The organism is Halococcus thailandensis JCM 13552 (genome assembly GCF_000336715.1).
Taxonomy (GTDB): domain Archaea; phylum Halobacteriota; class Halobacteria; order Halobacteriales; family Halococcaceae; genus Halococcus; species Halococcus thailandensis.
In genome coordinates this window covers 1-47,859 of record NZ_AOMF01000151.1, presented here as the reverse complement: position 1 = coordinate 47,859, position 47,859 = coordinate 1, and the positions used below count along the sequence as shown (strand labels likewise).

General features: G+C 65.8%; 51 protein-coding genes. 22 read left to right on the top strand and 29 right to left on the bottom strand.

The features are described from left to right. Nucleotide 1: 1 nt before the first annotated feature. A complete protein-coding gene (locus C451_RS09220; protein WP_007739966.1) occupies nt 2-1,273 on the bottom strand; it encodes a PD40 domain-containing protein in 1,272 nt (423 codons plus the stop codon). Between the two features lie 146 nt (nt 1,274-1,419). Further along, nucleotides 1,420-2,028 carry a cyclodeaminase/cyclohydrolase family protein gene (locus C451_RS09215; protein ID WP_007739965.1) on the bottom strand — a complete coding sequence of 203 codons (609 nt, stop codon included), beginning with the start codon at nt 2,026-2,028 and terminating at the stop codon, nt 1,420-1,422. 228 nt (nt 2,029-2,256) lie between these two features. On the opposite strand from C451_RS09215, the gene C451_RS09210 reads away from it, so the two are divergent. Beyond that, on the top strand, nt 2,257-3,549 hold the full coding sequence (locus C451_RS09210) for a hypothetical protein (protein ID WP_007739964.1): 1,293 nt from the start codon (nt 2,257-2,259) through the stop codon (nt 3,547-3,549). 36 nt (nt 3,550-3,585) lie between these two features. Here the strand turns inward: C451_RS09210 and C451_RS09205 are convergent, their stop codons facing one another. Continuing rightward, entirely contained in the window at nt 3,586-4,365 is a 780-nt protein-coding gene (locus C451_RS09205) for an NAD-dependent epimerase/dehydratase family protein (protein WP_007739963.1), read from the bottom strand. A gap of 150 nt (nt 4,366-4,515) precedes the next feature. Next, nucleotides 4,516-5,595, bottom strand: coding sequence for a transposase (locus C451_RS09200; protein WP_007739962.1), 1,080 nt, complete (start codon nt 5,593-5,595; stop codon nt 4,516-4,518). 180 nt (nt 5,596-5,775) lie between these two features. Here C451_RS09200 and C451_RS09195 point away from each other — a divergent pair, with 180 nt between their 5' ends. Further along, nucleotides 5,776-6,522, top strand: coding sequence for a potassium channel family protein (locus C451_RS09195; protein WP_007739961.1), 747 nt, complete (start codon nt 5,776-5,778; stop codon nt 6,520-6,522). A 76-nt stretch (nt 6,523-6,598) separates the two neighbouring features. Here C451_RS09195 and hjc read toward each other — a convergent pair whose 3' ends face one another. Together hjc and C451_RS09185 are read right to left on the bottom strand one after the other, a co-directional pair. Further along, nucleotides 6,599-7,024 (bottom strand): Holliday junction resolvase Hjc, encoded by a 426-nt coding sequence (gene hjc, locus C451_RS09190; RefSeq protein WP_007739960.1) that lies wholly within the window; start codon nt 7,022-7,024, stop codon nt 6,599-6,601. Nucleotides 7,025-7,026: 2 nt separating this feature from the next. Further along, complete coding sequence (locus C451_RS09185; RefSeq protein WP_007739959.1) at nt 7,027-8,301, bottom strand: adenosylhomocysteinase; 1,275 nt, start codon at nt 8,299-8,301, stop codon at nt 7,027-7,029. Nucleotides 8,302-8,409: 108 nt separating this feature from the next. Between C451_RS09185 and C451_RS09180 the strand changes: the two genes are divergently transcribed. Then, entirely contained in the window at nt 8,410-9,912 is a 1,503-nt protein-coding gene (locus tag C451_RS09180; protein ID WP_007739958.1) for a PQQ-dependent sugar dehydrogenase, read from the top strand. Here the strand turns inward: C451_RS09180 and C451_RS09175 are convergent, their stop codons facing one another. Beyond that, a complete protein-coding gene (locus tag C451_RS09175; RefSeq protein WP_007739957.1) occupies nt 9,913-11,202 on the bottom strand; it encodes an amidohydrolase in 1,290 nt (429 codons plus the stop codon). Between the two features lie 50 nt (nt 11,203-11,252). After that, entirely contained in the window at nt 11,253-12,479 is a 1,227-nt protein-coding gene (locus C451_RS09170) for an FAD-dependent oxidoreductase (protein WP_007739956.1), read from the bottom strand. 81 nt (nt 12,480-12,560) lie between these two features. Here C451_RS09170 and hisG point away from each other — a divergent pair, with 81 nt between their 5' ends. Next, nucleotides 12,561-13,406, top strand: coding sequence for an ATP phosphoribosyltransferase (gene hisG, locus C451_RS09165; protein ID WP_007739955.1), 846 nt, complete (start codon nt 12,561-12,563; stop codon nt 13,404-13,406). Here the strand turns inward: hisG and C451_RS09160 are convergent. Beyond that, complete coding sequence (locus C451_RS09160; RefSeq protein ID WP_007739947.1) at nt 13,403-13,777, bottom strand: DUF7473 family protein; 375 nt, start codon at nt 13,775-13,777, stop codon at nt 13,403-13,405. The two genes, hisG and C451_RS09160, sit on opposite strands and share 4 nt — an antisense overlap. Before the next feature lie 97 nt (nt 13,778-13,874). Between C451_RS09160 and C451_RS22900 the strand changes: the two genes are divergently transcribed. Beyond that, nucleotides 13,875-14,045, top strand: coding sequence for a hypothetical protein (locus C451_RS22900; protein WP_004054532.1), 171 nt, complete (start codon nt 13,875-13,877; stop codon nt 14,043-14,045). Here C451_RS22900 and C451_RS09155 read toward each other — a convergent pair whose 3' ends face one another. Continuing rightward, a complete protein-coding gene (locus C451_RS09155; protein WP_004054531.1) occupies nt 14,046-14,615 on the bottom strand; it encodes a TATA-box-binding protein in 570 nt (189 codons plus the stop codon). 123 nt (nt 14,616-14,738) lie between these two features. Here C451_RS09155 and C451_RS09150 point away from each other — a divergent pair, with 123 nt between their 5' ends. Continuing rightward, nucleotides 14,739-15,704 carry a methyltransferase domain-containing protein gene (locus C451_RS09150; RefSeq protein WP_007739940.1) on the top strand — a complete coding sequence of 322 codons (966 nt, stop codon included), beginning with the start codon at nt 14,739-14,741 and terminating at the stop codon, nt 15,702-15,704. On the opposite strand, the gene C451_RS09145 is transcribed toward C451_RS09150, so the two are convergent. Both C451_RS09145 and C451_RS09140 read right to left on the bottom strand, forming a co-directional pair. After that, nucleotides 15,705-16,709 (bottom strand): AAA family ATPase, encoded by a 1,005-nt coding sequence (locus C451_RS09145; RefSeq protein WP_007739938.1) that lies wholly within the window; start codon nt 16,707-16,709, stop codon nt 15,705-15,707. Between the two features lie 45 nt (nt 16,710-16,754). Next, nucleotides 16,755-17,930 (bottom strand): DUF7282 domain-containing protein, encoded by a 1,176-nt coding sequence (locus tag C451_RS09140; RefSeq protein WP_007739936.1) that lies wholly within the window; start codon nt 17,928-17,930, stop codon nt 16,755-16,757. Between the two features lie 86 nt (nt 17,931-18,016). On the opposite strand from C451_RS09140, the gene C451_RS09135 reads away from it, so the two are divergent. Next, on the top strand, nt 18,017-18,982 hold the full coding sequence (locus C451_RS09135; protein ID WP_007739935.1) for a glycoside hydrolase family 26 protein: 966 nt from the start codon (nt 18,017-18,019) through the stop codon (nt 18,980-18,982). On the opposite strand, the gene C451_RS09130 is transcribed toward C451_RS09135, so the two are convergent. Beyond that, nucleotides 18,979-20,247: a glycoside hydrolase family 26 protein gene (locus C451_RS09130; protein WP_007739934.1), complete on the bottom strand. Its 1,269-nt coding sequence runs from the start codon at nt 20,245-20,247 to the stop codon at nt 18,979-18,981. The genes C451_RS09135 and C451_RS09130 overlap by 4 nt on opposite strands. Before the next feature lie 67 nt (nt 20,248-20,314). Next, a complete protein-coding gene (locus tag C451_RS09125; protein WP_007739933.1) occupies nt 20,315-21,475 on the bottom strand; it encodes a glycosyltransferase family 2 protein in 1,161 nt (386 codons plus the stop codon). A gap of 122 nt (nt 21,476-21,597) precedes the next feature. Between C451_RS09125 and C451_RS09120 the strand changes: the two genes are divergently transcribed. Continuing rightward, nucleotides 21,598-22,311, top strand: a complete 714-nt coding sequence (locus tag C451_RS09120; RefSeq protein ID WP_007739932.1) for a glycosyltransferase family 2 protein — start codon at nt 21,598-21,600, stop codon at nt 22,309-22,311. A gap of 1 nt (nt 22,312) precedes the next feature. Here C451_RS09120 and C451_RS09115 read toward each other — a convergent pair whose 3' ends face one another. Beyond that, nucleotides 22,313-22,765, bottom strand: a complete 453-nt coding sequence (locus C451_RS09115) for an SHOCT domain-containing protein (protein ID WP_007739931.1) — start codon at nt 22,763-22,765, stop codon at nt 22,313-22,315. A gap of 492 nt (nt 22,766-23,257) precedes the next feature. Between C451_RS09115 and rnz the strand changes: the two genes are divergently transcribed. Both rnz and C451_RS09105 read left to right on the top strand, forming a co-directional pair. Continuing rightward, nucleotides 23,258-24,175 (top strand): ribonuclease Z, encoded by a 918-nt coding sequence (gene rnz, locus C451_RS09110; protein ID WP_007739930.1) that lies wholly within the window; start codon nt 23,258-23,260, stop codon nt 24,173-24,175. Between the two features lie 30 nt (nt 24,176-24,205). Beyond that, entirely contained in the window at nt 24,206-24,883 is a 678-nt protein-coding gene (locus C451_RS09105; protein WP_007739928.1) for a carbonic anhydrase, read from the top strand. Here the strand turns inward: C451_RS09105 and C451_RS09100 are convergent, their stop codons facing one another. The 3 genes from C451_RS09100 to C451_RS24055 form a co-directional block, all read right to left on the bottom strand. Next, complete coding sequence (locus tag C451_RS09100) at nt 24,884-25,078, bottom strand: helix-turn-helix transcriptional regulator (RefSeq protein ID WP_007739923.1); 195 nt, start codon at nt 25,076-25,078, stop codon at nt 24,884-24,886. After that, entirely contained in the window at nt 25,075-25,470 is a 396-nt protein-coding gene (locus C451_RS09095; RefSeq protein WP_007739922.1) for a DUF2178 domain-containing protein, read from the bottom strand. The genes C451_RS09100 and C451_RS09095 overlap by 4 nt, the downstream gene beginning before the upstream one ends. A gap of 128 nt (nt 25,471-25,598) precedes the next feature. Next, entirely contained in the window at nt 25,599-25,721 is a 123-nt protein-coding gene (locus tag C451_RS24055) for a hypothetical protein (RefSeq protein ID WP_275039327.1), read from the bottom strand. 125 nt (nt 25,722-25,846) lie between these two features. Between C451_RS24055 and C451_RS09090 the strand changes: the two genes are divergently transcribed. After that, a complete protein-coding gene (locus C451_RS09090; RefSeq protein ID WP_049913057.1) occupies nt 25,847-27,823 on the top strand; it encodes a DUF460 domain-containing protein in 1,977 nt (658 codons plus the stop codon). On the opposite strand, the gene C451_RS09085 is transcribed toward C451_RS09090, so the two are convergent. Both C451_RS09085 and C451_RS09080 read right to left on the bottom strand, forming a co-directional pair. Continuing rightward, nucleotides 27,820-28,008: a DUF7470 family protein gene (locus C451_RS09085; RefSeq protein WP_007739920.1), complete on the bottom strand. Its 189-nt coding sequence runs from the start codon at nt 28,006-28,008 to the stop codon at nt 27,820-27,822. The genes C451_RS09090 and C451_RS09085 overlap by 4 nt on opposite strands. 70 nt (nt 28,009-28,078) lie before the next feature. Continuing rightward, nucleotides 28,079-29,146, bottom strand: a complete 1,068-nt coding sequence (locus C451_RS09080; protein ID WP_049913058.1) for a zinc-dependent alcohol dehydrogenase family protein — start codon at nt 29,144-29,146, stop codon at nt 28,079-28,081. A 199-nt stretch (nt 29,147-29,345) separates the two neighbouring features. On the opposite strand from C451_RS09080, the gene C451_RS09075 reads away from it, so the two are divergent. From C451_RS09075 to C451_RS09040, 8 genes are all read left to right on the top strand, one after another. Beyond that, nucleotides 29,346-29,882: a hypothetical protein gene (locus tag C451_RS09075; protein WP_007739915.1), complete on the top strand. Its 537-nt coding sequence runs from the start codon at nt 29,346-29,348 to the stop codon at nt 29,880-29,882. 43 nt (nt 29,883-29,925) lie between these two features. Next, the gene (eif1A, locus tag C451_RS09070) at nt 29,926-30,213 is read left to right on the top strand and encodes a translation initiation factor eIF-1A (protein WP_004054484.1); all 288 of its coding nucleotides are present in this window, start codon (nt 29,926-29,928) and stop codon (nt 30,211-30,213) included. 102 nt (nt 30,214-30,315) lie between these two features. Beyond that, nucleotides 30,316-31,167 carry a serine/threonine-protein kinase Rio1 gene (gene rio1, locus C451_RS09065; protein WP_007739914.1) on the top strand — a complete coding sequence of 284 codons (852 nt, stop codon included), beginning with the start codon at nt 30,316-30,318 and terminating at the stop codon, nt 31,165-31,167. A 25-nt stretch (nt 31,168-31,192) separates the two neighbouring features. Continuing rightward, nucleotides 31,193-31,681 carry a GNAT family N-acetyltransferase gene (locus C451_RS09060; protein WP_007739912.1) on the top strand — a complete coding sequence of 163 codons (489 nt, stop codon included), beginning with the start codon at nt 31,193-31,195 and terminating at the stop codon, nt 31,679-31,681. A gap of 45 nt (nt 31,682-31,726) precedes the next feature. Continuing rightward, nucleotides 31,727-32,275, top strand: coding sequence for a KH domain-containing protein (locus C451_RS09055; RefSeq protein ID WP_007739910.1), 549 nt, complete (start codon nt 31,727-31,729; stop codon nt 32,273-32,275). A 51-nt stretch (nt 32,276-32,326) separates the two neighbouring features. Continuing rightward, nucleotides 32,327-33,334: an ABC transporter ATP-binding protein gene (locus C451_RS09050; RefSeq protein WP_007739908.1), complete on the top strand. Its 1,008-nt coding sequence runs from the start codon at nt 32,327-32,329 to the stop codon at nt 33,332-33,334. Further along, on the top strand, nt 33,331-34,212 hold the full coding sequence (locus C451_RS09045) for an ABC transporter permease (protein WP_007739907.1): 882 nt from the start codon (nt 33,331-33,333) through the stop codon (nt 34,210-34,212). The genes C451_RS09050 and C451_RS09045 overlap by 4 nt, the downstream gene beginning before the upstream one ends. 47 nt (nt 34,213-34,259) lie before the next feature. Further along, nucleotides 34,260-34,577 carry a hypothetical protein gene (locus C451_RS09040; protein ID WP_007739906.1) on the top strand — a complete coding sequence of 106 codons (318 nt, stop codon included), beginning with the start codon at nt 34,260-34,262 and terminating at the stop codon, nt 34,575-34,577. Nucleotides 34,578-34,621: 44 nt separating this feature from the next. On the opposite strand, the gene C451_RS09035 is transcribed toward C451_RS09040, so the two are convergent. Both C451_RS09035 and C451_RS09030 read right to left on the bottom strand, forming a co-directional pair. Then, the gene (locus C451_RS09035; protein ID WP_007739905.1) at nt 34,622-35,440 is read right to left on the bottom strand and encodes an MBL fold metallo-hydrolase; all 819 of its coding nucleotides are present in this window, start codon (nt 35,438-35,440) and stop codon (nt 34,622-34,624) included. Nucleotides 35,441-35,442: 2 nt separating this feature from the next. After that, nucleotides 35,443-36,795 carry an ATP-binding protein gene (locus tag C451_RS09030; RefSeq protein WP_007739903.1) on the bottom strand — a complete coding sequence of 451 codons (1,353 nt, stop codon included), beginning with the start codon at nt 36,793-36,795 and terminating at the stop codon, nt 35,443-35,445. Nucleotides 36,796-36,913: 118 nt separating this feature from the next. Between C451_RS09030 and C451_RS09025 the strand changes: the two genes are divergently transcribed. After that, a complete protein-coding gene (locus C451_RS09025; RefSeq protein WP_007739901.1) occupies nt 36,914-38,050 on the top strand; it encodes a thiolase family protein in 1,137 nt (378 codons plus the stop codon). Nucleotides 38,051-38,076: 26 nt separating this feature from the next. Here C451_RS09025 and C451_RS09020 read toward each other — a convergent pair whose 3' ends face one another. The 5 genes from C451_RS09020 to C451_RS09000 form a co-directional block, all read right to left on the bottom strand. Next, nucleotides 38,077-38,502 (bottom strand): universal stress protein, encoded by a 426-nt coding sequence (locus tag C451_RS09020; protein ID WP_007739900.1) that lies wholly within the window; start codon nt 38,500-38,502, stop codon nt 38,077-38,079. Nucleotides 38,503-38,935: 433 nt separating this feature from the next. Next, nucleotides 38,936-40,813 carry a cation:proton antiporter domain-containing protein gene (locus tag C451_RS09015; protein ID WP_007739899.1) on the bottom strand — a complete coding sequence of 626 codons (1,878 nt, stop codon included), beginning with the start codon at nt 40,811-40,813 and terminating at the stop codon, nt 38,936-38,938. 64 nt (nt 40,814-40,877) lie between these two features. Continuing rightward, on the bottom strand, nt 40,878-42,809 hold the full coding sequence (locus C451_RS09010) for an AMP-dependent synthetase/ligase (RefSeq protein WP_007739898.1): 1,932 nt from the start codon (nt 42,807-42,809) through the stop codon (nt 40,878-40,880). 81 nt (nt 42,810-42,890) lie between these two features. Next, nucleotides 42,891-43,310, bottom strand: coding sequence for a universal stress protein (locus tag C451_RS09005; RefSeq protein WP_007739897.1), 420 nt, complete (start codon nt 43,308-43,310; stop codon nt 42,891-42,893). Nucleotides 43,311-43,540: 230 nt separating this feature from the next. Beyond that, a complete protein-coding gene (locus C451_RS09000) occupies nt 43,541-43,780 on the bottom strand; it encodes a hypothetical protein (protein ID WP_007739896.1) in 240 nt (79 codons plus the stop codon). A gap of 256 nt (nt 43,781-44,036) precedes the next feature. Here C451_RS09000 and C451_RS08995 point away from each other — a divergent pair, with 256 nt between their 5' ends. Further along, nucleotides 44,037-45,362 (top strand): aminotransferase family protein, encoded by a 1,326-nt coding sequence (locus C451_RS08995; RefSeq protein WP_007739895.1) that lies wholly within the window; start codon nt 44,037-44,039, stop codon nt 45,360-45,362. Nucleotides 45,363-45,364: 2 nt separating this feature from the next. Here C451_RS08995 and C451_RS08990 read toward each other — a convergent pair whose 3' ends face one another. Together C451_RS08990 and C451_RS08985 are read right to left on the bottom strand one after the other, a co-directional pair. Further along, on the bottom strand, nt 45,365-45,859 hold the full coding sequence (locus tag C451_RS08990) for an Lrp/AsnC family transcriptional regulator (RefSeq protein WP_007739887.1): 495 nt from the start codon (nt 45,857-45,859) through the stop codon (nt 45,365-45,367). Between the two features lie 213 nt (nt 45,860-46,072). Beyond that, on the bottom strand, nt 46,073-47,080 hold the full coding sequence (locus C451_RS08985; RefSeq protein ID WP_007739885.1) for an alanine dehydrogenase: 1,008 nt from the start codon (nt 47,078-47,080) through the stop codon (nt 46,073-46,075). 350 nt (nt 47,081-47,430) lie between these two features. Here C451_RS08985 and C451_RS08980 point away from each other — a divergent pair. After that, on the top strand, nt 47,431-47,859 hold a 429-nt coding region (locus C451_RS08980; RefSeq protein ID WP_007739883.1), incomplete at its 3' end, for an APC family permease.

The window sequence follows — 47,859 nt, the reverse complement described above, 5'->3', positions numbered from 1 at the left end:
ATTATTCCATCATATGACTGACTCCATCAATGAAGTCCGGATTCAGGCCCAACCGTTCTGTCCAGCGATTTGATTTTGAACGTGCAACAGGGTATGGATAATACAGCGCATGGGCTTCGTCGTTATCGCTGGTGGGAAACGTGATCTGTTCGGGTTCGGGTAAGTACGCTTCGTCGAAGCCGAGTTCGGACGACTGGCTGAGAACGGACGGTTCGGTGCCGGGCTGCCAGCGAACGATACTTATCGGCTGTGTCGGACTGCCAGCGACGAACAACAGCTCCTCCCCGTCCGTATCGATACGTGCCGCCGGGAAACGACTACCCGGCAGATCTACGGTTTTCAGTTCGCCATCCGTCTCCAACACCCCGAGCTGATAGTCGCCAGCCTTTCCGAAGCGAACGGCAATGCGGCCGTCGTCGAAGAACGCGTACGTAGAGAGTCCGAAGTTCCACTGTGGCACGCCGAACTCCGCATCGGTCGGATACAGCGCAACAGGGTCGGTATCGTCGATTCGATAGAGGTTCCACCAGCCGGAACGGTCGGAGACGGCGTGCAGCTCGCCGTCGGGACTCCAGGCAGGTTGGAAGACGGATTCACCGTCGCCACCGAGGACCTGCCGACGATCACCGAGCTGGCCGTCATCGGTGATGTTCGCGACGTACAGTTCGGTCTCGTCCCACGGCATCGACGGATGATCCCACGTGGTCCACGCGAGTTGTGAGCCGTCGGGGCTCACCCGTGGGAACGAGTAGAAATCGTGTCCCTCGGCCACGACCGTGGGGTCGCTTGAGCCATCGGCAGGGAGCGTGACGATCGTGTTCGTCGGCTCGCTGTCGTCGTCAGTATGGCGTTCACGGACGCAATAGAGGCGGTTACCGTCCGGCGTACTGTCCATATCCGCGTATCGATCCCCCCGCTCGATTGCGGGTGCGGGCGTAATCGGCTCCGGGTCACCATCTAGCTGTTGTCGATAGAGCCGTTGGTCCTCGAAGTTGGCAAACCAGACGGTATCGCGATGGACGAGGAAATCCCCGCCACCGTACTCGTGGACGAGCGTCCGGACGTTGTAGTCCGAGGGTGTGACATCCTCCGGTCCGTTCTCGTCGTGGCGAACGATCACTCCCCGCCCCTCTTCGGCAGAGCGTCGTTCGAGCCGCCACGGTGTTCCTTCGTCGATCGCGACGTCGGTGAAGGCGACACCGCTGGAGGCAACCATCTCCGATGTGATCGGTGACGGCCACTCTCCATACTTCATCTTGGCAGTGTCCGACATGTGGATCGATACCACCAGCTCGGTAATCAAAGTTCGTCCCTACTGATACTGGAATGACAATATTCGTTTTCCGTGAAGTGAATACCGTCTCTCTGCACCCATTGCACGTGGATTGCCGTCGGTAGCTCGTCCTGACCGGTGCCCGATCAGATCGCGTCCTCGACGTTCGCTCGCACCTGTGTCAGCGCTTCGTCGCTCCGTCCGTCGATCTCGGCCACACGTTCCTCGATCGCCGTGACGACGGCCGGCTCCTCGACCAGTTCGAGATTGGCTCGGACGGTGAACACCGCCGCTTTCAGCGCCGCGTGAGCGAGGAAGGCCCCGGTTCCGGCGTCGGCCAGCGCGTTTCGATTCCCCATCGCCGTCACCGCCTTGGCGTGGTCGAGCACGTCGAGACAGGCCGCGGCGATGTCGAGCGGTACGTCGGCAGCGCGGCGCGATCTCTCGTCGATCAGTTCGGCGCGCCCCTCGTCGGTCGACGCGGCGAACGCGGCCTGCAGCTCGTCGACGGCGGTCGAGTCCTCGTCCGCGAGCTCCAGCAGGCGTGTCCGGCGTGTTTCGAGTTCAGTACGGACCGTCGAGAGCTCGGACTCGACACCGTTGTCGTCTTTCTCGATCGTATGGATACACACCATCTCACAGAGCGCTGCGCCGAACGCACCGCCGACGGCAGCGACCGCACCGCCGCTCGGCGTGACTGCGCGTGCTGCGACGTCGTCGAGGAATTCGGCGATCGTTTGCTCGGCGAAGGCCATGCTCGATCGGTCGTGATGGGCTGGCAAATATCTGTTCCGCTCGCCGGTCCCGCTATCGGCGAAATTTGGAACACAGCTATGGATAGTGCCCCTATCAGTCGCACCAAACCTCGAAATTCGTCGAGAAAACACCGAGAGGTGTTTCGGGACGATGCACAGACAGATACGGTCACCGGCGAGTGCGTTCAGCACAACGTATATCAGCACCGTGCCGCCAGTTGTCGAGTGATGGTCGAGATCGACGGGCGACGAACGCGATCGTGGGCGACGCTCGGCGCTGCGGCAGGGAGCGCGGTCGGTCTGGAACTCCTTTCGCGCCGACTGTTGCGGCGATACGGTGAGGGATTGAACAGCATGCCGACGGTCGTTCTGGAGGAGTTCCCGGAAATCGACCGGGCGCTGCTCGAAAAGCTCTCCAGCTTCGACGCGGAACTCGGCTGGTGCCCCCAACCCGATCGGACGAAACAGAAGGACACCGGCGATCACCTCCCTGGTGAAGAGGTCCGCACCGTCGTCGAGTATTCGACCGACGAGTACGGCAGTCGGGTCTGTCCGGCCGCCGACCGCGATGACGATACCGATCTCTCGATCTCGACCTACGGCGACTCCTACTGCTTCTGTCGGGAGGTCGACGACGACGAGACCTTTCAGCACCACCTCGCCGATACACTCGACACGCACGTCGGCAACTACGGCGGCGGCAACTACGGGCTCGATCAGGCGCTCATGCGACTGCAACGCCAGTACCCCGAGGATCCGACCGACTACGTGATCGTCCTCGTCACGGCGTCGTCGATCGCCCGGATCCTGAGCGTCTGGAAACACTACCAGGAGTTCGGCAACGTGCTCGCGGTGAAGCCGCGCTACCGGCTCGACGACGGCTCGTTAGAGCGCGTCGAGACGCCGATCACCGAAAAAGAAGATCTACTCGATCTCGAAGCCCACGCCGAGTTCCTCCGTTCGCACGATTTCCACTACAACCACTGGTTCAAACCGCATCTCGCGCGCTTCCCCTACGCGACCGACCTGCTCTCCCCACCGGAACAGCTCCGCTATCTCGCCGCTGCCGGGCTGGAGGACGTCGAAGGGCGACTCGGCGTCTCGCTGCCCGGCATCGACACCGCCCGTGCGAAGACGCGCTCTGGGGTTAGACTCGAACAGCCACGGGTTCGCTATCACGAGGAATTGTACGATCAGAAGGCCGACCTATTTGAAGCGATCGTCGGCGAGTTCGTCGACTACGCCGAACAGGAGGAGTTCACCCCGGTGTTCGCGATGGCCGGTCAGCTGCGCTATGCGGCCTACGAGGCGACTCACGGCCCCATCTACGGCGATCTGCTCGATCGGCTCGACGAGCGCTACCCGACCCTGGAGACCATCGACATCCCGCGCCATTTCGAGGAGGCCGACGATCCGGAAGCCGTCGAGTCGCTCTACGTCCAGCGCGGCGAGGGCGGCCACTACAGCTCGGCGACCAACGAACGCATCGCCGACCTGCTCGTCGCGGAACTGTTCGACTGAGCGAAGGGCGATCGGGGAAAACAGCGCGCCGAGCCGTCAGTTTTCGAGTGCCTCGCCAGCGTTGTCCCGCGGTCGGTAGCCGAGCGCACGCTGGGTTTCGGTCAGCGAGAGATAGCGCTCGTCGTTTCGGGAGACGCCGTGGGCGGCAATCGGGCTCTCAGCGAGTTCGGCCGTGGCCGCCCGTTCCAGGAAGTCGCGGCAGTCCCGATGGCTGAGCCACATCGCGCGCGCGAAGCGGGCGTACGCCTCCGGATATTCGTGATCGGGGTTCTCCTGGGTGTCCCGTAGCTCCTCGCGATCCATCAACCAGCCGATGCGCGCGTGGACCACCTCGATGTCGTGACGGGCGGCGTAGTAGTTGCCGATGGCCTCGCCCGCGACCTTCGTGATCCCGTAGTAGGAGTCGGGTCGTGCGTCGGTGTCCGAGAAGACCGTCGGTGCGTCCGATTTCATCGTCTCGGGTTCGCTCGGATCGACGACGTCGTCCACGTTGACCGCGTGGTTCGAACTCGCGTAGACCACACGGTCGAGTCCGTTGTCGATGGCGGCCTCGTAGGCGTTGTAGACGCCGTCGATGTTGACCCCGCGCACGTCGTCCCAGTCGGCGTACGCCGAGGCGTTGCCCGCGAGATGGACGAGGACGTCCTGGCCGGCGAGCGCCTCGGTGAACGCCTCGCGATCGGTCACGTCGCAGACGATCCCGTCGATGTCGTTCTCGTCGCCGTGGACGAGCGGCGTCACGTCGTGGTCGTCGAAGCCCTTCAACAGTGTTCGTCCGACGTTGCCCGCCGCACCGGTGATGGCGATCCGTGTCATCGCCCGTTCGTAATCGGGGTCGGCACATAGCTTTTGATCGAGCGTGTCATAGAATCCGTCTCATGCCGTGAGCATCTCGCGGCCCGGATTGTCTCCTCGTTCGTCGTTGGTGATTGCGACGACCACTCNGAGCGTGTCATAGAATCCGTCTCATGCCGTGAGCATCTCGCGGCCCGGATTGTCTCCTCGTTCGTCGTTGGTGATTGCGACGACCACTCGAAGGCACAATGCAACGAACACCTGCGTCCGCGCATGGACGCGGCCTCGGGCACGGACGGGCCCGAGGCCGCAGTCCTTGACCGTATCATTCGTTCGTTCGACCTGTGTCCGGCGATTGTACGTCTCGTCTAAGACCGAGCGTTTGAGCTGTACGTCCTCGCTGTACTTTTCGATGCGGTCTTCGACCCTGTACTCGATATCGAGCGGATCGTCGGTGTTTCGCGGGTTATACGGGGCGATTGGCACGATCCCTGCCTCCAGCAGGTGATCGTGCCAATCGAGCGTGTCGTACGCGCTGTCGCCAAGCATCCAGACCGGATGTTTGACGGCGAGCGCGTCACGCGTGACGCGCATCGCCGTCTCTTCTGGCGCTTGTTTCGCTGGCGTGAACTCCGCTGCGATGGGAATCTTTGCTCCCGCCGAGACGATCGTACAGCCGAAACCGTAGTAGTGCTCTTCAGCGGTTGAATCGTAGTTCCACGAGGCATCGTCGTTCCACGGAATCGCTTCGACGTGAGTCGAATCGATTCGGTACGTAGAGTCGAGCAGGCCCCGAACGGCGGCCTGCTCGACGAGGTGGTCAAAGACATCGTCAACGACGTGTTCGAGATCGGTGAGGAAGCGATCGACCGCGTCTCGCGACGGCGGTCGATCGAAGCCACAGCTGAGCCAGACCAGCGGCTTCTGGAGTTCTCGTGCGACGGGACGAGTGCCGTAGACGTCCTCGTAGTAGCAGTGGAGAAAGCCNAGCCAGACCAGCGGCTTCTGGAGTTCTCGTGCGACGGGACGAGTGCCGTAGACGTCCTCGTAGTAGCAGTGGAGAAAGCCGCAGAAGAGTTCTGGTGGCTCATGAACTCGTGTTCGCCCCCGCTTGCAGGGGGCGAACACATCGTACCCCAGCAGAAACTCGAAAGAGAGATACTCAAACAGCGGTACTGTCTCGGTCGCCGCGACATTCAAGAAGTCGTCGACAGAAGTGACGTTTTGCAGGGTCTGGGCGTTGTTGGACACAATTCCCACACCCTGCAACCTCGCACGTGACGCTTTCTATGACACGCTCTTTGATCAGGAACGTGCGCGCCCGTAGCGGTGCACCCAGCGCGATCCTCTCCCTCATGGCCGTCGTCGGCTCCGTTCGGGCGCGCCGAAGTGAGAGATAGGGTTTTCATCCTGGGTGTTCTACGGCTGGCCATGAGATGTGTTATCGTTGGGTATGGGCGCGTCGGTACCCGCACGGCCGACCTCCTTGCCACGGAGGGCCACGAGGTGATCGTCGTCGAGAACGACCCGGAAAAGGTCGAGCGCGCCCGCGAGAGCCGGTTCACGGTCGTCGAGGGCGACGGTGCAGCGACGGCGGTGCTGGCCGAGGCCGATCTCGACGCGGCCGACGCCGTCGTCGGGCTCACCGGTGATCCCGAGACCAACTTCGCGGTCTGTGCCGTCGCCAACGACCACGGCTGTCGGACGGTGTTGCGCATCAGCGAGGAGTTCTCGGCGGCGGTCTACCGCGAGTACAGCGAGGGCGTCGACGAGATCATCTACCCCGAACAGCTCGGCGCGGCCGGAGCGAAGACCGCCCTGCTCGGCGGGGATTTCAGCGTTCTCGCGGACATCACCGAACGACTCTCGGCGGCCTCACTCACCGTGCCCGAGGATTCGCCCGTCGTCGGCGAGCGCGTCGTCGCTCTCGACGTGCCCGATGCGGCGCGGATCTACGCCCACGGGCGGGCCGGCGAGTCACTGACGATCCCGCTCCCGCGGACGGCGATCGAATCGGGTGATCGTCTCGCGCTCATCGCCGATCCGGACGCGATCGAGCGCGTTCGTGCGACCGTCGAGGGTACCGAGAGCACGCTCTCTGACGATGCAACGAAAGGGGAGGGGAGGGCCACCGAGGCGGGGGCCACGGGGCGCGCGAGTGGGGAGGATGGGGAGTGAACCGGTGGCGCGCCCAATCGGGACGACACACGGGTGATACTTAACTCCGCGTCAGACGACCGCACGACGCACCCCTTCAGCCGTCGTAGTCGTCGAGGCGCGTTCGCGATGAGTCGCCGGTGAGTTCGTCGAAATCCGTGCCCGATTCGAGTGCCGTCTCCTTTTTGACGCGGTAGTTGCCGCCGTCGGTCGTGTAGCACTCGCTTGGATGGAAGAAATACCAGTCCTCGCGGTCGAAGCGCACGCCGATACGGGGTTTTGCACCGAAGTTCTGGGAGAAGAAGACGAGCGCCTCGACCTCTTCACCGGTGAGGTAGATCGGATCGCCCGACGAGGATTTCGCCTCGATGGCGTAGAACACCTCGCCGTTGCCGGCGAGCGCGTCGGGCAGTTCGCGCTCGGTGGCACTGCCGCTCGCGGGTGCACGCATCACCGCGAAACCGGCCGCGTCGAGGCGGTTGACGAGCTCGCGCTCGCGCCGGTCGCCCTTGGCGTGTGACATCGCTACGTGCCGTGATCCCAGCTGCCCATGTACTCGGTCTGCGTCTCGGTGAGATCGTCGATCGCGAGCCCCTCGGCGTCGAGTTTGATCTCGGCGACCTCCCTGTCGAGCGTGTCGGGCACCTCGTGGACGCCGGGTTCGTACTCCTCTTCGGTGAATTCTCGCACACAGACGGCCTGTACGCCGAAGGACTGATCCATCACCTCGACCGGATGGCCGAGCGCGATGGGGGCGGCGAGGTTGACGAGTCGGCCCTCCGCGAGCACGTTCAGACGGGTGCCGTCGGCGAGTTCGTACTCGCGTACGCCGGGACGGGCCTCGCGGGTCGAGTCGGCCAACTCCTCGAGCGCGTCGAGATCGATCTCGACGTCGAAGTGGCCGGCGTTCGCCAGCAGCGCGCCGTCCTGCATCCGCTCGAAGTGCTCTTCGGTGAGCACGTCCCGGTTGCCGGTCGTGGTGATGAAGACGTCCCCCTCGGCGGCGGCCTCGGCCATCGGGAGCACCTCGTAGCCCTCCATGTGAGCTTCGAGCGCCCGCCGGGGATCGACCTCGCAGACGACGACGTTCGCGTTCTGGCCGGCGGCCTTCTTCGCCACGCCGCGACCACAGAAGCCGTAGCCGGCGACGACGACGGTCTTTCCCGCCCACGAGAGGTTGGTCGTCATGGCGATCGCCGCGAGCGAGGACTCGCCCGTACCGTGAACGTTGTCGAACAGCCGCTTCATCGGCGTGTCGTTCACCGCGAAGACGGGGTACTCCAGTGCGCCGTCGTCGTCCATCGCACGCAGGCGGTGGACGCCGGTGGTGGTCTCCTCGCAGCCACCCAGAATCGAGTCGATCAGTTCCGGATGGTCGTCGTGGATCGCCGCGACCATGTCCATCCCATCGTCCACAGTTATACTCGGCTCGTGGGAAATGACGGCTTCGATGGCGTCGTAGTAGCCCTCGTCGTCGACGTCGCGCTCGGCGTAGGAAGTGATTCCCTCCTGGGCGTCGAGCGCCGCGCTCACGTCGTCGTGCGTCGAGAGCGGGTTGCAGCCCGTGATGGCGACCTCCGCGCCGGCGGCCGCGATCGTTTCGGTCAGCACCGCGGTCGTCGCCTCGACGTGCATCGCCATCCCGACTCGCTGGCCTGCTAATGGCTGTGTCTCTTCGAACTCCTCGCGCAGCGCGGCACAGATCGGCATGTGTTGGCGCGCCCAGTCGATCTTCTGGCGGCCCGACTCGCGCGCGTTCGCGGGATCGTCGAGACGCTCGGTGATCGGTTCGGTGGTCATGTCCGGGAAACGGCCAGCGCGCTCAAAACGCTACCGAAGACGATGGCAGCCCGCGGTCTGTCGGCAGGACTTTAGCCACCCGGGCGTTCTCATCCGACGACAGCAACGATGGACGACACAGCCGACCCGACCGACCGCCCCGTTCCACGCCGTCGATTTCTGGGACTCGCGGGTGCCGCGGCCGTCCCGTTCGTCGCGGGCGGCAACGCGCGCGCGACGCCCCAGCCACAGCAGACCCCTCCCGTCCCGCGCGGCCCGACGATCGGCCTCGACACCGTCGCCGGCGGCTTCGAGCAACCGATCGACTTCGCTCCCGAACCGGGCGGCGATCGGCGATTCGTCCTCGAACGCACCGGTCAGATGTATACGGTCGAGTCGAACGCGCAGGGAAACCCCTTTCTCGACATTAGCGACCGCACGACGCCCGTCGAGGGCGAACAGGGGCTGCTCGGACTCGCCTTCCATCCGAACTTCCAGAAGAACGGGACGTTCTACCTGCGATACAGCGCGCCGCCGACCGACGCCACGCCGGACCCCTACTCGCACACGGCGGTGCTGTCGGAGTTTCAGGCCACCGACGACCTGAGCAGCGGCCGCCCCGGCACCGAGCGCCGGCTGCTCGAAGTGCCCGAACCTCAGAGCAACCACAACGCCGGTGCGGTCACGTTCGGTCCCGACGGCTATCTCTACGTCTCCTTCGGCGACGGCGGCGCGGCCCACGACGCCGGCACCGGCCACGTTCAGGACTGGTACGGCGCGCTCGACGGCGGCAACGGGCAGGACGTGACGGAGAACTTCCTCGGCAGCATGCTGCGCATCGACGTCGATAGCCGAACGGGCGACAAACCCTACGGCATCCCCGACGACAACCCGCTCGTCGGCGAAGAAGGTCTGGACGAACACTTCGCGTGGGGGCTGCGCAACCCGTGGCGGATGGGCTTTTCCGACGGCGATCTCTACGTGGCCGACGTCGGCCAGGATCGCTACGAGGAGGTCAATATCGTCGAGAAAGGCGAGAACTACGGCTGGAACGTCCGCGAGGGCACCCACTGTTTCAGCCCGAACGGCGACATCGACTCCTGTCCGACCGAGACGCCGGGAGACGTCCGCGGCGGCGAACGGCTCGTCGGCCCGATCATCGAATATCCGCACACCCGCAACGACGAGCCGATCGGCAGCTCGGTCATCGGTGGCTACATCTCGAAAGGCGACGTCGATGCGCTCGACGGCCAGTACGTCTTCGGTGATTACAGCATCCGCGCCGGCAAGCCCCAGGGATCGCTGTTCGTCGCCGATCCGAGCCAGGACGGGCTACGGTCGTTCGAGAAGCTCCGCATCGCCGGGGCGAACAACGGCGAGCTGAACGCCCATCTCATCGCCATCGGTCGCGACGGTGACGGCGAGCTCTACGCGCTGACTGCGGGCGGCGATCTCGGCGGCGGCGTCCACCGGCTCGTTTCCGCGGCGAACGCCAGGAACGGGGCCGCGACGACGAGTGAGGGGAATCGAACGAATGCGACGGGCACGAGCAGTACGGACGGGCCGGGATTCGGCGTGTTCGCGGCGCTCGCGGGGCTGGCGGCCGTCGGCGCACGAGTGCTCGATCGCTGATCAGCGCGCACGCTCGACGGCGGCCGTAGCGCGCGACTCGGCTTCTTCCCGTACCTGTTCGGCGTCGAGCGTGAGTACCTCGCGATCGCGCATCAGCACGTCGCCGTCACAGACGGTGTGGCGTACGTCCGCTCCGGAGGCCGCGTAGGCGAGATGGCTGACGAGATCGTGCTGGGGCGTCAGATGCGCGCTGTCGAGATCGAGCACGGCGATATCGGCTTTTTTCCCTTCGGCGAGTCGCCCGCTGTCGAAGCCGAGCACGTCGGCGCTGCCCGCCGTCGCCATCTCCACCGCCGCGGCTGCATCGACGGCGCTCGCGTCGTCGGCCGCGAGCTTGCCGACCATCGCCGCGTCGCGCAGCTCGCCGAACACGTCGAGATCGTTGTTCGAGGCCGCGCCGTCGGTGCCCAATCCGACTGTCACGTCCGCGTCGAGCAGTTCCTGGACGGGCGCGATGCCGCTCGCGAGCTTCATGTTTGAAGCCGGACAGTGGACGACGCCCGTCCCGGTTTCGGCGAGCAGCTCGATCTCGGCCGCGTCGAGGTGGGTGCCGTGGGCGATGAAGTCAGTAGGTGAAAGCAGTCCGTGCCCGGCGGCGTATTCGAGCGGGCGCTCGCCGTGTTCGTCGACGAGAGGGGTGACTTCGTCGCGTGTCTCGTTCGCGTGGATGTGGATCGGAACGTCCGCGTTGCGGGCTTTCGGGACGAACTCGTCGAGCTCCGCGCCGTCGACGGTCGTGAGGCTGTGGGGCATGAACGCCGTCGAGACGCGCCCGTCGGCTGCCCCGGCCTGCTCGCGCGCGACCGTGAGCCCCTCCTCGAAGTCCGCGCTGGCCTCGTCACGGTCCTTCCCGACGGTGACGACGCCGTGGCCAACGCGTGCGCGCAGGCCAGCCTGCTCGACGGCATCGACGACTGCGGGTACGTCGAAGTACATGTCGCAGAGCGCCGTCGTGCCCGCCTCGATGCTTTCGAGCGCGCCGAGCGCGGCCCCTGCGCGGACGTCGTCGGGCTCGAGCACGCCCTCGATCGGCCAGACGTCCTCGCGCAGCCAGCTGTCGAGCGGCTTGTCGTCGGCGTAGCCACGCAGCAGCGCCATCGCGAGATGAGTGTGAGCGTTGACGAGCCCCGGCATCACGAGCCCGTCGGTCGCGTCGAGCGTCTCGTCGCCAGCAGGAACGTCGCCGACGGCCAAGATTTCCCCCGTGTCCTGATCGACGAGCACGTCGCCGTGCTCGACGGTCATGTCGGGTTCGAGAACCTGCCCGCCGGTGATTTCGAGCGTCGTCATACAGGGACTTCACGTCCGGCGGCGTGAATCTACGGGTTCGTCCCCGCCCCTCAGGCACCGGTGACGTCACGATCGGCCGGCGAGTCCGCACCGAACTCGGCGACGAGCGCGTCGAGCTTCTCGGGATCGTCGTGGCCCGGCAGTCGCTCCTCGTCCGTGCGACACGTGCTCGAAACGCCGATCTCGTCGGCGACGTGATCCGTGACGGCCTCGGCCATCCGCCGGTGGGTGGTGAGTTTCCCGCCGACGATACTCGTGAACCCGTCGACGCCGTCGCACGAGTGATCGAGCAGGAAGAACCCGCGCGAGATCGAGCGTGACTCGCCGCGTTCGGCCTCGTCCGGTGCGTACAGCGGTCTGACGCCCCAGTATGCCCGCGAGATCTCGTCCTCTTCGAGGGCGGGCACCATCGCGGCGCACTCGCGCACCATCCGATCGATCTCCTCGCGGTCGGTGTCGTAGTCGTCGGGATCGTCGACTTCGACGCTCGTCGTGCCGAGCACCGCCTGCGAGCCGTGGGGCACCACGATGTCGCCGTCGCTCGGCGGCCGACAGCGGTTGAGCACCGGCTCGATCCCCGCGTGATCGACGGCGACCATCACCCCCGAGGTCGGCCGCATCGCCATCTCGACGCCGGCCTGTGCCGCGAGATCCTCGGCCCACGCACCGGCCGCGTTGACGACGTGATCGGCACGGATCTCCTCCTCCCCATCGTCACCGTCGACGCGTGCGCCGACGACCACACCATCCTCGCACAGCAGATCGGTGACGGGCGTATCCGGCAGTATCCGTGCGCCGTGTTCGCGGGCGCTCGCGGCCGTGGCTGCGACGAGCCGTGAGGGGTAGATCACGCCATCGGGGACCCGGATGACGCGCTCGGTTCGTTCCGAGAGCTCGGGTACTGCGTCGCGTGCGTCTGCGCCCGACAGCACCGTCGCGTCGATCTCCTGCTCGCGACAGCCGGCGAGCTTCTCGTCGAAGTAGTCCGGATCGTCGCCGTCGAGCTGGACGAACAGCCCGCCCGTGTCGTCGATGCACGCGCCGGCGATATCCTTCAAAATCCGGTTCTCGGCGATGCATTCGCGTGCACCGTCAGGATCGAAGTCGGCGTAGCGCGCCCCGCTGTGGAGCACGCCGTGCGAACGGCCCGTCGTTCCGGCGGCGAGCCCGCCCCGTTCACAGAGCGTGACGTCGACGCCGCGCAGCGCCAGATCGCGGGCGATGCCGGCTCCGGTCGCGCCGCCGCCGATCACGAGCACGTCGGTCGCTCGGTTCACACCGTTTCTCGGGCCAGCGAACGCATCACTCTATCGCACCGGTAACGAAAGGCAGTTCATCGCCGACCACCCGAGGCCGGTATGCGCCTCGCCGTGCCCAGCAAGGGTCGCCTGCACGACCCGACCGTGAGTCTGCTCGAACGCGCCGGCCTCCACATCGAGAACGGGGCCGAGCGCCAGCTGTACGCCTCGACCGTGGATCCCGACGTCACGGTCCTGTTCGTCCGTGCCGCGGACGTGCCCGAATACGTCGCCGACGGCGCGGCCGACGCGGGCGTCACCGGACTCGATCAGGTCCGCGAGGCCGGCGTCGAGCTCGACGAACGCCTCGATCTCGGCTTCGGACGCTGCCGGCTCGTGCTCGCCGCGCCCAAGGACGGCTCCCTGGAATCGGTCTCGGATCTCGCCGACAAGACCGTGGCGACGGAGTTCCCGCACATCGCCCGCGAGTTCTTCGCCGATCGGGGGATCGACCCCGGCGTCGTCGAGGTCTCGGGCGCGACCGAGCTCACGCCTCACGTCGAGATGGCCGACGCCATCATCGACATCACCTCGACGGGGACGACCCTCCGCGTCAACGGGCTCGACATCATCGAGGAGGTCCTCCCGAGTTCGGCCCGGCTGTTCGCCCGCGGGGACGCGGCCGACGACCCGAAGCTCCAGGAGGTCGAGACGGCGCTCAGCTCGGTGCTCTCGGCCGAGGGCAAGCGCTACGTGATGATGAACGCGCCCGAGGAGCGACTCGACGAGATCCGGGACGTGATCCCCGGACTCGGCGGGCCGACGGTGATGGACGTCGCCGGCGAAGAGAGCGTCGCGGTCCACGCGGTCGTCGACGAACGTGACGTCTTCGAGACGATCAACGAGGCGAAAGCGCTCGGCGCGAGCGGCGTGCTGGTGACGGAGATCGAGCGCCTCGTCGACTAGGTGGGAGCAGTGCCGGCGAGCCGGTAGGCGCTCAACACGATGAACAGCACGAGGATGCTGACGACGATGTGGATGAACGTGACCAGCGCCGTCGTCCGGGCCTTGATCCGATAGACGTAGCGGATCAGCACGAAGTCGACGGCGATGGCGAGCACGAACGCCAGCGGGCCGTACTGCTGGAGCAACAGTGAGATGGCCGCCGGAGCCGGCCCGACGAGCAGCGCTCGCTTGATCGGCACGTCGCCGAGCACGTTCCGTGCGGCGATGTGGGCGGTCAGCGAGTAGACGCCCGCGGCGAGCAGGAAGGTGCCCGCGTAGGCGAGCGGGCCGCCCGCCGCCGGGCTGACCTGTGCGAGAACGCTCGCGGTCATACCGATCGTTCACTCCGGCACGATTTGTGTCTGCCCTTTCGCGGCGCGTCCGATTTCGGCCGAAACAGTATTCTCCTCGCGTGCGAAACACTCACACATGGTGACGGCCGACGATCTCAGGCGGGAATCGGAATCCGAGCGCAGCGACCGCGAGCGCCGTGCCTGTGCGGACTGTGGATCGCTGGTCGTCGGCGAGCGCTGTCCGGAGTGTGGCGGGACGAACGTGGTCGCCGTCGCCGAGATAATCGATCCGGCGTTCCGGGAGTAGCTACCCGTCGAGCAGCCCGAGCTCGTCGAGACGGTCAGTGATCTTGTCGACGGCGTGTTCGGCGTCGGCCGGCTCCTTGCCGCCCGTGATGACGAGTTTGCCCGAGCCGAACAGCAGTGCGACCACTTCGGGATCGTCGAGGCGGTAGACGAGACCCGGGAACTGCTCGGGTTCGTACTCGATGTTCTCGAGGCCCAGTCCGATCGCGATCGCGTTCAGGTTGAGCGTCTTCTGGAGATCGGCGCTCGTGACGATGTTCTGGACGACGATCTCGGGGTCTTCCTCCACGCGGATCTCGAGATCGCGGAGCTTGTCGAAGACGATCTCCAGGCTCTCGTGGACGTCGGCGGTGCTTTTCGCCCCCGTGCAGACGATCTTGCCCGAGCGGAAGATCAGGGCGGCGGATTTCGGCTCCTGGGTGCGGTAGACCAGCCCGGGGAACTGCTCGGGGTCGTAGTCGGCACCCTCCAAGTCCATCGCCACGCTCTGGAGATCGAGCTCCTGACCGATACCCGTCGACGCGACGACGTTTTCGATGTTGATGGTCTCCTTCGGATCCTGGGCAGACATGACTCGTCTTAAAACTCGTATTTAAGACTTATAAAGGTTGATGCTCTCGATTGACATGTATGGAAACGGATTGTTCCGGGCGGCGACCGACAGCGACATGTCCGCAGCCCCGAACGAACGGGGGTGTACGCCCTCGAACTCGGTGGCGAGGACGACCCCTTCGCCGTCCGCGAGGCCGCGAGCGCCGCGAGCGAGGTCGAGTCGCTCGCGTCGGGTCTCGCGCTCGCCGACGAGATCGATCCCGAGCGTCTCGCCAGCCTCGCGTTCACGCTCCGGGCGAGCCGGGTTCTCGCGCGTACCGACGGCACCGTCGAGAGCGCCCGCGAGGAACTCGCCGACGCCGAACTCGATCGCGAGGGGACGGTCGCGGTCCGCGCACGCGACGTCCGCCGAACCGCCGACGTCGACACCCAGCTCGCCGAACGCCGTCTCGGTGGCGTACTCACCGATCGTGGCTACACCGTCGATCTCGACGACCCCGACCACGAACTGCGGGCGCTGTTCGCCGACGACTCCTGTATACTGGGCTGGCTCGCCGCCGAGAGCGAGCGCGGGTTCGGGACGCGCGCACCGACGAAGAAACCGTTCTTCCAGCCGGGATCGATGAGCCCGCTGCTCGCGCGCGCACTCGCGAACATCGCCGGCGCACGTCCCGGAGAGACTCTCGTGGACCCGATGTGTGGTACTGGCGGTGTGCTCGTCGAGGCGGGGCTCGTCGGCGCTCGCGTCGTGGGGTTCGACGCCCAGTCGAAGATGGCGCGCGGCGCAGCGACGAACCTCGATCACTTTCTCGACGAGCACGAGTTCGCCACCGCGCGGGCCGATGCGACGCGCCTCCCCCTCCGCGACGACGCGGCCGACGCCGTGGTCTTCGACGCACCCTACGGCCGTCAGTCGAAGATCGAGGGCGAACTCGATGCGGTCGTTTCGGGTGCACTCGCCGAGGCGAAGCGAATTGCCCCGCGCGCCGTGATCGTCGGCGATCGCTCCTGGATCGACGAGGCGCGCGCTGCGGGCTGGAGCGTCGAAGACAGCTTCGAGCGGCGCGTCCACCGCTCGCTCGTTCGCCACATCGCGGTGCTTGGATGATTATCGACCGAGCTCGGCGAGCAGATGCGAGAGATGGAGTCGATCGCTCGTCCCCTCGGCGAGTTCCATATCGATCTCGCCGGCGAGCCGGTGGAGTTCGGCCGGCGGTGGGCCGACCGACCGCGAGCGCGCGACGCGGAGCACGTCGTCGAGCAGCTCCCCGCCGCTCAGCCCCTCCTCGACGAGCAGGTCGTCGAGGGTCTTTCTGGCGTCCTGGAACTCGCCGTCCTCGGCCGCGGTGATCATCCCTTCGATGCGATCGTCGTCGCCGACGCTCCCGAGTGCCTCGTAGGCCGCGTCCATCGTGATCTCGCCCTCGTCCTCGGCGGTGGTCTGTGCGCCCAGGATCGCCTGCCGGAGATCGCCGTCGGCGTAGTTCGCGACGTACTCCAGCCCGTCGGCGTCGTGGTCGACGTCCTCCTCGACGACGATCCCTTCGAGCACGTTCACGATCTCGTCGGCCGTCGGCGCGCGCACGGCGATCGAGAAACAGCGCGAGCGGATCGGCGGGATGAGCTTCGAGGGCTGGCGCGTCGTGACGACGAACTGCGTCGTCTCGTGGTGGCGTTCCATCACCCGCCGGAGCGCCTGCTGGAAGTCCTCGCGGATGGCCTCGGCGTTGTCGAGCAGGATCGTCTTGTACTCGCCCGAGACGGGTGCGTAGCTCGCCGACTCCGAGAGGACGTGTTTGATGAGGTCGGCCTTCGAGGAGTTACGCCGGCGTTTGGAGGTGATGAACGACGAGAACCGCGGGTCCTCGCTCACCTCCTTTTTCGTCCGTCCGAAGAAGTCGGCGACGTTGAGTTCGACGAGATCGTTGTCGGGATCGGTGTGGAGTTCGTCGGCGAGCGCACGTACGGCGGCCGTCTTGCCGGCTCCCGGCGGTCCGTGCAGGATCAGGTTCAGCGGCTCGGCGACGGCCCGATCGAGCGACTCGCGAACGGCCGGCTGGGGGAGCTCCGCGAGCGCCGGTGCGTGTTCGTCGGTCCACAGCGGCCCGTCCATTGCCGGCGGTTCGCCCGCGAGAAAGATGAATCGGTCGGTACGGCGCTACCGCCTGACGACCGTGAGCACGGCGAACAGCGCGAACACCCCGATGATGACCGGGAAGAGCGGGTTGTCGAGGATCCCCTCACGACCGCTGCTCTCGCCGCCGTAGGGTGTACTCTCGTCGGCCGGCTCCTGCGCTGGCGTCGCCGTGGGCGTCTCCGTCGCGGTGGACTCCGCCGTCGCCGTGGTGGACGGCTCCGTCTCGGTCGGCGAACTGGTTGCCGTCACGGTCGGCGTGGGTGTCGATGGGCGTTCGACGGTGAGCGATGCCGTATCGGCCACCGGCGATCCGTTCGCGCGCGCCGGCTGATCCTCGACGCCGTCCGACGACACGTACTGGAACGCACGGTCGCCGTCGGTGTCATCGTGGATGACCACGCTGATGCGCCCGGAGTCGACCGGTGTGGAGTCGTTCCCGCCAGCGACCGCCACGGTGACGTTCTCGTAGCTGCCGGCGTCGAGATAGCCGGTCGCGCCGAGCAGCGTTTCGGTCGCGTTCGAGCCGTTGTACCCTCCGTCGTGAACGGCGACGTAGCCCCCGTCGGGGAGCGTCGCCCGATCGACGGTGACGGTCGTTCCATCGGACGTCCGATTCGACAGCGTCACCGAGGCGTTCGTCGGGCGATCGCTGGCGGCCACCGTGACGGTCGCGCGGTCGCGCGCCGGCGTGGAGCCATTGCCGTACGGTTCGTCGGCGTCCGACGTGAGCAGCCCGTCGAAGCGACCGTTGTCGTTCGAATCCCGGTGGAGCGTGGCGACGAGCGTGGTGTTCGTGCCGAGACGCGTCCGGTTCAGGTCGTTCCCGGGAGCGCCGCGCAACGTCACCTTTCCTTCGTGCGTGCCGGCCGAAAGCGGCAGACTCACGCCGACGATGCTATCGTTCTCGCCGGCCTCCGACAGCACGACGAACCCGCCCTCGGGGAGCGTCGCCCGATCGACGAACACCGACCGTCCGGTGCGCGTCTGGTTCGCCAGCGTTACCGACGCGTTCGCGCTCGCGTCGGTCGCGTTCTGCTGTGCGGAGACGTCACCGTCGACCGGGTGAGAGACGATGCCGACGGCGATACCGGGCGCGAGTGCCGTCGCTGCGAGTAGCACGACCACGAGGACGCTGTTCCGATAGGCTGTGTTCATTTGTTCCTCGACGCGATGGCCGAGTGTAATCAGCAGCTTCATGCGTGCCGCAAATAAAAACACGACGATATGGCCCGCGAGCGTCCGTCCCGTGGCCGATGCCGAATTTTCCGCCGAGGCGACCGACGATGAACCCTCTGCTGTCGGGCGTTTACGTCGATCCCGAACGGACGGCTGTCGCCGATGCGATGGAGCGGTGGCTCGGGACGCGCCACGCCGTCCAGACGCTGTTCACGCCGTGGCGACGCGACGCGATCGACCACCTGTTCGAGGGCCTCCTTCCTCGCATCTGGAACGCCGGGCGCGTGCCGTTGCTCACCTGGGAGCCGTTTCTCGCCGCCGAAACTGAATCCGACATCGCCCGTCAGATCGCTGCCGGCGATTTCGACGCCTATCTCGACGACTGGGCGGGCCGGCTGGCCGACTGGCTGGCCGGCCCCGACGGGAAGTGGGGGACCGCCGACGACCGTCGGCTCTACCTCCGGCTCGCCCACGAGATGAACGGCGACTGGTATCCGTGGAGTCCGACGGTCGGCGAGTCGACGCCCGACGACTACGTCGAGATGTGGCGACACGTCCACGACGCGCTCGCCAGCGAGATCGACGCCGACCACTGCCAGTGGATCTGGTGTGTCAACCACGCCGACGTCGGCGAGCACGCCGCCGAAGCCTGTTATCCCGGTGAGGAGTACGTCGACTGGGTGGGGGTGGATGGGTTCAACTGGGGACGGAGTCGGGAGTGGGCGGACTGGCGCGCGCCGGCGGCGGTGTTCGACGACATGCTCACGCGGCTCGATCGCTTCGACAAACCGCTCTGCGTTCCCGAGGTCGGCTGTTCGTCGCTGACGGCCGACGGTCACGACCCCGAACGGAAGGCCGACTGGCTGCGCGCGGCGATCGACTATTTCGACGGGCGCGTGCAGCTGTACAGCTGGTTCAACGAGGACAAGGAGACCGATTGGGCAGTGTTCGGTGGGAAAAACGGCACCGATTCCATCGACGGCTACGCGTGCTATCCGGCCTATCGCGAGGCGCTTGCCGATCACGAACCCACGGCCCCGCCGATCGACGATACGACCTTCCGCGGCGTTTAGAACTTGCCGGCGAACTCGTCGTCGGTCAGCAGTGGGGGGTAGTCCGGGAGTGCGGCGAGATACTTGTCGGCCGAGAGCGCCTGCTTGTAGTTCTGGTAGGACGAATACTGCTCGCCGCCGACGCTGGCCTGATCGGTGCCGCGCGAGCCGCCGAACACCGCCCAGTCGGTCTCGTCCTGGCCCGTCTTGTCGACGTTGAACCAGCAGGTCATCTTGATGTCGTTCTCCGAGACGTAGGAGAAGGCGTCGTCGATCCACTGGGCTTTCTGCTGGGGATCGTGGCCGTTGCCCGAACTCGGGATCGACGAGGAGGCGAACTCCGTGAGCGCCACCGGCTTGTCGGTCAGTTCGCGCATCCGGTTCAACATCGGATCGAACAGCTCCGCGGGTGAGCGCCAGTTCGACTGCCCGGTCGAATACTGCTGGCTCCCGCCGAAGTTGAACCCGTCGAGCCCCACCCAGTCGACGTAGTCGTCGCCGGGGTAGTAGCGCTCGGCGCGGATGCCGCCGATCTCGTCGGCGTTCGGCGACCAGATCCACTGGATGTTCGACTCGTCGAGTTCGGTCTCGGCAAACCGCTTGTGGAGCTGCCGCCACATCCCGACGTAGTCGTCGGGGATGCCGGCCGTCGGGTCCTCGCCGTCCCCGTCGTCCGTTTCCGGGACGGCAGTCGCCTCGACACGGGTCGCATCGAGCGCGCTCCACGGGAACCAGTTGCCGTTCATCTCGTGGGCTGGCCGGAAGTAGAACCGCCGGCCGCGGGTGTTGTCGCCGCGCGGGTGCGCCCAGCTGTCGAGCAGGCTGGCCCACTCGTCGATCTGGTCGTCGTACTCGCCGTTCGCGATCTCCCGCTCGATCGTCTCGCTGGTCTGGTTTTTCTGCGGTTCGAACGGCTGCCACGAGATCAGCGGCACGTGGCCCGCCTTCCAGACGTTCGTCAGCGCGCCGTCGATGAACCCCTGTTTGGCGCTGGTCGACCCGAACGCGTCGACGAAGACGAGCGCGACCGCCGGCTTCTGGCCGAGCCAGCTGCTGTAGCTGTCGAGGTTCGCCACGAGTTCGTCGCCACCGGCATAGACACCCGTCAGCGCCGCTCCCGAACGGGTGTCCGGCGGCTCGGGCGTCGGCGTCAGTTCGGGCGTCCCGCCCGAGCCGTTGCCGTCGCTTCCGTTCGGTATCGGCGAGGAGTCGAACGGCAGCGAGCAGCCGCTCGCGCCGGCGATGCCGACCAGCCCGGCTGTCCGGAGGAATGTCCGACGATCCATCTATCGGTTTGGCGGTCGCCGGCAGTTCGGTTAAGCATTATGTTATACCGATGGTCACCCACGCTGTTCAGTCGCCTTCAGCCTCGCGCTCGGCCTCCGTGCGCTCGACGAGCTCCGGTTTCACCTTCCGCGTCACCGAGAAATCCGTCGGCGGCGAGACGAGCCCGACGAACGCACCGAGTGAATGGAGCAGGCTGACGATCGGCGAGAGGACGAGCAGCGCCAGCCCGACGAGCCACGACTCGTCGTAGTAGCGCACGCCGAGCACCGACCAGACGAGCACGAAACTGAACACACCTATCGAGACGATCTGAAACGCCGTCTCGAACGCGATGGTACCGGGAACGAACAGCGGAACGAGGGTGAGGAAGGGGACCGCCGGCGAGAGCGCCCACGCGAGGTTTCGAACGGTAGTGAGAAAGCGATAAGCCGGCGCGAGCAGCCCGCTCTCCTGTTGGGAGCCGGCGAGCCAGCGACTGCGCTGGCTGATCATCGCACGGATCGTCGGCGGTGCCTGTGTATCGAACTTGGGTGTTGCGAGCGCGAAATCGAGGCTTTCCTCGGCGGCCGCGTTCCAGACGAAGGTAGTGTCCTCGATCATCGTCGAAGTCTCCCACGTGACGTGTTCTTCGAGCTCGTTCCGGATGGCGATGCCCCCGCCCCACGCGTACAACGGGACGGACAGCGAGGGAAAGGCGCGCTGTTCGACCTGAAAGCCGAGACGGAAGATCTCGGCGAGATAGGTGAGCCACGAACCGCTGCGCCGCGGGCGTTCGCGATACTGCACGACGTCGGCGTCGGGCACCCCCGTGAAGTCGGTCATGATGCTGTCCTCGTCGAGATAGAGCACGTACTCGCGCTCGCAGGGGACGTTGCGGCGCGCCCATTCGAGCGCGCGCCCCTTTCGGATCGCCTCGCATTCGAAGGCATCGGGAACGACGTGGACGGTCGCGCCGGCGATCTCCATCGGTTCCTCGGCGATGACGTGGCGATCGGTGATCGAATCCGGGATCGCGTCGACGCTCTCCTGGACGATGCGCGCGGAGTCGACGCTCAACAGTCGCACCTGGACCGCCGACGGATCGTGTTCGACCGGCGGCGACTCGTAGCGCCGCCCGACGATCATCAGATACGTCCAGTACGCCACGGAACAGACCGAGAGGAGAACGACGAACCACAGGATAGCCGAAAGCACCATCGGCACCGCCGGGGCGACCTGTCCGGCCATTGCCACTATGAACGCCAGCCGATACATTAAGTGTTGCTGACTGTGCTCTCCGCGACAGTAGCTCTCATCGTCGGGCGGGGCGACTCGGAAGGGCTTTCCCGCGGCTTCCCGACCGGCCAGTAATGGTCGAGGTGAGCGTCATCATCCCGACGACGCTGCCCGAGGGGGCGACGATCGACCCCGTCGAGCGACTCGCACGCGATCCGTTCGACGACTACGAGCTGCTCGTCCGCCGCGACGAGGGGGCAGCCCACGCGCGCAACGTCGGCATCGAGCGCGCACGTGGCGACAAACTCGTCTTTCTCGACGACGATTCGATTCCCTGCGCGGGCTATCTCCGGACGGCGAGCGTCGCACTCGACGCCTACCCCGCCGTCGCCGGGCGCGTGCGCCAGCCCGACGACGCACGCTTCACCGATCTCGAACTTCCTTGGTACGATCAGGGTGACGACACCACACCCACCGACATGCTGCCGGGCTGCAACATGGCGATCCGGAAAGAAGTCCTCGAATCGGTGGGTGGGTTCGACGAGGAAACGTTCGGCTGGGGCCACGAGGAGTCGGAACTCGCCGAGCGCATCGCGCAGGACTACCGTATCCAGTACGTGCCGGAACTACTCATCGAGCACACGTACGTCGAGTCGCTGCCCGACTACGTCGAGAAGTCCTATCTGCTCGGCCGGGCGGACGTACGCTGGTGGCGACTCGACGGGAAATCGCTCGGCTGGCTGGTTCGTCAGTCGCTCAACACGCCGATCCGGGGTGAGTCGCGCCTCGAAACCGTCCGCCGCATCGCCCAGCGCGCGGGTTGGCTCGCCGAGATCGTCGCCGGATAGCCTACGACTCCTCTTCGATCCGCTCGCGCTCACGATACCGCCAGTCGGCAGCATTTTCGGGACTGTCGGTTTCGAGCAGCGTATCGAGTTTACGCTCGAACTGCTCGTCGGTGAGATCGCCGCGCGCGTAGCGCTCGCGCAGCGTTTCGAGTGCGTCGGTGGTCGTGCCGTCTCCGCCGCCTGCTTGCCGCTCGGACTGATCGCCGTGTCGGTGTTCACGGCGGCCCGACCAGTCGAACCAGTCGGCCCAGTCGCCGGTCCAGTCGTTCCCGGTGCCCTCCTCGCCAGCGAGAATCTCGACGAGCGGTACGATCACGGTGAATCCGATGACCCAGATGAGCCAGAACGGGATCGCGGTGAAGCCAGTGAACAACGCGAGAAAACCGAGTCCGAGTACGATCATCGAAGCGATCTCACTCGCGTTCTCGGCGGCGCGTTCGCGAACGTCACTCATACCCCTATGTTTCGACTGGAGAACAAAAACCCACCCCACTTTTTTAGACGGGAGTATCGCGCGCTCGTTTCACTCGCGCGCTCAACCCCCGACCAAAAACCTGGACTAAAAAGAGCCGCTCGCGCCTGCGGTGCTCGCGGTGAACCGCGCTCACTGCTCACGGCTCACTGCGGTCGCCGTTCGCTTTCGAGGTTCTCCCGTCGGTCGAACCCCTCACCGTTCGCGCGGACAGTCGTTCTCCACTACTGCACCGCCACTGCCCACGTGCCTCCCCAACCGACTGCGCTCCTTGCTCGCGTCGCTCGCTACGGTGCTCATCCACCGTCAGAGCCAAGCTCTGACGAGCCTGCACTCGCTGTGCTCGTGCAGACCTCGCGCAGTGTTCGCGCTCGGTGCTCACTTCGTTCACACACGAGCGCGAGCGCGCGCCGACCGCAATCGCATCCGCGGGGGTTCCGAAGCGGCTATCCCGGCGGACCGGCGAGGCGAGGTATGCAGGTGACGTTTCTCGGGACGGGTGGCGCAGTCCCGACGACCCGGCGCAACACGAGCGCCCTCATGGTTCGCCGCGAGGGCGAGCGCCTCCTCTTCGACTGCGGCGAGGGCACTCAGCGCCAGATGATGCGCTTCGGTACTGGATTTTCGGTCTCACACGTTTTTCTGAGCCATCTCCACGGCGATCACGTGCTCGGACTCCCGGGACTCTGCCAGACTCTCGACTTCAACGATCGCGAGGAAGCGCTCGCGATCCACACGCCCCCCGGAACCAAGTCGGCGGTCGAGAACCTCGTCGGTGTCACCGGCGCGCGCCCCGGCTATCCCATCCGGGTCCACGAGGTACAGCCGGGCGGGATCGCGCTCCGCGAGGAGGAGTACGAGGTGCGTGCCTTCGAGACCGACCACCGAACTCGGTCGGTCGGGTACGCACTCGTCGAGGACGATCGGAAGGGACGATTCGATCGCGAGCGCGCGGAGGAACTCGGCGTTCCGGCAGGCCCGCTGTTCTCGGAGCTCCACGAGGGGAACGCGGTCGAACTCGACGACGGCACGGTCGTCGACCCCGAGCAGGTCGTGGGACCGCCGCGGCCCGGGCGGAAGATCGTCTACACCGGCGACACCCGACCCACTGGCGCGACCGTCGAGGCTGCCGACGACGCCGACCTGCTGGTCCACGAGGCGTCCTTCGGCGAGGACAGATCGGAACGTGCCGGGAAAACCGGCCACTCGACCGCGCGACAGGCCGCCGACCTCGCCACCCGTGCCGACGCGAAACGCCTCGCACTCACGCACGTCTCCTCGCGCTACGCCGGCGAGAGCGACCGACTCGCGGCCGAGGCACGCGAGGTCTTCGACGACGCCTTCCTTCCCGACGACGGCGACGGGATCGAGATTCCCTATCCGGACGGATAGCGTTTTCCCGGCGAGCGCCGTGGCTCGGGCATGCCGAGTGCGACAGCCGCCGAACTGCTGGCCCGCAACCGCGACCACGTCGAACAGCTTTCGGACGATCACTTCGACGACGTGCTCGACGCCCAGTCGCCCCCCGTGGTCTCGCTGTGCTGTGCGGACTCGCGGGTCTCACAGGAGGCCATGTGGAGCGTCGAAGAGCCGGGATGGCTGTTCACGCCCGCGAACATCGGCAACGTCGCGTGGGACGCGGAAGATTCCTCGACCGTCGACGGCAACCTCCTCTACCCGGTCGCCAACACGGATACGCGAACGATCGCCGTCGTCGGCCACACCGGCTGCGGTGCCGTCACTGCCGCCTACGGAGCCGCCACCGACGGGGCGCTGCCCGACGAACCCGGCATCAGAAAGCGCGTCGAACCGCTCGTTCCCATCGTCGAAGACGCGCTCGACAGTGGCATCGCGGACGACGAGGACGTCATCGACCGCCTCGTCGAGTACAACGTCCGCGACCAGGTCGCTTTCCTCGACGAGAGCAACGAAATCCCCGACGACACGCTCGTCCTCGGGTTCGTCTACGATTTCCACAAAATCTACGGCGACGAACCGGGCCGCACCTATCTCGTCGCCGCCGACGGCGAGACCGATCCTTCGGCGCTCCGCGAGCGGGTCGACAGCGATGACGAGATCGCCGTTCGCTCGCTGCTGTGATCACCGCTTGGGTGTGAACAGGTCCTCGATGGCGCAGTCGAAGAAGTCGGCGAGCGTGAAGGCGAGTTCGAGCGACGGGTCGTAGCGCTCGCGCTCGATGGCGTTGATCGTCTGTCGCGTGACGTCGACGCCTTCGGCGAGCGCACCCTGCGAGAGGTCGCGGTGTTCGCGGTACTCCGGCAGCACGTTGTTCATCGACGACGGCGCGCGAGCAGGAGGAACCCGCCCCAGAGCGCGTAGATGAGTGCGATGACCACGCCGGCGAACGCGAGCCACAGCGGGAATTCGATATAGCCGAGACCTGACAGGATCGCTGCCGTCGGGAAGACGATCGCCGAACTGAGCCCGATCACCTGTATCGTGTTCGCGCTCGCTTCCTCGATGATGTCCGCGTCGCGCTCATCGAACATCGATGCGGGCCGGCCGAGCGCGAACGTCGCGCCGCCGAAGAGGAAGAAGGCAACGGCCGCAACGGCGGGATAGCCCGCCACTGCCAACCCGATGTATGCGACGGTCGCCAGCGCCCACAGACCGATGTAGGTCAGTCGATTCCGGTTCGTCCTCGTGGTGTACGCGGTTTCTGCCATGCTGTAAAGCACCCTTTACAGTAAAGTGTACTTTACACACTGATATAGTTCTTTCGGCGATCCGAGCGTGTCGTGCTCCCGATTCGATAGTTCGGGAAGGAAACCTGGGGTGGGACCGACAAACCGTGCTATCGCCGAGCCTCCCTGTCGACTTCCGAAAGATCCTCGGCCTGGAGAACACCAACGACGATGAGAGCGGTGCTCGCGCCCGCGATCGCCTCCAACTGGATGACACCAACTGGCATGGCCATATTGTGCGGTTGTCACCACTGCGACTAAAACGTTGAGCCGATCCGCGGGCTCATCCACGTCCTGTCGGTCGTTCGTGCTCGTGTTCCCGCCGTGGTTTTATGCCGACAGGCCGCCTACGCATGGCGTGAGCAGTCGCATCAGCGCGCTCGATGCGGTGGTGTTCGGCGTCGACGTCCAGAGCGGGGACGTCCGCGGTGACGCGCCCTCCTACGCCGTCGTGGCGTTCGACGGCGAGAACTTCGACCGGGATGTCGTCTCGCATCGCAAACTCCAGCGGCTCGTCGATCGCGAGGAACCGGCCATCCTCGCCACCGACAACGTCTACGAGCTCGCGACAGACAAGGACCACCTCGTCCGCTTTCTGGGCAGTCTACCCGACGAGACCAAACTGGTCCAGGTCACCGGCGACGAGCAGCCCGAACCCCTCTCGCGGGTGGCGAACCGTCACGGGGTTCCCTACGGCAAGAAGTCGATGAAGGAGGCCGAGGCCGCCGCCCGCCTCGCCGCCGCCAACGTGGGTTACGAGGTCTCGGCGTTCACCGACACGACCGAGGTGAAGGTCGCGCGTGGGCGTTCGACGGGGAGCGGCGGCTGGTCGGAGGACCGCTTCACGCGCCGGATCCACGGCTCGGTGAAGCGCCGCGCCCGCGAGGTCGCCACCGCGCTCGACGAGGCGGGACTCGACTACACGATGGACGAAACCGAGAAGTACGGGGGCTACTCGAACGCCGTCTTCACCGTCGAGGCTCGCCCGTCGGACATCCCCGTCTCGCGGAACCGCTCGGGCGACACCAGGGTGGAGATCGAGCGCGTCAGGCGCGACGGGATCGAGTTCCGCCCGCTCGCCAAGCGCCGCGATCACGTGCTCGTCGGCATCGACCCTGGGACGACGACCGCCGTCGCCATCGTCGGACTCGACGGACAGGTGTTGGACGTGCTGAGTACCAGAACCGCCGATACGGCCGCCGTCACCGAGTGGATCATCGAGCGCGGTCGACCCGTGGTCGTCGCTGCGGACGTCGAGCCGATGCCCTCCACGGTGGAGAAGATCCGCCGGAGCTTCTCGGCGGCGGGCTGGATCCCCGAGCGCGATCTGCCCGTCGACGAGAAACAACACCGCACCCGCGAGGAGGGGTACGACAACGACCACGAGCGCGACGCACTGGCGGCCGCCTTCCACGCATTCGACGACTACGAGGACACTTTCGAGCGCATCGCAGGGAAGGTGCCGCCACGGATCGAGACCGGGACCGTCATTGCCCGCGTGGTCGCCGGCGAGGAACCGGTCGAGGCAGTCCTGGAGGATCTCGCCGACGATGATGGTGGCGAGGAGAGCGAGGAGACCCACGAACCACGCGAACTCACCGCCGAGGAACAGCGCATCAAGGATCTCGAAGCGCGTGTCGAGCGCCTCGATGCACACGTCGACGATCTCGAAGCGACGATCGAGGAAAAGGACGAGACGATCGCCGAGTACGAGCGCGAGCTCACGGACGCCAGACGCGAGGAGCGCCGCGAGGCCAGGGAGCGCCGCGAGGTCGATCGTCTGAAGCGCGAGAACGAACAGTTAGAGCGGCAGCTCGACGAGCAACGCGAGGAAACCGAACAGATCGAGGCGAAGCTCGACAGGCTGAAAGAGCTCTGGCGGCTCGACCACTCGAACTTCGCCGACGTCGCCGAGAAGCGACAGGGGCTCGTCCCCGTCAAACCGGTAGCGAAGTTCACTACAAGCGCGCTCCAGGCGGCCGACGAGCGCTGGGAGCTCGCGCCGGGCGACGTCGTCTATCTGCGCGATGCGAGCGGTGCGGGCCGTTCGACCGCTGAAACCCTCGTCGAACGCGAGCCCCGCCTCGTGCTCAAATCGGGTGGTCTCTCGGAGGTCGCCCGCGAGATCCTGTTCGATCACGAGATCCCGACTGCACCCGCCGACGAGGTGACGATCGAGGAGCTCGACGACCTCGCGGTCGCGCGCGAGAGCGACGTCGAGGACGCCATCGACGGCTGGCGCGACCGTGCAGACGAGCGCCGGAAGTCCCAGACCGGCGAGATGGTCGACAAGCTCATCAGCGAACACCGAGCCGACCGCGGCGAGAGCGACTAGATCATTCCGTCCATGCCGAAGGCCGAGAGCATTCCGGAGAGGAGGCCACGTACGACGAGCACGAGACCGATCAGGACGAGTGCCAGCCCGCCGGCGACGACCGGCGCGACGTACGCGATGACGGCCAACCCGCCGAGACAGCAGAGAACGCCGACGATGCCGGCGAGTCCGAGTTTGTCGAGCATACTGCCCCATCCGTCGTCGGCGTGTTAAACACGATGAATCGCGGTGAGGTCGATCAGCATCCCTCGTGGCTCAGAACTCGTTACAGACCGGGATGCCGACGTTGTCGTAGTCGCCGAAGGCGGCGACTTTCTCGGGCACCTCTTCGAGCGGGATGGTCTCGGTGACGATCCGACCCGGATCGAGCGTTCCGTGGTCGATCATTCGGAACATCTCGTCGTACTCGTGGGGTGGCATCCCGTAGGAGCCGTAGAACTCGCGCTCGTCCTGAACCATCGTGTCCACGGGCAGCGAAACCTCGCCGCCTTCCTCGGAGGTCGTCAGCCCGATCTGGAGGTGTTGACCGCCCGCCATCAGACTGTTCACCGAGTTTCGGCAAGTCTCGGCGATGCCCAGCGCATCGACGCTGACGTCGACGCCGCGACTCGATTCGGTGAACCCCTTGACCTGTTGAGGAACGTCCTTCACCTCGTCGGCCTTCACGACCTCGACCGCGCCGAGCTCCTCGGCCTTGTCGAGCGCCTCCTGATTGAGATCCACGCCGATGACGTTCGCGCCGAGCGCGTCGGCGACGTGGATCGCCGAGAGCCCGACGCCGCCGCAGCCGTGGACCGCGACCCAGTCGCCGGGATCCACGTCGACCTTGTGGGCGACCCCGTGGAACGCCGTGGCGAACCGACAGCCGAGCCCGGCGACGTCGACCGAATCGAGGCCGTCCGGGACTTTGATCGCGTTCTGGTCGGCGACGCGGACGGGATACTCCTCGGCGTAGGCCCCCTGCTGGAAGTCGAGAAAGCCCATCGGCACCGAGCGCTCGCAGATGTTCGCCCGTCCCGCCCGGCAGTGGACGCAGGTGCCGTCGCTCATGTTGAACGGGTTGGTGACGCGATCACCCTCACGGATCCGCTCGACGTCGTCGCCGACCTCGACGACCGTGCCGACGGGTTCGTGGCCGAAGACCAGTCCGGGCTGCATCAGCAGCCCGATCCAGTCCCAGTCGCCCTTCCAGGCGTGCCAGTCCGACCGGCAGACCCCGCAGGCCTCGGTCTCGACGACGATCCCGTCGGCATCGGGTTCGGGACGATCGATCTCCTCGATCTCCATCGGTTCTTCGGGTCCTTGGAAGACGACGGCGCGCATCGTGATCCCATGCCGTGGCAGCATCTTAAATCATTGGTAGGGAATGTCATAGGCCGGTTCACGACGGTTGCGTGGTTATGATCCCTGACGAGTGCGCGCCGTGAGAGCGGTGCTGTCCGATGGTCCATGGACGTACGGTATAAAAATCGCCCGTCACCTGCGGAGGAACGCTTTTGATCGACGATGGTGAGAATGTGACATGGCGACCGACACCGGCTCGCAAACGCGCATGAGCGGCGACGGGATACTGGCGGTGATCGCGGGGAGTTTCGTCGGCGCGATCCTCGTCGGGCTCGTCCTGCAGGCGGGTCTCGGCCGGGGCGGGGTTCTCCAGTTCGGCGCGCTCGTCGCTCGGCCGGAGTACAACGTCAGCTGGGCGGTGCTGTTCGTTCTGAGCACGCTGTTCACGTTGTCGTTCGTCCGGTTCGTCTCCCGATCGATCAACGGCTTCGTCACACGGGTGATCTCCCTCTCGCGGCGCAACGAGGTTCTCAAAGAGATTCTGGTGCCCCTGCTCCAGCGCTCGGCGCTCACCGTGACGACGAACGCGCTCGGGCTCATCTACGGGGCCGCCATCTGGCTGATCGTCTACGTACTGTTCATCCCGCTTTGGCTCGCGTTCGTCATCGGGATCGAGGGGGTGGCGATCCCGAACCTCCAGCTCGCGGGCTTTTTCGCGTGGGTGCTCTACGGCGGGCTCGTCGGGCTGCTCTACGGGCTCATCATGGAGTCGTAGCCCCTGCTGGAAGACTTAAACCGCTCGCTGTCGAAGGGCGGCCATGAGCGACGGTGGCAGTCAAACAGGTCTCCGGATGCCCGAGGAGGACGAACTGTTCGCCGTCGTCACGGGCATGCTCGGAGCCAACAGGATCGAGGTTCGGTGTATGGACGGCACCGACCGCACCGCACGGATCCCGGGCCGGATGCAAAAGCGCGTCTGGATCCGCGAGGACGACGTCGTGCTCGTCTCGCCTTGGGACTGGCAGGACGAGAAGGCCGACGTCGAATGGCGCTACGACAAAGCCGACGCCGATCGACTGCGCGAGGAGGGCCACGTCCAGGACTAGCGTGGTTCGTTTCCATCCGTCCGGTGTCGATCGCACACCCTCGATTCTCGCCCGTCGACCATCCATCGTGACGAGTGCGTTCCCCGTGGAGGCCGATCGCCCGTGAGCGACGAGTACGGCCTGCTCGACGAGGAGGCGGCCGACGCGCCGGGCGACGAGTGGGAGAACCTCGACGTCACCGACACCGAGGCCGACCGCACCGCCCGCACGCAGGACCGCGAGTTCGCGAAGTTCCGCGAGCGCCTCAAGGACGCCGACCAGTTCAAAGTCGAGGGCGGCGTCTTCGACGAGGCGACGCTCGGCGCGCTCTACACGCTGGTCCAGCACGGCCACATCGACGCGCTCGGCGGGCCGATCTCGACCGGGAAGGAGGCACACGTCTTCCTCGCGAGCGCCGGCGACCGTGACGTCGCGGTGAAGATCTACCGCATCAACGCGAGCGACTTCACACAGATGCGCCGGTATCTGGAGGGCGATCCCCGCTTCGACGAGATCGGCGGCAAGAAAAAGGCGGTCGTGCTCGCGTGGACGCGAAAGGAGTTCGCCAACCTCCAGCGGGCCAAGCGGGCGGGGCTGCGCGTTCCGGAGCCGATCGCCGTCGAGCGCAACGCCCTCGTGATGGAGTTCCTCGGCACCGACGGCGAGCGCGCCAGACGCCTCTCGGAGCTGCAGCTCGAAAACCCCGACACCGCCTACGAGGTCGTCCGCGAATACATGTGCCGACTGTACAGCGCGGGGCTGGTCCACGGCGATCTCTCGGAGTACAACATCCTCGTTCACGACTCGCAGCTGTGGGTGCTCGATCTCGGGCAGGCGGTGACGATCCACCATCCCAACAGTCGGGAGTTCCTCGAACGCGACTGCGAGAACGTGGCGAGCTTCTTCGCCCGGCAGGGGCTCGACACCGACGGCGAGGCGCTGCTCGCGGACGTGACGGCCGCGCGCGAAGACTGATTACCACGGGCGGCGTTCGTCCGGTATGGCACCGACAGTTCGAGCGGCGACCGTCGACGACATTCCGGGGATCCAGCGCGTCGCGCGCCGCGGCTGGCGGGAAACGTACGAGTTCCTGAGCGAGGGTGCCGTCGAGACCATTCTCGACGACTGGTATGCGGCCGACGAACTCGAAGGCCCGATCACCGCCTCCGAAAACGTCTATCTCGTCGCCGAAACGGATGGGATCGCCGGCTACGCGAGCGCCGCGCCGACCGCCAACGAGGAGGCACAGCTCTATGCCATCTACGTCGATCCCGACCGGTGGAACGACGGGCTCGGGACGGCGCTGCTCAACGCCGTTCGCGACCGCCTCTTGGACCACGGCAGCCGTCGACTGCGCGTCGAGGTGCTCGCCGAGAACGCCGTGGGGGTCTCCTTCTACGAATCGCGCGGGTTCGAGCGCACCAGCGAGCGCGAGCGCGAACTCGGTTCGCAGACGCTCGTCGAATACGTCTACTACCGCGACGTCTGACGCGGGGTGCGAAGAGTTGAAATCGCCGGGTTCCATACTGCCTGCATGCGACACGTGACGATTCCGCAGGACCGCATCGGCGTCCTCATCGGCGAGGGCGGCGCGACGATGCGCGACATCGAGGACCGTGCGGGCGTTCGTCTCGACATCGACTCCGAGACCGGTTCGGTCGGCGTCGAATCGGTCGAGGACCCGGTCCAGGGACTGAAAGGCCCCGACATCGTGCGGGCCATCGGCCGCGGGTTCGCTCCCGAGGACGCGTTGACGCTGCTCGACGACGAGCTGATGCTGCTCGAACTCATCGACATCGAGGCGGCCACGCGCAACGAGACCGATCTCACGCGCAAGAAGGGGCGTCTCATCGGCGAGAACGGCCGGACGCGCGAGCTGATGGCCGAGCTCTCGGGCGCGTCGGTCGTCATCTACGGCAGCACTGTGGGAGCGATCGGCACGCCCGAAGAGGTCGAGGTCGTCAGAAACGCCGTCGAGATGATCCTGGATGGCGCGCCCCACGGCTCGGTCTACTCGTATCTCGAACGCAAGCACAACGAACTGAAGAGTCCCGGCATGGAGTACCACCAGTACACCGGCTAGTGGATTACACGATCCCAGTGTCTTAAGTTGATCCGACACCTCTGAGGTGCAATGAATGCCATCGAAGCCACGGGTGTCGAACTCACCTACTCGGACGGAACCGAGGCGGTGCGTGGCATCGATCTCGCGATCCCCGAGGGCGAGTTCTTCGGCTTTCTCGGGCCGAACGGCGCGGGCAAGACGACCGCGATCAAGACCTTCACCACACTGCTCTATCCGACCGCCGGCACGGTGACGGTCAACGGGTTCGACGTCGTCGACGATGCCCAGTCCGTGCGGGAGACGATCGGCTACATGGCTCAGGAGACAAGCGTCGACGAGGAGCTCACCGCCCGCGAGAACATCAAGTTCGCCTGCGAGGCCTACGGCGTGCCCCGGGGCGAGCGGGCGGATCGCATCGACGAACTGCTCGATCTCGTCGATCTCGCCGACGTCGCCGACAAGGAGGCGACGGAGTTCTCCGGCGGGATGAAAAAGCGCCTCGACGTGGCGACCGCACTCGTCCACGAACCCCCGCTCGTCTTCCTCGACGAACCCACGACGGGACTCGACCCCAAAGCCAGGATCCGCCTTTGGGAGTATTTCCGCGAGATCAACGAGCAGGGGACGACCGTGTTTCTCACGACGCAGTATCTGGAGGAGGCCGACGAGCTCTGTGACCGGCTCTCGGTGATCCAAGATGGAAAGATCGTCGCCACGGATGCGCCCGACACGCTGAAATCCGAGGTCGGCGGTGACGTGCTCGACATCACGATCGACGACGCGAGCGAGGAGCGGCGGGCACACGCCGCGGAGGTCGCCCGCGAGTCGGGGCTGTTCGCCGACGGAACGGTCGAGATCACCGACGACGGCATCAGCGTCGCCTCCGAGCACGCCCGCAGCCGCGGCACCGATCTATTGCTGGCGCTGCGCGATGCCGACTTCACGGTCACGGGCTTCGACGTGCGCTCGCCCACCCTCGACGACGTGTTCCTCGCCATCACCGGCGAACCGGCCGAGGAAGACGACGAACCGGCTGAGGGAACTCGGGAATCGGCCGCCCCGGAGGCTGCTCAATGAGCACCGTCGAGGCGGGCAACAGCAACGGGTTCCTCATGGACATCTGGATCAACCTGAAGCGCTGGCTGATCAAGACGACCCGCAACCCGTTCGTCGTCGTCGGCTCGCTCGTCCAGCCGGTCATCTTTCTCGTTCTGTTCACCGAGATCTTCGGCGGGGCCGTCGGCGGCGCGCTCAGTCAGGCGCTCGGGCCGGACATCTCCTACGTGACCTACCTCACGCCAGCGATCATCGTCCAGTCGGCGCTCGTCGCGGCCGCCGGCTCCGGGATCGGGCTCGTCGACGACATGGAGAACGGCATGTTCGAGAAGGTGCTCGTCTCGCCGATCAACCGCGCCGCGATGTTCCTCGGCAAGTCGCTCTCGGAGGTCGTCCGGATCGTCGTCCAGACGTTCATCATCCTCGGGCTCGGCTACGTCCTGCTCTGGTTCGACACGGGCGGCGAGATCGGTACCTACATCGAGACCGGGATCGTCGGCGCGCTCGGGATCGTCCTCGTCGCCATCGTCTTCGCGATCTGGTTCACCGCCTTCTCGAACATCGTCGCGCTCGTCACCCGCGATCAGGAGTCGACCATCATCGGCGCGAACCTGCTTCAGTTCCCGCTGCTGTTCGTCTCCAGCGCCTTCCTCCCGGTCGATATCCTCCCGAACTGGGTGCAGACCGTCGCCACGTTCAACCCGATCACCTACGGCGTCGACGCCGCCCGCGCGCTGATGCTCGGTCGTGACGTCCAGACCGTGATCGACGTGACGGCGTTCGGCGGGGTCTGGAACACCCTGATCCCCTCGTTCGCCGTCCTGATCGCGCTCGATATCGCCCTCGGCGCGATCGCGGTGCGCTATCTCAATCGCGCGTCGAGCTCGTCGGCACAGTAGCCGACCGAACGCGAAACGGCTACCCCGTCCCGGCCCTCGCTCCCGATATGAACTGGACCGACCGCTTCCGTACCACCTTCGTGGCGCTGGCCGCCGTCGGCCTTCTCGGGGCCGGTGCCGGGCTCGTGCTCGGTCTCGGTCTCGGTTTCGTCGTCTTCTGTGGCGTGGTCGGTATCGGCGCGCTCGCCGTCCTGCGCCGTGGCGAACCCGCCGTCGCACCGGTTTTGCTCGCGGTCGGTGTCGTCGCCGTGCTCCTCGCGATCGTCTACGGCGTCCGCGACCCGCTGCTCGGGCTCTTGCTCGCCGCGATGGCCGCCGTGGCGTTCGTCCGTGGCTATCAGTATTACCAAGTTTACGGCACGTAGCGGACCTCCCTCTTCCTTCTCCTTTCCGGAGCGCAACCGACCGCTTACAGCGCGTAGTGCTCGCCATCGACCGCGAGCGGCTCCGCGAACGCCTCGTCGGCGGGGAAGAAATGCGAAACGTGGACCAGCCGTGTCTCGGTGGCTCCGAGTTCATCGGCCAGCGAGAGTGCGCCCTCGCGAGTCATGTGTTTCGTGCCGAACGTTCGTGGCGTCCCGTCGGCGTCGTGGTGGTCGCCGCCGAGCGGGTGATGCTCGCAGAACGACGCCGGCGCGATGGCGTCGGCGAGCAGGAGGTCCGCGTCGGCCAGCCGGGCGCGCGATTCGTCCGGGATCCCGTAGTTCGTGTCGCCGGTGATGGCGAGTTTCGCGCCGTCGCCTTCGATGACGACGCCGTAACAGACGAGCGGCGGATGGGAAACCGGGACGAACGTCACGTCGAAGCCACAGGCTTCGAACGTCTCCAACGGACGCTGCCCGTGGACCGAGAGTGCGTCGAGATAGTCGTACTTCCCTCGTACCGTGTCGGCGACGCTCTCGCCGGTTTTCGGATCGGTTTCGTTCGCCGCGTGGACCGGGAGATCGGAAAAGAGCCGGAAGGCGTTGCCGAGCCCGTCGAGATGGTCGAAGTGGATGTGCGTGACGAGCGCCGCGTCCGGGAGCGCCACGTCGTTGTCGAGGAACTGCCGGCGGAAATCGGGGCTCACGTCGACGAGCAGCGACTCGTCGGTCCGTTCGTTGCGGACGTGGACCGAGAACCGACTCCGTTCGACGCCGTTCTCGCGGGCGGCGGTGCAGGTGTCGCAGTCACAGCCGACGGTCGGTGTGCCAGTTGTGTCGCCGGTGCCGAGGAGCGTGACCTCCACGCTCAGTGGTCGTGAGCGTGACCGTCGGCACCGTGGTCGTGATCGTGCTCGTCTGACCCGCCATCGGCGCTGATGTCACCGCCGGCCACTAGGGCGTCGTGATCACCCTCGATCATGTCGAGATCCTTCAGGCTGTCGCGCTCCTCGAAGTCGCGCACTGCGGCCTCGAGGTCGGCCTGTGTCAGCGTGGTGCGCTCCTCGGTCAGCGCGTCGAGGACGGCCTCGCGGAGCACGAGCCGGAGATCGCTGCCGGTCAGCCCTTCGGTATCGCTGGCCAGCGCTTCGGGATCGAAGTTCTCGATATCCATCTCGCGGGTGACGATCCGGAGGATGTCCGCGCGCATCAGCGAGTCGGGCTTCGGGAAGTTGACGATCTCGTCGAAACGCCGCCAGGCGGCCGCGTCGAGCTGGTCGGGATGGTTGGTCGCGCCGATCAGCAGTACCTCGTCGTTGATCAGGCTGATCTCGTCGATGCTCTTGAGCAGCGTGTTCACCGCCCGTTTCAGCGCGACGTGCTCGTCCGAGTTCCTAGTTTTGGCGACGAAATCAAACTCGTCGATGAAGAGGATACACGGCGAGAGCCGTTTGGCCACCTCGAAGGTCTTCTCGACGTTTTTCGCCGTCTCGCCGAGATACTGGCTCGTGACCATCGACAGTTTCACCTCGACGAAGGGGAGATCGAGTTCGTGGGCGAGCGCCCGTGCCGTGGTCGTCTTGCCCGTTCCCGGCGGACCCACGTACAGGAGCTTGCCGATCTCGCGCAGGCCGATGGTGGCGAGATACTCGCGGTGTTCGATGGCCTTCATGATCTTCTCGATCTCACCTTTCTGATCGCTGGTCAGCACGAGATCGTTGAGTGTCATCTCGACCTCCTCGGGCGCGCGTACGTCGACGAGATCGAGCATCTCCTCGTCCTCCTCGTTGTCGAAGTACTCCTCGAGGAGGCTGTCGATCCAGACGCGATCGGCGCGAACGGGGCGGTTGGCCTCGCGGGCGCGCTCGTAGTCGGCGTCGTCGAGGGCGGCCGCGAGCGTCGGGTTCTCCTCGATTCGGTCGGTATCGGCGCGCTCTGCGAACCAGTCCTCGGCCATCGCGCGTTCGGTCAGCGACAGCGATCCCGAGAACTCGTCGTGATCGGTGAACATCAGCCCCGAGATGGCGCTCCACGGGTCGGCCACCCCCGTGGCGGTCTCGGCGGTCGCCTCGGTCGCGGCCAGCGGGCGCTCGATCCCCTCGTCCGACCAGAACGCGCGGCGGTAACGTGGCGGCAGGTCGTCGGCGTCACGCTCACGATCATCGTTGTAGACGTGTGTCGTGAGCAGAAATTCGACGACGTCCAGTTCCGGACTGCTCATTCCCGCCTCTGTAGGCCATCCGGACGAATAAGACCGTCGAACCGCACCGGTCAGAAAACCTCAATGAAAGATCTCGGAGTTTGCGTGGGTTTAACACGACACGGGTCCGACGACGCGCATGGTCGATAGCACACCGGTCGTCGCGGCAGCATACCGAACCCCGCAGGGAAAGGAGGACGGCGTCTTCGCCGACGTCCGCAGCGAGGATCTCTCGATCCCGCTGATCAACCAGATCCTCGCCGACACTGGCCTCGCTGGCGACGACATCGACGATCTGATGTGGGGCTGTGCCCAGCAGCGCGGCGAGCAGGGCAACAACGTCGCGCGCGTGATCTCGTTGCTCTCCGATCTCGGTGAATCGGTCCCCGCGACGACGATCAACCGCTGGTGTGCCTCCTCGGCGCAGTCGATCATCTCGGCCTCCGACGCGATCCGCGCCGGCCAGCGCGACGCGATCATCGCCGGCGGCGTCGAGAGCATGAGCCGGGTGAAGATGGGACAGAACACGCAGAACGCCCATCCACGCCTCAACGAGGAGCACAACGTCGCTGAGCTCCAGATGGGGATGACCGCCGAGGAGGTCGCCGAGCGCTACGACGTCACTCGTGAGGAGCAAGACGAGTACGCCGCACGCTCGCAGCAGCGCGCCGTCGAGGCCACCGAAGAGGGGCGGTTCGACGACGAGATCGTCCCGATCGACAACGGTGAGGAGATGATCGACACCGACGAGGGACTCCGGCCGGGCACGACCGCCGAGAAGCTCGCCGAGCTCCCGACGGTGTTCAAATCCGACGGGACCGTCACCCCGGGCAACGCCTCACAGGTCTCGGACGGTGCTTCGGCCACCCTCATCACGAGCCGCGGGTTCGCCGAGGATCACGGTCTCGACGTGCTCGCGGAAGTCGGGAGCAACAACGTCGCGGGCGTCGAGCCGGAGGTCATGGGTGTCGGCCCGATACCCGCCACCGAGGGGCTGCTCGAACGCACGGGGCGGGAGATCGACGACTACGGGCTCGTGGAGCTGAACGAGGCCTTCGCCTCACAGACGCTCTACTGCCAGCGTGAACTCGGCATCGACGACGAGATATTCAACGTCAACGGCGGTGCGATCGCCATCGGTCACCCGCTCGGTGCGAGCGGCGCGCGCCTGCCGGTGACGCTGATCCACGAGATGCATAAGCGCGACGTCGACCGCGGACTTGCGACCGAATGTGTCGGCTTCGGTCAGGGCGCGGCCATCGAATTCTCGCGCTGAGCGGGGCTGACGGCGGATTTTCAGCGTTATTCGTGTCTGTCGGGGAGCACCACGACCGGACGATCGCTCTCGGTGACGAGCGCGTTCGTCAGATCGCCCGAGAGGAGTTTGAGCCATCGGCCGCCGGCCCGCGGGGTGAACGCGATGGCGCTCGCGTCGATCTCGTCGGCGACGGCGAACACCGTTTCGGGGATCTCCTCGCCGTATTCGAGGCGCGTCTCGACATCGATGTTGGCGGCATCGAACGCTTCGCGGGCGGCCGCGAACGTCTCGTCGGCGTGTTCCGGGTGCGCGCCGTCGGATGGCGCGGCTCCCTCGATAACGTGGACGACGACTGCTCGACCGCCTGTCCGGCGGAGGTGCGCCGCCGCGCCGGCACAGGTCGTGCGGGCGTCCTCGGGGCTTGCGACCGGCAACACCGCGATCTCGAAGGGATCCCTGGCCTTGCTCACGACCCACCACCGCCGATAGCGTCCTGCGATCGGTTCACAGGCGAGCGACGGCGCGGTGGCTCAAAAACCTGGGGTCGGCGTGGAGATGGATTCTGGCGCACGGGTGCGGTTCGTGGTTGCGGCTGCGGCGGTGGCGGCTGTGGTGCGGTGGCGATCCTGGTGGATGAAGGGCGAGCATCCCGGAGTTCTCGTGAACCGGAGGCGAACGAGAGCACGGAAGAGCTTCGCTCTTCCGGAGGGATGCGAGGGCTTCGGCGGTGCTGTGCGGTCGCGGGAGGCGTCAGTTGCTCCACCGCGAGCGAACGAAGTGAGCGAGCGGGCCGCGGAACCCCCGAGCACCGCGAGGGGGTGACGAAGGCTTTTGATCGACATTTTGCGAGCGAGTGAGACGCGAAGCGTCGAACGAGCGTAGCAAAAGGTCGAAGTGTCGTGGTTAGTCCGCGGGGTGGAACCGTTCGAGAGCGTTCTGGACGGGTTCGTTGAGGCCGACGAGCGTGATGCGGTCGCCCTGCTGGAGGACGAAATCACCGTCGGGAACCATGTTCTCGTCGTCGCGGCTGACGAGCGCGATGAGACAGCCCTCGGGGATGGCGTTCGCGAGCTCGGCGATCGTTTCGCCGGCGACGTCGGCGGCGGTGACTTCGAACTCCTGGACGTCGCCCGAGCGGCCGAGTTCGGTCATCCAGTTCCAGAGCGCGGGCCGTTCGATGCGGTTGTCGATGGCCCACGAGGTGGCGATCGGTGCGGAGATCGTCTCGACGTCGAGTTCGGCGAAGGCGTCGTCGTTTTCCGGCTGATTGACGCGGGCGATGACCTGTTCGGTGTCGAAGGCGGTGGCCGCGAGCTGGGCGACCAGCAGGTTCGCGTCGTCGTCGCCGGTGGTCGCGACGATCGTCGAGGCGTTCTCCGCGCCCGCCGATTGGAGGACGTCGCGGTGGGCACCGTCGCCGATGTGGACCGAGAACCCCTCCGACCGGGCGGTCTCGACGTTCTCCTCGTCGTGTTCGACGATGACGACGTTCTCGCCGCGGGCTTCGAGGCGTGTGGCGAGATCCCGCCCGACCTTCCCCCCACCGACGATGATGGCGCGCATGGGAAGCACGTCGAGATACTCGGCAATGTATCTGGCCAAACCGCCCTCGACCAGCACGGTGGCGAAGATGACCAGGAAGACGGTGCCGACGAGCGTCTCGGCGGCCGCGCTCATCCCCTCGGCCTGGAGGCGCACGGCGAACAGCGTCGCCACGGAGGCGGGGATGATGCCCCGTGGGCCGATGGCGCTCATGAACAGCCGTTCTTCGCGGGTGAACCGACCGCCCGACGTCGAGAGGAAGACGATGAGCGGTCGGAGCACGACCATCACGACGACCACGACCGCCAGCCCGCCCAGTCCGAAGGGGAGATCGTCGAAGTTGAGCAGCGCGGCGAGTGCGATGAACACGAACGAGAGCACCATGAGCGTGATATCGCCCTTGAAATCGGTGATCTTGTCCTCGTAGGGGATGTCGAGATTGCCGACGATGAGGCCGGCGGTGGCGACCGCGGCGATCCCGGCCTCCGAGGTCCAGACGTTCGCCAGCCCGTAGGCCACCAGTGCACCGGCGAGCACGAGCAGGCGAGCGTTGCGGGGCGCGTTGCCCGGCGAGAGGTCGACGTAGCGGATGAGATACCAGAGCACGCCGGCGACGGCCGTGCCGACGCCGATGCCGACGCCGAGCTTGATCGCGAAGACGACGAGGATGGCCGCGATCCCCTCGGAGGCCTCGAAGACGACCTCGAAGACGACGACCGCGAGGATCGCCGCCGTCACGTCGTTGACGATCCCCTCGGTTTCGAGGGTGGTTGCCACGCGATCGCGTACGGGGACGACGTCGAGGATCGGTGCGATGACCGTCGGCCCGGTCGCAACCAGCAGCGCGCCGACGAGAAGGGAGATGTCCCACGGGGCGTTCAGCGCGTAGTGGACGACGACGGCCGTTCCGAGCAGCGAGATGGCCGCCCCGAGCGTGGTGAGTCGTATCGTCGCCGAGGAGGTCTGTCTGAGGTCCTCGATACGGAGGTGGAAGGCCCCCTCGAAGACGATGATCGCGACCGCGAGTCCGACGATGGCCGGGAGTGCGCCGCCGAACGTGTCGGCGCTGATGATCCGCGAGGGGAGCACCAGCCCCGACAACGGACCGAGGATCAGCCCCGTGCTCAACAGGAAGATGATGCTCGGTACGCGAAAGCGATCGCCGAGCATCTGCGAGGCGACCCCGAGCGCCATGATGCCCGCGACGAGCGCTATTAGCTCTGCCCCGCCGGTTGCCACTCCCGACCCTCCATATTCCGACCGGTAAGAAACCAGACCATATAAGCGCGTTCACTCCGCGGTCTCAGTCGGCATACAGCGCGTCGATCGCCTCGTCGTAGCGTTCCTCGATGTTGCGTCGTTTCTTCTTCATCGTCGGCGTCAGGAGATCGTTGTCCTCGGTGAACTCCTCGGGGACGAGTGCGAACTTCTTGATACGTTCGTGGGACTCGAAGTTCTCGTTGACCGCCTCGACCACCTCGCCGATGCGTGCCTGGACGTGTTCGTTCTGACAGAGCGCGCTCGAATCGTCGGGCAGGTCGATCCCCTCCTCTCTGGCCCATTTTCGCACCCGCTCCTCGTTGGGGACGACGAGCCCGCTCACGAACTTCTCGCCGTCGCCGAGCACCATACACTGTTCGACGAGCTGGCGCTGGGCGAAGGCGTCCTCGATCGGGCCGGGTGCGACGTTTTTGCCCGTCGAGAGCACCAGCAGCTGCTTCGAGCGCTCGCGGAAGGCGATGTAGCCGTCGGGCCGGCGTTCGACGACGTCGCCGGTCCGGAACCAGTTTCCATCGAAACTGTCCTCGGTCGCTTCGGGGTTCTCCCAGTAGCCATCGGTCACGTTCGGCCCGCGCACGAGCAGTTCGCCGACCTCGCCGTCGGCGTCGAGATCGTCGGGCACCACGCTCGCGTCCACTTTGACCTCCTCGTCGACGACGGGCGGGCCGATGGTGCCGATCTCGGGCGCTTCGGGCGGGTTGACCGCCACGACGGGTGCGGTCTCGGTGAGGCCATAGCCCTCCAGGATCGGCAGCCCCATCCCGTCGAACAGTCGACCCAGTTCGGGCGAGAGGCTGCCGCCGCCACTGATGAAGAACTCGATGTTGCCGCCGACACCCTCGCGGACCTGCTCGAAGACCAGCCGATCGGCGAGCGCGCGTTTCGCGCGCAGCGAGAGTCCGGGCGACTCACGCTCTTGGTACTCCCGGCCGACGTCGACGGCCCACTCGAAGATCCGTTCGCGAAGTGCGGATTCGCTGGCCTGCTCGCGGATCGAGTCGTACAGTTTTTCGTACACTCGGGGGACGCTCGTCCCCGTCGAGGGGGTGACGAGCGGGAAGTCCTCCTGAAGCGTATCGGGGCTCTCGGCGTAGGCGACGCTCGCGCCCGCGGCGAACATCAGGAAGTGGCCAGCCAGCCGCTCGAAGACGTGTGCGAGCGGGAGAAAGGAGAGCGTACTCACGTCCGGGTCGATCGTCGGGAGATCACCCTTGTCCTCGCGCGGTCCGAACCGGCGGTAGACCTGATCGACGTTCGCCTTGAAGTTCCGGTGGGTGAGTCTGACGCCCTTTGGCTGGCCGGTCGTTCCGGAGGTGTAGACGAGGCTGGCGAGATCGTCGGGATCGCGCGCGTCGAGCCAGCCCTCGTAGTCGCTCTGCTCGAACGAGCCGACGCCGCGTTCGTGGACCTGCGCGAGCGTGAGCACGTCCTCGCGGTCGCCGTACCCCTCGATACTGTCCATCGAGACGACGAAGTCGAGATCGAGTTCGTCCTCGACGGCGAGCACGCGTTCGAGCAGCTCCTGATTTTCGACGACCACTCCCGTAGCCCCGGGGTCGTCGAGGAGATATTCGACCTGATCGGGCGAGGAACTCGTGTAGACGGTCGTCACGACGCCGCCGGCGGCGAGCACGGCGAAATCTGTCTGGGCCCACTCCATGCGCGTGTTCGCGAACAGTCCCACCCTGTCGCCAGCCTCGATGCCGAGGCTACGAAAGCCCGCCGCGAGTCGCTTGACGATCCGGTGCATCTGCCGGTAGCTCAGGTTCGCGAACTCGCCGTCGGGTGCCTGCGCCACGATCGGACCGGCCAGCGAGCGGTCGTAGACGCCGCCCTTGTACTGTTGGGCGACGCGTTCGTCGTGGCGCGTGGCGCTGCGCTCGAACATCCGCGACAGCGTTCGCTCGCCGAGCACCTCGCTTTCGAACTCCGCCTCGGCTTCCTGCCAGTCCATACCCTCCCACCGGCTGGCTCGGTAATAAACATCGGCCATCGGATTTGGAAACAAGGCTACACGATCGGCCGCAGTCCGGTGTCACATGACGCTCAGAACGGGTTGGTCGGCGTTCAGCAGCACCGACTGCGTCACGCTGCCGAAGACCGCCTTGCCGGTCGGCGAGCGTTTGCGCTTGCCCACGACGACGTAGCGCGCGTCGTGCTCGTCGGCGTACGCGATGATCCGCTCGCTGGCCTTGCCGACGACCCCGACGGGCGTCGCGTCGCTGCCGACCGTTGCCGCCGCGGCGATCTGCCGTGCGGCCTCCTCGCCGTCGTCGGGTTCGTCGTCGAACTCCATCGTACTGCTCTCGGTGGCGTTCTGCTCGATCTTTCGTGCTTCCATCGGGCTGAGAACGTGGACGACGTGAGTCTCCTCGTCGAAGGCGTCCGCGAGCGCGTCCGCCTCGGCGACGACCTGTTCGCTCCGATCGGATTCGCCCACTGCGGCGACGATCATTGTCACGCCCGTTGTTTGCCGGGATGGTTATAGATTTCGCCGCTCGTGGAACGTGACGATCGAATCCTGGGGAAATGCTATTCGATGAGCCAACTGCTGGCCGGTCGTGTTCTCTCTGGGAGGATGGACAGCGAGGAAGGGGAAGGGGCCACGATGGGGATGAGGGGAAGTGGGCGGTGGATCGCTAGATGGGGAGGGAGTGAAGGGCTGATCTTACCCTGGCCGTCCTCTCACAGTCGCGGCACACCCGGTTCGACCATCTCGATGTCCCACGTGTACTCGGTGGTGTGGCCCAGCTGCGAGCGATCGAGCATCATGCTGCCGTCCGTGCCGTCCCGCTGCCGTTCGCGTCCTGGATCGCCCTTGTCGGGCGGCATGACTGGCACGAGCGGCTCGATCGCTTCGCTGTCGCGGTCGTAGTTCGTTGCGTCGGTCGTCTCGTTGCTCGGTTGTCGTGGTGGCTGTTTCATGTCCACATCCACTGTATATACCGGAAGTTAATGAAAGTTACTGATTATACGGTCAAACTAGCAGTAGAATCCGGATTTAAGCGCAAAATTGATAGAGATACTCTCGGCAAAATCGGTTGCCGCCCTCACAGCGGGTTGTTTCTCTATACATCTATACTCAATACTATTGGCTATTTCACTCACTCTCTTTCGAATAGTTACTTTGAACTACAAATTAACCAGTATCTATAAATGGTTCGCGGTCGAACGTGTGGGTATGGCGCAACGCGAACAGATCAGGACGGGCGAACGCGGCGTGCTCGCTCACTTCGGGCACATGGACGAGGAACCGATGACGATCACCGAGGGTGACGGTGCGTACGTGCGCACCGACGACGAGGAGGAGTACCTGGACTTCACCTCCCAGCTGTACTGCGTGAACGCGGGCCACAGCAACGACGCCATCACCGACGCGATGGCCGAGCAGCTCGATCGGATCCAGTACGTGTCCTCGGCGAAGGACAACGACGCGCGCAGCCAGCTCGCCGACACGCTGACCGAGGTCGCGCCACAGTCGCTCACGGACGTGTTCTTCTCGATCTCGGGCAGCGAGGCGAACGAGGCGGCGATCCAGATCGCCCGCGAGTTCCAGGATTCCTCGACGGTACTGACCCGCTGGCGCTCCTATCACGGCGGCACGTACGCGACCGCAGGCATCACGGGCGATCCCGCGATCCGGCTGCCGGTCGAATCGCACGCCGCGACCACGGGCAACGTGAAGTTCCTCCCGCCGTTCGGGGGTGCCGACGCCGCCTTCGACGCCGACTCGCCCGAGGAGCTCACCGAGCGCTCGCTCGACCACCTCGAATACGTCATCCGCAACCAGGGGCCGGACTCGATCGGCGCGCTCGTCACGGAGATCGTCGGCGGGTCGAGCGGGGCGTTCACCGCGCCGCCAGGCTACTTCGAGGGCGTGCGCGAGCTCTGTGACGAGTACGACATCCTGCTGATCGCCGACGAAGTCATCTCCGGTTTCGGCCGCTGTGGCGAGTGGTTCGGCAGCCAGACCGAGGATCTCGAACCGGACATGATCACGTTCGCCAAGGGCGTGACGAGCGCCTACGCGCCCCTCGCCGGCGTGCTGATGCGCTCGGAACTCGGCACGGCGCTCCGCGAGGACGCGATGGACATCGGCCAGACGTTCGCCGGCAACCCGGTCGCGTGTGCCGCTGGCAACGCTGCCCTAGAGGAATACGACGACCACCTGATCGACAACGTTCGGGAGCTCTCGCCCGCCCTCGAAGAGCGGGTCCAGGACCTCGAAGATCACGATGTCGTCTGTGACGTCCGCGGGCGCGGCTTCCACTGGGCGGTCGAGTTCGCCGATCCCGAAACGGGCGAGCCGGTGTTCGATCCGCGCGTGGAAGACGGTTACAACCCCGTCGCGGACGTCCTCACCCGCACGCGCGAGAAGGGCGTGCTCGTCGGCGGTGGTCGACCGTTGATTCAGGTCATGCTCTCGCCGCCGTTCTGTGTCGACGAGGACGACATCGAGACGGGCGTCGCGGCGCTCGAAGAGTCGATCGAGGAGGTGTTCGAGTAGCGCTACTCGTCCTCGGCGTCGGCGATCGCTTCGAGCGTATCGAACTCGAAGTTCTTGAGCAGTCGCGGCTCGTTTTTGATGGTGGAGATGGTGAACATCGATCGGGTCCGGATCACCTCGTCGATCCCCTCGAACTGGCTGATGAGATCCTCGACCATCCCCTGATTGCCGAGGCGGGCGATGACGACGAAGTCGGTCTCGCCCATCGTGAAGTAGACCTGATCCGCGCCCTCGATGTTCGAGAGCTTCTCACCGACGCGCTCGTGGTAGCCCTCGTCGTACTCGGCGATGACCTCGGCGATGATGGTGACGCCGAGGCCGACCTTCTCGTAGTCGATGTCGTAGAGATCGTTCTTGATGACACCCTCCTCGCGGAGGTTGTTCAGCCGGTAGTAGATCGTCGACTTCGGGATGCCAGTCTCCTCGTGGAGCCGGTCGGGGCTGCCGGTGCCGAGGTTCGCAATCGCCGAGAGGATCTTGATGTCACGTTCGTCCATAGTTGAATGCGGTTGGAAGNGTCTCCTCGTGGAGCCGGTCGGGGCTGCCGGTGCCGAGGTTCGCAATCGCCGAGAGGATCTTGATGTCACGTTCGTCCATAGTTGAATGCGGTTGGAAGATACTCGACACGCGCACTTAATTCTCCCTATTACGTGTAGAACGACGACTGAAGAAACGGTCGGGAACCGGGCGACGAGAGGCTGGTGGGGTCGTTACGTGCCCACGAGATCGAACGTGTAGCCGGCACCCTGCTCCTCGGCGCTCTCGTAGATCAGGCCCGCGGCCGCGATATCCTGGATCGCCAGTCCCGTCGAATCGAAGACGGTGAGCTCGTCGGTCGGCGCGTCGCGCGTTCCGCTGACGACCTCGCTCAGGTCGGCGTGGACGTCTTTTCTGGCGAGGCGGCCTTCGGCGACGGCGACGTTGATCTCGCCGCTGTGGGAACACTGCTCCCAGTCGTCGACGACGACGGCGGCGTCCTCGATGATCTCCGGATCGAGCTCCTGCTTGCCCTCCGCGTCGGCTCCCATCGCGTTGATGTGTGTCCCCTCGTCGAGCCATTCGCGCTTCAGGATCGGCTCCGTCGAGGGCGTGGTGGTCGAGATCACGTCACAGCTCGCGACCTCCTCCGGACTGCCGCCGACGACCTCGTCGGCACGACCGGCCTCCTTCTCACAGAGATCAGCGACCGCCCGCTCGTCCAGATCGGTGACGACGACCCGGTCGAGATCGACGATGCTCGAGATCGCTTCCAGCTGTGCGCGTGCCTGCTCGCCCGCGCCGACCAGCCCCATCGTGCGCGTGTCCGGCGGGGCGAGGTGGCGGCTGGCGACGCCGCCGACCGCGCCGGTGCGGTAGCGGGTGAGCTTCGTCCCGTCCATGATCGCCAGCGGGTAGGCCGTCTCCGGGTCGGAGTAGATGACGACGCCCATCACCGTCGGCAGGTCGTGTTTCGTGGGGTTGTCCGGATGGACGTTGACCCACTTGAGGCCGGCGGCGTCGTCGACGTACGCCGGCATCGCCCGGAAGTCGCCGTTCTCCTCGGGGAGGTCGACGTAGGTCTTCGGCGGCATCACCGCGTCGCCCGCCTCGTAGGCGACGAAGGCGTCCTCGATCGCGTCGATGACGCCCGCCATCTCGACGCAGTCGTCGAGCTCGTCGCGGTCGATCATCAGCGTTCCCCGCTCGGTCACGTCCTCCTCGGATGCGAGTGTGCTCATGCGCATATCGACAACTATGCGCGAGTATCTTAAACTTTTCTACCGTACTACTGCGGATATACCGGATATAATATTATCTATGGGCTGTGTATCGATCAATGCTGCCGATTACGATCCGATGATTGGAACGGTCGTCCACCGGGTGGCTCCGGAACGGTTCGGACGATGTTATTCGTCGGCCGACGTGTTTGCAGGCCGGGCGTTCATGAGGGTTCGCCAACAAAACCCGACGACGGCGTCCCGATCGACGATTGTATTCTGACGATCACAGCAAGAATACTGTCTATAGCTAAAACAAACTCCAATAAATATACATAACATTAAAGTATTCGCGAATGTATTGCGGTAGCATGGCTGATGATACCACGGATGGATCGCTGGAACGGGTTCTCTCACGATGGCAGCTGTTCGCCATCGGCTTCGGCGCGATCGTCGGCTGGGGCTGGATCATCCAGATGGGCTATTGGATCGACGAAGCGGGGCCGTACGGGGCGATGGCCGCCTTCGCCATCGGCGGGGTGCTCGTACTCCTCGTCGCGCTCATCTACGGCGAACTAGTCTCGGCGATGCCGTACGCGGGCGGCGAGCACGTCTACACCCACCGTGCGTTCGGGCCGGCGGTCTCCTTCGTCTGTAGCTGGTCGCTGTTGCTCGGCTACATGGGCGTCGTCGGCTTCCAGTCGATCGCTCTCGGCATCGGCTTCTCCTATCTGATCCCCGGATTCGATATCCTGGCACTCTGGACGTTCGCAGGCCAGACCGTCTACGGCTCGTGGGTC

Coding starts and splice junctions, on each gene's coding strand:
- C451_RS08995 (WP_007739895.1), top strand. CDS start 44,037: ATGGCGCAACGCGAACAGATCAGGACGGGCGAACGCGGCGTGCTCGCT.
- C451_RS09160 (WP_007739947.1), bottom strand. CDS start 13,777: ATGACCGCGAGCGTTCTCGCACAGGTCAGCCCGGCGGCGGGCGGCCCG.
- C451_RS09030 (WP_007739903.1), bottom strand. CDS start 36,795: ATGAGCAGTCCGGAACTGGACGTCGTCGAATTTCTGCTCACGACACAC.
- C451_RS09080 (WP_049913058.1), bottom strand. CDS start 29,146: ATGCGCGCCGTCGTCTTCCAAGGACCCGAAGAACCGATGGAGATCGAG.
- C451_RS09050 (WP_007739908.1), top strand. CDS start 32,327: ATGAATGCCATCGAAGCCACGGGTGTCGAACTCACCTACTCGGACGGA.
- C451_RS09120 (WP_007739932.1), top strand. CDS start 21,598: ATGGTCGAGGTGAGCGTCATCATCCCGACGACGCTGCCCGAGGGGGCG.
- C451_RS08990 (WP_007739887.1), bottom strand. CDS start 45,859: ATGGACGAACGTGACATCAAGATCCTCTCGGCGATTGCGAACCTCGGC.
- C451_RS09185 (WP_007739959.1), bottom strand. CDS start 8,301: ATGACCACCGAACCGATCACCGAGCGTCTCGACGATCCCGCGAACGCG.
- C451_RS09060 (WP_007739912.1), top strand. CDS start 31,193: ATGGCACCGACAGTTCGAGCGGCGACCGTCGACGACATTCCGGGGATC.
- C451_RS09130 (WP_007739934.1), bottom strand. CDS start 20,247: ATGGATCGTCGGACATTCCTCCGGACAGCCGGGCTGGTCGGCATCGCC.
- C451_RS22900 (WP_004054532.1), top strand. CDS start 13,875: ATGGTGACGGCCGACGATCTCAGGCGGGAATCGGAATCCGAGCGCAGC.
- C451_RS09100 (WP_007739923.1), bottom strand. CDS start 25,078: ATGAACAACGTGCTGCCGGAGTACCGCGAACACCGCGACCTCTCGCAG.
- C451_RS09125 (WP_007739933.1), bottom strand. CDS start 21,475: ATGGCCGGACAGGTCGCCCCGGCGGTGCCGATGGTGCTTTCGGCTATC.
- hjc (WP_007739960.1), bottom strand. CDS start 7,024: ATGTCACACGCCAAGGGCGACCGGCGCGAGCGCGAGCTCGTCAACCGC.
- C451_RS09155 (WP_004054531.1), bottom strand. CDS start 14,615: ATGTCTGCCCAGGATCCGAAGGAGACCATCAACATCGAAAACGTCGTC.
- C451_RS09010 (WP_007739898.1), bottom strand. CDS start 42,809: ATGGACTGGCAGGAAGCCGAGGCGGAGTTCGAAAGCGAGGTGCTCGGC.
- C451_RS09220 (WP_007739966.1), bottom strand. CDS start 1,273: ATGTCGGACACTGCCAAGATGAAGTATGGAGAGTGGCCGTCACCGATC.
- C451_RS09115 (WP_007739931.1), bottom strand. CDS start 22,765: ATGAGTGACGTTCGCGAACGCGCCGCCGAGAACGCGAGTGAGATCGCT.
- C451_RS09215 (WP_007739965.1), bottom strand. CDS start 2,028: ATGGCCTTCGCCGAGCAAACGATCGCCGAATTCCTCGACGACGTCGCA.
- C451_RS09175 (WP_007739957.1), bottom strand. CDS start 11,202: ATGACGACGCTCGAAATCACCGGCGGGCAGGTTCTCGAACCCGACATG.
- C451_RS09005 (WP_007739897.1), bottom strand. CDS start 43,310: ATGATCGTCGCCGCAGTGGGCGAATCCGATCGGAGCGAACAGGTCGTC.
- C451_RS09135 (WP_007739935.1), top strand. CDS start 18,017: ATGAACCCTCTGCTGTCGGGCGTTTACGTCGATCCCGAACGGACGGCT.
- C451_RS09105 (WP_007739928.1), top strand. CDS start 24,206: ATGCCGAGTGCGACAGCCGCCGAACTGCTGGCCCGCAACCGCGACCAC.
- C451_RS24055 (WP_275039327.1), bottom strand. CDS start 25,721: ATGGCCATGCCAGTTGGTGTCATCCAGTTGGAGGCGATCGCGGGCGCG.
- C451_RS08985 (WP_007739885.1), bottom strand. CDS start 47,080: ATGAGCACACTCGCATCCGAGGAGGACGTGACCGAGCGGGGAACGCTG.
- C451_RS09140 (WP_007739936.1), bottom strand. CDS start 17,930: ATGAAGCTGCTGATTACACTCGGCCATCGCGTCGAGGAACAAATGAAC.
- C451_RS09025 (WP_007739901.1), top strand. CDS start 36,914: ATGGTCGATAGCACACCGGTCGTCGCGGCAGCATACCGAACCCCGCAG.
- C451_RS09085 (WP_007739920.1), bottom strand. CDS start 28,008: ATGCTCGACAAACTCGGACTCGCCGGCATCGTCGGCGTTCTCTGCTGT.
- hisG (WP_007739955.1), top strand. CDS start 12,561: ATGCGCCTCGCCGTGCCCAGCAAGGGTCGCCTGCACGACCCGACCGTG.
- C451_RS09205 (WP_007739963.1), bottom strand. CDS start 4,365: ATGACACGGATCGCCATCACCGGTGCGGCGGGCAACGTCGGACGAACA.
- C451_RS09145 (WP_007739938.1), bottom strand. CDS start 16,709: ATGGACGGGCCGCTGTGGACCGACGAACACGCACCGGCGCTCGCGGAG.
- rnz (WP_007739930.1), top strand. CDS start 23,258: ATGCAGGTGACGTTTCTCGGGACGGGTGGCGCAGTCCCGACGACCCGG.
- C451_RS09000 (WP_007739896.1), bottom strand. CDS start 43,780: ATGAAACAGCCACCACGACAACCGAGCAACGAGACGACCGACGCAACG.
- C451_RS09180 (WP_007739958.1), top strand. CDS start 8,410: ATGGACGACACAGCCGACCCGACCGACCGCCCCGTTCCACGCCGTCGA.
- C451_RS09055 (WP_007739910.1), top strand. CDS start 31,727: ATGCGACACGTGACGATTCCGCAGGACCGCATCGGCGTCCTCATCGGC.
- C451_RS09095 (WP_007739922.1), bottom strand. CDS start 25,470: ATGGCAGAAACCGCGTACACCACGAGGACGAACCGGAATCGACTGACC.
- C451_RS09195 (WP_007739961.1), top strand. CDS start 5,776: ATGAGATGTGTTATCGTTGGGTATGGGCGCGTCGGTACCCGCACGGCC.
- eif1A (WP_004054484.1), top strand. CDS start 29,926: ATGAGCGACGGTGGCAGTCAAACAGGTCTCCGGATGCCCGAGGAGGAC.
- C451_RS09045 (WP_007739907.1), top strand. CDS start 33,331: ATGAGCACCGTCGAGGCGGGCAACAGCAACGGGTTCCTCATGGACATC.
- C451_RS09075 (WP_007739915.1), top strand. CDS start 29,346: ATGGCGACCGACACCGGCTCGCAAACGCGCATGAGCGGCGACGGGATA.
- C451_RS09210 (WP_007739964.1), top strand. CDS start 2,257: ATGGTCGAGATCGACGGGCGACGAACGCGATCGTGGGCGACGCTCGGC.
- C451_RS09040 (WP_007739906.1), top strand. CDS start 34,260: ATGAACTGGACCGACCGCTTCCGTACCACCTTCGTGGCGCTGGCCGCC.